Below are 56,176 nucleotides of genomic sequence, written 5' to 3'. Positions count from 1 at the left end.
GGGTGAGCACCCCGCCGAAGGCCAGCAGGAAGCCGAGCACGGTGAGGGACACGGCGATACGGCCGTAGAGGTCGCCCTGCTCGTCACCGCCGTGGGCGCCGGGGCCGTCCGGTACGTCCCGGGTGCCGGCCGTGGCGCGGACGACGACCTTGGGCCGCTCAAGGACGGCGGTGCCGCCCGCCTGCTTCACCGTCACCGCGGGCGCCTTCTTGGACTCCGCGCGCGGGGTGAGCGCGGCGGCCGTGCGGGCGACCTTGCTGCGGCTGCCGAAGAGCCATTCGGCGATGTATGCGAAGAAGGCCAGGGTGTAGACGGCCATCGCGGAGTAGATGAGCACATTGCTCATCTCCGCGAGGCTCTCGTTGGTCGCGGCGGCGAGAGTCACTGCTGCTCAGCCCCTTCGGCAGATGCAGGGTTGCGGTTGTCGGGTGTCTTCGCTGATGCGTCGTCCGGTCCGGGAGCGGTTGCGGGATCGGGGGCGGGGTCGGTGCCGGTCCCCGGGTCGGGGTCGGGGTCGGTGCCGGTCCCCGGGTCGGGGTCGGTGCCGGTGCCGGGATCCGAGGCGGCGTCCGTGGCGGGATCCGCCTCGGGACCGGCCTCGGGGTGGTCGGGGGTGCCGGTGCCGGACTCGGTCTTCGGGTCCGGCTCGGGCTCGGGGGCGCCTGGGGCCTGTGCGTAGAGGGCCTCGGCGAGGTCGCCGAGTTCCTCCGGCACCTTTGCGGACTCGCTGCGGCCGAGGCCGGCCATCTCGACGACGGTCACCCCGTCGGCGCCCTCGGCGGCCCGCACCCAGACGCGGCGGCGCTGGATGAACAGCGACGCGGCGAGGCCGCCGATGGCGACGATGGCGCCGCCGAGGGCCCAGCCGCCGCCGGGCTCCTGGACGACCTGGAAGCCGGCCCACTCCTTGATGTCCTTCTCGAAGGTGACCGAGCCCGCACCGTTCGGGAGCTTCATGGTCTCGCCGGGGCGCAGCAGCTTCTTCAGCAGCTTCCCGTCGGAGCCCTTGAACTCCTTCATCTTGGACTTGTCCATCTGGTACACGCTCTGCGGAATGCCGGAGTCGGCCTTCAGGTCGCCGTGGTAGGCGTTGAGCGCGAGGACCGGATAGTCCAGGGCGGGGAACTGGGAGAGCATCGTGCCGGTCGCCGAGCCGCCGAAGGTCGGCACGAAGAAGGCCTGGAAGCCGAGCTGCTCCTTCTTGCCCTCGGGGTTGCGGTAGCCGTCGAGGACCTTGACCACGCCGGAGGAGGTGACATTGGCGTCGAGCGGCAGCAGCGGCACCGCGTCCTGGAAGACGATCCTGCCCTTGCCGTCGCGGACCGTGACGACCGGTGCGTAGCCGTGGCTGACCAGGTAGACCTTGGCGTCGCCGATCTTCAGCGGTTCGTTGACCTTGACGGTGGTCTTCTTCTGCTTGCCGTAGGCGCCCTCGCTGTAGGTGAGGTCGGCCTCGTAGGTGCGCGGGGTGCCCTTGTTGGGGCCGGTGCGTTCGTAGGTGCCCCTGAAGTCCTTCAGGTCGAAGCTGAAGGGTTCGAGGTCGTCGGTGGTGAAGAGGCTGCCGGACTTGAAGTCGTCGTACTGGGTGAGCGTGTTGGCGAAGCCGTGGCCCTCGACGATCAGCTTGTTGCCCTCGGACTTGAACAGCTGGCCCCAGGCGAAGGCGATCAGCATCACGATCAGCGCGATGTGGAAGGCGAGGTTGCCGACCTCGCGCAGATAGCCCTTCTCGGCGGCGACCGCGTCACCGGAGAGATGGGCGCGGAAGCCGCGCTTCTTCAGCAGGGCGAGGGCGGCCTCGCGGACCTGCTCCGGGTCGGCCTCGGTGCGCCAGGTGGTGTGGGCGGGCAGCCGCGTCAGCCGCCGGGGCGCGCCCGGCGGGCGGCCGCGCAGCTGGCCCACGAACTGCCAGGTGCGCGGGACGATGCAGCCGATCAGGGAGACGAACAGCAGGATGTAGATCGCGGAGAACCACACCGAGCTGTAGACGTTGAAGAGCCCGAGCTTGTCGTAGATCGGGGCGAGGACCTCGTGCCGCTCACGGAAGTCGGCGACCTTGGTCTCGTCGATCCCGGTCTGCGGGATCAGCGAGCCGGGGATCGCGCCGAGCGAGAGCAGCAGAAGCAGCAGCAGGGCGACCCGCATGGAGGTGAGCTGCCGCCAGAACCAGCGGGCCCAGCCGATCACGCCCAGGGAGGGCAGGTTCGGCGCCTCCTCGTCGGGGGCGGTGGACAGCCGGGCGGCGGCCGCGCCCAGGTCCTGGTCGTCACCGGCCTTCGTGGTGTCGTCCGTCGTGGTGTTGCTCATCGGGTCAGATCCCCACAGTGAAGCCGTTGGACCAGGTCTGCATCTGCGCCACGAGGCTGTCCCACGCGCCGGTCAGCAGCAGCACACCGGTGACGATCATCATGCTGCCGCCGATGCGCATGACCCACACGTAGTGCCGCTTGACCCAGGCGAACGCGCCGAGCGCCTTGCGGAAGGCGACGGCGGTGAGCACGAAGGGCACGCCCAGTCCCAGACAGTACGCGACGGTCAGTATGGCGCCCCGCCCGGCGCTCTCCTGCTGGGCGGAGAGGGTCAGTACGGAAGCGAGGGCCGGACCGGTGCAGGGTGCCCAGCCGATGCCGAACAGCGCGCCCAGGACGGGTGCCCCGACGAGACCGGCCGCGGGGCGCTTGTGGAAACGGAACTCCCGCTGGGTGATCCAGGGCATCAGGCCCATGAAGAAGGCGCCCATGAGGATCATGAGGACGCCGAGGATCTTCGTCAGGACACCCTTCTGCTCCTGGAGCGTGTACCCGAAGTAGCCGAAGAAGGCCCCGCCGGAGACGAACACGGCGGTGAAGCCGAGCACGAACAGGGAGGCGCCGGCGACCATCCGGCCGCGCCGGGCCTCGCCCAGGTCGGTGCCGGACACACCCGTGACGTAGGAGAGGTAGCCGGGGACGAGGGGGAGCACGCAGGGGGAGAAGAAGGAGACCAGTCCCGCGAGCAGGGCGATGGGCAGCGCCACCAGCAGGGCACCGTTGAGCACGGTGGTGTTGGGGTCCACCGCGGCGGCGAGCGTGTGCAGGGACGTCACGTCACTTCTCCGCGACGACCGGCTTGAGCATCTTCAGCAGCCGTTCCTCGCTGAGCGGTGACAGGGAGCGGGCGGCGATCTTGCCGTCCCGGTCCAGGATCAGGGTGGAGGGGATCGACTGCGGGTTGAGCGTGCCCTTGGGGAAGCGGAGCATCAGCTTGCCGGTGGGGTCGTACAGGCTCGGGTAGGGGACGTCGAAGTCCTCCTCGAACGCCCGGGCCGCCCGGATGTTGGTGTCGCGGGTGTTGATGCCGACGAACTGCACGCCCTTGCCGGCGTAGTCGTTGGCGACCTTGGTGAAGTACTTGGCCTCCGCCCGGCACGGGTTGCACCAGGAGCCCCAGACGTTCAGCACGACGACCTTGCCCTTGTAGTCGGCGACGTCGAGCTGCTTGCCGTCGACGGTCTCGCCGGACAGCTCGGGGGCCGCGGCGCGCTCGCCCTTGGCGGCGGTGGAGATGCCGTCGGTGCCGGTGACGAAGTTGGTGTCGCCGCCTCCGCCGGAGGTCCCGCCCTCGCCGCACGCGGTGACGAGCAGTGCGGCCACGGCGGCACCGGCGGTCAGGGCGACACGGCGGCGGACGCTCGCACGGCGGTCACGGCCGACGCGGGCGGCGCGGTTCGGGCGCTGGGGGGCGCGGCTGGCGGCACTCATGTGAAAAGTTTCGCATGCCCTTCCAGGGGATCATGCGCACCCCCCTTGCGGGCGGAAACCCGCATTTCAGGCGCCGTTCGAGGCGCTCCCCCCGGTGCCGCGGCCGGCGTCCTTCATGAACGCCTTCCAGCCGCCTGCCGGTTCCTGCCCGACCTCCAGGGTGCGCAGCCGGTCCAGGACCTCGGGCTTCTGCACGTCGAGCCAGTCGACGAACTGACGGAAGGAGACGAGCCTCACGTCGCCGCCCTTCTCCTTCTCCCGCGCCATGTGCTTGAGGGCCTCCTCCACGGCGTCCATGTAGATGCCGCCGTTCCACTCCTCGAAGTGGTTGCCGATGAAGAGGGGTGCGCGGTTTGTCTCGTATGCCCGTTTGAAGCCGGATATGTATGCCTGGGCGGCCTGCTTCCGCCAGCCCGGGTAGTTGTGCGCGGGCGCCTTGGTCGAGTTGAGGGACTGGTTGGCGAGCATGTTGTAGTCCATCGACAGGACCTCGAAGGAGCGGCCGGGGAACGGTATCTGCTGCAGCGGCAGATCCCATATGCCCTGTTTCTTCACCGGCCAGGTCTGGCGGCCGCCGGGCGAGGATGCGTCGTAGCGCCAGCCCAGCTCGCGGGCGACGGGCAGCAGGTTCTCCTGGCCGAGCAGGCAGGGCGTACGGCCGCCGGTCAGCTCCTTGTCGTAGTCGAAGGGGAGGGACGGCAGGTCGGTCCAGCCGGTGTTGGTCCGCCACTGCTTGACGAAGGACTTCGCCTGGTCGATCTCGCTGCGCCACTGCTTCGGTGTCCAGTTGGCGACGCTGCCGGTACCGGCACAGAAGTGGCCGTTGAAGTGGGTGCCGATCTCATGGCCCTCGAGCCAGGCACGGCGGAGGTTCTTCAGCGTGTCCTTGATGTGGTCGTCCGTGAGGTAGCCGATGTCGGAGGCGCCGCGCGGGTTGTTCGGCGGGTCGTAGAGGCGCTTCTTCGACTCGGGCAGCAGATACAGCCCGGAGAGGAAGAAGGTCATGGACGCGCCGTGCTCCTTGGCGAGGTCCAGGAAGCGCGGGAAGAGACCGTTGCCGACCTCGCCGGCGCCGTCCCAGGAGAACACGACGAACTGGGGCGGGGCCTGACCGGGCTCCAGCGGCACGGGCTTCTCCGGCTGATGGGGCTGCCGGCCGGTGAAGGAGGTGGAGCCGTCGCCGATCGGGCGGGCGGTCTTGGAGGGTTCGGGCTCGGCGCCCGGCCCTTCGTCGCCGCCACGGGAACCGCCGGCGTGGGTCGAACCGTCCGAGCCGGTGAGGCCTCCGCAACCGGCCAGCGAGGCGGCGGCCACGGCGCCCGCGCCGAGCCCGAGCATTCCCCTGCGGGTGAGAGTGCGCATGGCCTCCCCGTTCGTCACATCATCTGCTGGTCACTCAGTCAGAGGCCGTGACGGAGATGGAGGTTCCACTCAATTGGGGAGATTTTGCAACGAACAGGACGCGCGGCGGCCTTGGCCGCCGCGCTTTCGGTTATTAGGGCCGCTACGCGCCGAATGCCTTGCCGCCGGCTCCGCCCTTCGGGCGCTTTGCGCCGGCGAGGAGGTGCGGGGGGACGAGGTCGCGGGCCGGTTCGCTGTAGCCGACGGAGACGATCTTGTCGCCCTGGAAGGTGAAGCTGGTGAGCGAGGCGAGGGTGCACTGGCGCTTGCGCGGGTCGTGCCACAGGCGCCGCCGCTCGACGTAGGACCGCACGATCCAGATCGGCAGCTGGTGGCTGACCAGCACCGCCTCGTGGCCGCGGGCCGCGTCCTTCGCCGCGTTGAGCGCGCCCATCATCCGGATCACCTGGTCGACATACGGCTCGCCCCAGGACGGCTTGAACGGGTTGACCAGGTGCTTCCAGTTCTCCGGCCGGCGCAGGGCACCGTCGCCGACACCGAAGGCCTTGCCCTGGAAGACGTTCTCCGCCTCGATCAGCCGCTCATCCGTGAGGATGTCCAGCCCGTGCGCCTTGGCGATCGGCTCGGCCGTCTCCTGCGCCCGCTCCAGCGGGGAGGCCCCGACATGGACGATGTCGCGCCCGGACAGGTGCTCCGCGACCCGGTCGGCCATGCGCCGGCCCAGCTCCGAGAGGTGGTAGCCGGGCAGCCGCCCGTAGAGGACGCCGGACGGGTTCTCGACCTCGCCGTGCCGCATCAGGTGGACGACGGTGACGTCGGCGCCCAGATCCTTCTTCTGGCCGGCGCTCACGCGGTGGCCTCCGCTGCCGCTCGGGCCGCCGCCGGGAGGGCGTCGGCGATCCGCTGGACGGCCTGCTCGTCGTGCGCGGTGGACACGAACCACGACTCGAAGGACGACGGCGGCAGGTACACGCCGTTCTCCAGCATCGCGTGGAAGAAGGCGGTGAAGCGGAAGGACTCCTGCGCCTTGGCGTCCTCGTAGTTGCGCACCGGCCGGTCGGTGAAGAACACGGAGAACATGTTGGAGGCGTTCTGCAGCGTGTGCGCCACGCCCTCCTTGGTGAGCGCCTCGCCGACCAGGGACTGGATCTGCGCCGAGACGGCGTCGATCTTCCGGTAGGCCGCGTCGTCCAGCAGCCGCAGCTGGGCGAGTCCGGCGGCGGTGGCCACCGGGTTACCGGAGAGGGTGCCGGCCTGGTAGACGGGCCCGGCGGGGGCCAGGTGCGCCATGACGTCGGCCCGCCCGCCGAACGCCGCGGCCGGGAAGCCGCCGCCCATCACCTTGCCGAAGGTCATCAGGTCCGGGCGCACACCGTCGACGCCGTACCAGCCGGCGCGGCTGGTGCGGAAGCCGGTCATCACCTCGTCGGAGATGTACAGCGCGCCGTTCTTCTCGCAGGCGTCCTTCAGCCCCTGGTTGAACCCGGGCAGCGGCGGCACCACGCCCATGTTGCCCGGCGAGGCCTCGGTGATCACACAGGCGATCTCGCCGGGGTGGGCGGCGAACGCCGCGTGCACGGCCTCGAGGTCGTTGTACGGCAGCACGATGGTGTCGCCGGCCTGCGCGCCGGTGACGCCCGGGGTGTCGGGCAGCGCGAAGGTCGCCACACCGCTGCCGGCGGAGGCGAGCAGCGAGTCGACGTGCCCGTGGTAGCAGCCGGCGAACTTGATCACCTTGCTGCGCTGCGTGAAGCCGCGGGCCAGACGGATCGCCGACATGGTGGCCTCGGTTCCGCTGGAGACCAGCCGCACCTGCTCCAGCGGCTCGATCCGGGCGACCATCTCCTCGGCGAGCGCGACCTCGCCCTCGCCGGGCGTGCCGAACGACGTGCCGCGGGCGACGGCCTCCTGCACGGCGGCGATCACCTCGGGGTGCGCGTGCCCCAGGATCATCGGGCCCCAGGAGCAGACGAGGTCGACGTACTCACGCCCGTCGGCGTCGGTCAGATACGGCCCGTTTCCGGACACCATGAACCGGGGCGTACCGCCGACGGCGCGGAAGGCACGCACCGGTGAGTTGACGCCACCGGGAGTGACGGCCGCGGCCCGATCGAACAGCGCCTGCGAGGCGGGGGCTTCGTATGCATATGGCAGTTCGCTCATGACCTGCGACTTCTCCGACCTTCTGTCGACTTCTCGGGCTCTCGGAGGGCTCCGGTGCCGAGTGCGAGGGACGTTGTTCAGGGTAGGCCAGGGGCGCTGGAGAGGGGGTCCAGGGGCGCTCCGGAGAGGGCGCGTGGCAGGCGCGTGGCCGGGGGCGGGCCCGGACGGAGCCGGCCGTGCGACTGCGGAGAACGACCGCACCGATCGTTCTCGGCCACCGCGCGGATCTCTGCGGCCTCCAACCCCCACCACCGCCGTGTGATCTGCGAAACTGGCGTCTGATATACGCAGCTCACACGGCCCGGTGCGGCCGCGGGCCGCGAAGATCCCGCGGACTGATGTTTCACCGCACGTTTCGGCGGGCGGCCGTGGGGGAGGTCACTGACACGATGATCGGGTTGCGCGGCGGGGGCCGCGCGTCCTAGAAAAGCAGTCGGGTGGAGATATGCATCGCGGTGGCGGACTGGGCGAGGGGACTGATGACCTGGGTCCTCGACGTGCCCGGCGGGGAAGGCACCGGCGCGAGACCCAGCACGCGGACGAGGCGGCGAACGCGGCAGGCACGAACGAGTCCCGTCAGACACATGGAGTTCCGAGCGAACCCGAGCGGCTCGACGGACGTATACACGGACGGATCGAGCGGCTGGGACCGGGGAGCAGGAATGGTGGTCGGGTGGGGGTGACGTACAAGTACTTCGGCGCGCCGGACGGCGCCACGGCAGCCCGCGTCCCGATCTCGATGCGTCCCGAGGAACTCGGCGGCGACGAGCTCGGCATGGGCGGCATGTTCACCAAGATCAAGCCGGAGACCATGGCCGCCATGGTGCTGACCGGCATCGAGGGCGTGCCCCTGCACAAGGTGCCCCCGCTGGAGCTGGTCGTGCTGCACCCCGACTACGCGGTGGTCAAGCTGCCCATGACGGTCGTCGACCCGCTGCGCGGCATCGGCGAGGAGGCGGTCGGCGCGGCGGCCTTCATCTGGTCCACGGTCCCCGACCGCGGCGGCCCCCGCGACGCCTTCAACGTCTACCAGCTGCTGCACGAGTGGCAGGACTTCAGCCACCGGCTGTATGAGGCGGGGCATCAGCCGTATTGCCTGGTGTGGCCCTGAGCTGGGGTTTCTCGGGTAGCGGGCGGGGTTTTCGGACCCCGCCCTCGTCATGTGCCGGAAGGGGCCCTCAGGCGGCCAGGGCACATTGAGGGCACATTAGTTTCGCCGGGGGCACTGATGTGCCCTGGGCTCCTCGTGCCGACTCCTCCGTGAAGGCGTCGTCGATCGCCTTGCGGGTCCGCGTCTCGCTGGACGGCAGCAGATGCGTGTACGTCCGCAGCGTGAAACCCGGATCCGAGTGGCCGAGGTACTCGGAGAGCGCCTTGATGCTCTCCCCCGCGTCCAGGAGCACGGAGGCGTAGGCGTGCCGGAGGGCATGCATCCCGTCCTCCCGGGCCGCCTGGAGGTACCTCGCGCCACGCTCGCGGGGAGGGATCACGCCGGCGGCGGCCAGGGCGCGCTTCCAGTCGCCCATGTTGAAGACGCTGCGGTTGTACGCCCGCCCCTTCTGGTCGACGAAGAGGAGACGGAAGGTCTTCGGCTCGCCGTCCGGCTTGGCCCAGGGCAGGGTGACCTCGACCGGCGGAAACTCCTTCATGTGCGCCTTGAGGGCAGCGGCAAGCTGGGCCGGTAGAGGCACGGACCGGATCTTGTTCCCCTTGGGCAGCGCGAAGACGGGCTTCGTGCCGACGAGCCGCACCTGGCGGTTGACGTGAATCCAACCGGTCTTGAAGTCGATGTCCTCGACGGCGAAGCCGAAGACCTCCCCCTGACGCAGGCCGCAGCCGAAGGCCAGCTTACCGCCGGCGTGAAAGCGTTTGGGCAGGCCGGCGATGACTGCGCGAACGCGCTCCAGCGGCCAAGGGATGATCTTCTTCTTGGTCGCGGTCGGCAGCTTGACCGACTTCGCCTTGCAGGGGTTCTTCGGCAGCAGCCCGTCCTCCACGGCCGCGCCGAGGATGCTGGAGAGGATGTCGAAGATGCCCTCGATCGTCGACACCTCCAGGCCGGCGTCCTGAAGAGTGCGGATCCAGCCCTGGATGACCGAGGGCTGGTTGAGGGAACGCAGCTCGCGTCGCCCGAGGTGCTCGACGATGTGGTTGCGGACCGTCGCCTCATAGCGGAGGGCTGTCGTCGGACCGACGGAGTTCGCGTCCAGCCACTTCTGCGCGTAGGCGCCGAGCGTCTGCTTCGTCTCGGCTGGCACGACGTAGGATCCGCGCCGGATTTCGACGTCGACCTCAGCGGCCCGGTTGTCCGCCTCGGCCTTGGTGTCGAAGTTCTCCTTGCGCTGGCGGCCGTCCAGATCGCGGTAGCGGACCTGCCAACGTTTGCCGACGCCGTGATCAGCGGTGGGGACCATCTGCCGCGTACGGCTCCTGTGTTCACCGCACTCAGCCTCGGTGGGCTTGGGGTGGGACTTGTGCCAGCGGTCGTACACGTCAGCCAAGAAGGACCCCCTGGATGCACTCCCGGATCTGGATTGGAGAGGTCTCCAGAGGCAGCAGGACTGCGGGCGAGACGCCGAGGGCGGCGGAGATCGCGACGAGGTCGTCGACGTCGCAGCGGCGGTGGGCGCGCTCGGTGCGGCTGAGGGCGATGTTGGACATCGGACGGCCCAGCGCGGTACATCGGGCAGCCAGCTGGTGCTGGGTCAGGCCGCGCGCGATACGTATTCGCTCTATGGCGCGGGCGGTGTGGAGGCCGGCGGGGCCTATTTCGACGGGTCGAGTTGCCATGACAGGTAGCTGTAACTTGCAGCTGGCCTTTATGTCAAGAGTTGGCTCTAAAACTCTACAGAAGTCGCTGCCAGGTGACCGCGGGCGGCGTGGCGTTTATCTCGCCTATTCACGAGGCGCGGACGGGCAATTCCCGCAGGTCACTGTGCTAGCTTGTCGTCGCGCGGAAAGCTTGGGTGTTTTGAGCCGGTATCTCCCGATGTGCTCACCGCCTGTGCCAGCTCATTTGCGCACCTACCTAGTCACCCTTTGGCCTGCGACAACGGACGGCACCGACCCTGAGGGACCCCTCGTGGGCTCAAGGACGAGGACGTAGTCGCCAACTTTTTGGTCAACGGCCGATCCGCCTCTACGGTTATTTCCCCTCCCAGCCACGCCGAGGGAATTAGTGGAGAGTTTTAGAACCAACGTTGGACTTCTTCGCTCGCGGTGTGGCTGTGTTGTCCAGGCACGCTGTCCATGACCGAAAAGGAGCCGTATGCCGAATACCGCTGCCCGCAACGCCAACGCCTCTACCACCGCCGACGCTGCCAGGCGTGGCCCGCTGGCCACCCCGGCGGAAGTCGCCGCCTACCTCGGCGTGCCGGTGAAGACCCTCTACCAGTGGAAGTACCGGGGCATCGGCCCCAACGTGCACAAGGTCGGCCGTCACCTGCGCTACCGCTGGCACGAGGTGGACGCCTGGGTGACCAGCCAGTCCGCGTACGACCTCGCGTCCTGAAGCCGCCGGTCCAAGCCCCTGCTCCGTCGCCCTTGAACGATCGAACCGGTGGGCCGGGCCTTGCCCGTCCGGCCCACCAGGGAGGAATGCCTGTGGACGAACCTACGTCTTCCGCCACCGCCCCCGCTCCCCCGACCTCAGCCACCGACGAGGAGCCGGCGCGACCCGACGAAGGGGCCCTGCTACTGGACGAGTTGCGGGCAGCCATCGCACGGTACGTGATCCTGCCGAGCGGCGAGGCGCTGACCGCTGTGACGCTGTGGGTGGCCGCCACCCACATCCAGCCCGCGCTCCAGCACGCACCCCGTCTCGCGGTGGTCGGGCCGGCGAAGCGGTGCGGCAAGTCCCGCCTGCTGGACGTGATCACCGAGACGGTGCGCGAACCGCTGATCACGGTCAACACCAGCCCCGCGGTGGTCTTCCGCGCCATCGGCGACGACCCACCCACCCTGCTGGTGGACGAGGCCGACACCATCTTCGGCAGCATCAAGGCCGCCGAGAAGAACGAGGAGCTGCGCGGCCTGCTCAACGCCGGCCACCAGCGCAACCGGCCCGCCCTGCGCATCTCCGGCCCGGAGCACAAGCCGCAGGCGTTCCCCACCTTCGCGATGGCCGCACTCGCCGGCATCGGGGACCTGCCGGACACAGTCATGGACCGGGCGGTGGTGATCCGCATGCAGCGCCGCAAGGACGGTGAGCGGGTGGATCAGTTCCGCTCCCGCCGTGACATCCCTGCCCTCCACGGTCTGCGCGACCGGCTGAACGCCTGGCTCCGGCCCCTGATGGACACCGCAGCGGATCTGGTACCGCCGATGCCGGTGCAGGACCGTGCGGCGGACACCTGGGAGCCGCTGGTGATCGTCGCCGAACTCGCCGGCGGCACCTGGCCGGAGCAGGCCCGTACCGCGTGTGCGGCCATGTGCGCGGCCGAGGCGAGCAATGACGACGAGTCCAACCTGAAGACGCGCCTGCTGCAGGACATCCGCCGTGCCTTCGCACGCTACGGAGATCCCGACATCATGCGCACCCGTGACCTCCTGGACGAACTCCTCCAGGATCAGGAGGCGCCTTGGGCTGAGTACGGCACCGCCGGCCTGAGCCCGCGCCACCTGGGGATCCTCCTGGCGGACTTCGACATCAAGGCCGCCACCCACCGCTTCGAAGGCGGACGGCAGGCCAAGGGCTTCGCCCGCCTCCGCTTCATCGACGCGTGGGCCCGCTACTGCCCCGAAGAGCCGACGGCCGACAGCGGCGACGAGAACGACGCCCACGTCCCAAGCCCGCACCCGTAAAGACTCGTCGCACTCGTCGCATCGCAGGTCAGCCCCGCGACGGGTGTCGTCGCTGTGACGAGTCCACCCGTACCACGGCGGCCATCCGTACCTGCCTGACCAGGCATGCGACGGGTGCGACGAGTCACTGCCCTTCCCGCCAACCCCTTGTGCCCATGGCACCCGCCACCGCCTGGAGTACGCCGCTTGCCTTCACGCACCACCACGTCCCCCGTACCGGTCTTGACCGCCGCGATCCGCCTCGGGGTCGCCCTGGTCGGAACGATCGGCTTCGCCCTCTCCTACGACGCCCTGCGGCAGATGGCCGTCGCCATCCACATCCGCGGAGTGCTGACCTACGCCTTCCCGCTCGTGATCGACGGGTTCATCGCCATCGGCGTCGCCGCCCTGCTCATCCTTCGTGCCGCACCATGGCGTTCTCGTCTGTACGTCTGGGCACTCGTCGGCCTCGCGACCGTCACCAGCATCTGGGCGAACGCCCTCCACGCCGTCCGTCTCAACCAGCAGGCACACACCGCCGGACTCCACCTCGACAACGTCACCGTCGGCGGCCTGTCCGCCATCGCCCCACTCGCGCTCGCCGGCGCTGTCCACCTCGACCTTGTGATCCGCCGCCACCCCGCCCCCCAGGCCGGCGAAGCCGCCGCCACAAAGAGCCACAACGTCCCCGATCCCGGCCACAACAGCACCGACAGCGCCGAACCGCCCGCCGCTGCGGAGGAGGACGCCGGTCGGCCGGCGCAGGCCGAGAGCCTGCCCGATGTGGCTGAGCCCCCGGACACGGCGGAGGAAGCGGTCGATGTGCCGCAGAAGGCGCTCACCAAACCGGATGCCCATGAGAACGACGCCACCTTCGAAGAACTGCTCGTCGTCGCGCGCACCGCACCGCTGGGACGCGGAGGTCGCGCCTCACGCCGCAACATCGAGACGGCCATCCGAGCCGCCAGGTACCGCATCGGCAAGGACCGTCTGACGCACATCAAGGACCAGGTGCAGGCAGAACTCGACGAGTCAGCCCGTCATGCCGAGCCCGGCAAGGAACCCGCCGGCGTCCTCTGACGGCCACAGACGCTTCCGTCCCCACAACACCCGCAACGGTGCTTGGAGAAACCGCCCGATGCATGACGACCCCGAACTCCCGGCTCGGCTGCCCGAGATGACCACCAGCGCCAACCAGCCAGCAAGGTATGCCGTTGGACCGTCCAAGGGCCGGTCCAACAGGGATGCCTCCGCCCCAGGGGTGGCGAAGGCCATCGGGCACCAGGGGGCGCCCGAGGACGAGGAACACGCCGACGCAGGGACCGGCGTGCTCCCGCGCGCCGCTGAAGCAGCCGCCCTGCACCGCATCGCCCGTCGCCGCAAGCGCAAGGACACCCAGCGCAAGGAACGCGTCGACGTGCGCTACAGCATCGAGGAGAAGGCCGCGATCCTCCGCAAAGCCCGGTCACTGAACATCGCCGGCGCCCACTACGTCGGCGCGGTGGTCATGGCGCACATCCATGGCGACCTTGCCCTGCCCGGCCAGCGCACCCCGCTCGACGACTACATCGACGAGCTGACCGCCCTGCGCGAGCAGGTCGCCAAGATCGGCAACAACGTCAACCAGATCGCCCGGAAGCTCAACGCGGGCGGCCATCCACACCCTGGGGACAACGCTGCTCTGACCCATGCCGGGCGCACCCTTACGGCGGTCCGTGCCGCCGTCGTTGAGATCGCTGCAGCCGCTAACCAGGCCGTCACCAAGAAGGCGGCCTGATGATCGCCAAGATCAGCAGCGGCAAGGACACAGCCGGCCTGATCCGCTACCTCTTCGACACCAAGAGGGCCACGGACCACACCGACCCTCACCTCGTCGCCTCCTGGGACGGTTTTGCCCCCGACCCCGGCCGAAGCGACGACTTCGCCGCCACAAAGAAGCTCCTGGTGGCCGACCTCGACCTGCGCGTCAAGCAAGCCCGCCGACTGGGACGTGCGCCCGAGCAGCATGTCTGGCACTGCTCCATCCGAGCCGCCACAACCGACCGCCACCTCAGCGACGAGGAGTGGGCCCACATCGCCCGCCGCGTTGTGGCGGCCACCGGCATCGCGCCACAAGACGACCCGGACGGCTGCCGCTGGGTCGCCGTCCGCCATGCACCCGACCACATCCACATCGCCGCCACCAAGGTCCGAGGCGACCTGAGTACCGCACGCCACTGGAACGACTACCTCACCGCCGACCGCGAACTCGCCAAGATCGAGGAGGAGTACGGCCTTCACCAGGTCGTGCGCGGAGACCGCACCGCCGCCAAGCGCCCCACTCGCGCCGAGCAGGAGAAGGCCCGCCGCGCCGGCAAGGCCAAAACCTCCCGCGAGCACCTGCGCACCACCATCCGGCAGCTGGTGTCCATCGCCACCAGCCCCGAGGACTTCCTTCATCTGCTCGACGGCGTTGAGGGCGTGCTCATCGACGTCCAGCACTTCCCTTCCGGCGACGTGCGCGGCTACAAGGTCGCCCTGGAAGGCGACACCAACGCCGCCGACGAGCCGATCTGGTTCTCCGGCGCCAAACTCGCCCCCGACTTGTCCTTTCCCAAGATCGCGGAGCGCCTCACCGCCATCGACACCGCGCCGGCCACCGAGCCGGGCCTTCGACGCAGACCCAACCCCTGGCACCAGGCCACCGCCGCGGCCGAGCGCATCCCCCACCACCTCGACCACGGCGACGACGAAGTCGCCCAGGCCCACATCGCGGCTCTCGGTGAGGCCATCGACGTCCTTCCGCTGCTCGTCCCCAGCCACCTGAGGCCACAGCTGCAGAAGGCCGCCACAGCGTTCGAACGTGCCACCCGCTCCCGCATCCGCGCCCAGGAGGACCACGCCCGCGCCCTCCGGGGCGCCATACGAGCCCTGCGCACCGCGCCGGTCACCGGTGACGGGTCCGGGCTGGCGATGTTCCTCGACATCGCCGTCCTCGTCGTCCTCGCCGCGGCCCGCTGGCACCAGGTCCACCGGCACGACCAGCAAGTCGCCGCAGCTCACCAAGCTCTGGTCCACCTGCAGGCCGCCTACCATCAAGCCGCCGCCGGACCGCTTACCGCCCTGGCCCAGCGTCAGCCACCGGGCCGCACCATGGAACGGCACGCCCAGCGGATCCTCGTGATCCTGCCCGACCACGTCCAGCTGGTCCTCGACGACCCCGCCTGGCCGGCACTGGCCGCCGCCCTGACCGAAGCGGAGAACGCGGGTCACGACCCCGAGCAGCTTCTCCAGCAGGCCGCACGGCTGCGCACCCTGGACGACGCCCGCTCCACCGCCAGGACCCTCACCTGGCGAGTCCAACGCCTCGCCGCCCGGCAGGTCCCCAGCGACCAAGCACGAGCCGCCCAAGCCAGCACGAGCGTTGCAGCCCGGCCTGGTCTGACGGCATCCGCTCGACACCGGTGATTCCGGCGCTGGCGCACGGCACATCCCTCATGGCGATACCAGCCGGAAGCGTAGATCCGCTGCAGCGGCCTCTGCCTATGCAGCTTCAGCCTCACGCAGAGGCGAGGACTCGCTTCCCCGGAGCGTGGACACCTCCGTAGCCCATGCCGAGACCTCCGCAAAGTGCTCCGGTTGGACACCCTCTCGGGGATTGGGCTGGATCAGGAGAGTCGGCAACCCGCGGGCGACACGCTCCGCTGACCATTCGTGGTCGAGGCTGGTGAAGTCGTCGTCGATCCACACAGCGGGCGCGTCGCCCAGCCATGCGTCGACGTGGTCGCGCTTCCACAGGTAGCCGTTGGGGTGGCTGGTGGTGATGTTGGGGCGTGGCAAGTCGACGTGCGGTAGTGGCGGGAGGCCGAGAAGGGGGCCGATCAGGGTCGTCGCGTCCTGGCGCCAACTGGTGCACCAGACGGGTGTGAGGAGGCCGGTACGCATCAGGTCCATGAGCGCGGGACCGTGGGCGGGGTCGAGCCAGATGGTGACCGGGTCGTCGGCACTGCGGCCTGTGGGTACGACCTCGTAGCGGGCATGGGTGGCGGGGGTGGTGCCGTCCGCGTCGGGGAAGGGTATGAGGACGCCGTCGATGTCGATGAGCAGGTAGGGACGCATCGGTTCCTCCGCGGAAGCCGGGGCAGGTGTCAGAGCTTGCGTGCGGTGATCAGCAGGGTGGCGGGCCAGCGGCCCTTTCGGGGGTCGTGGAAGTCCTGGGCGGAGGCGAGCCACAGGCCCGCGCGGTCGAGGTGTTTCTCCCAGCGGCTGGCATCGAAGTCCCAGCGAGCGACGGGCAGGCGGGTGCGGTCCGGCAGCGTGACGTAGTCGCGGCGGGGTCGGTCGTCGGCAGCGGGGGCCCGGCCGCCGCGCTGTGGGTGGGGGACGGAGAAGGCCAGGCTGCAGCCGGGCTTGAGGCGGTTGGCGATGGCGGGGAGCAGGAGTTCGGGGGCGACGAGGCCGATGGCGCCGAAGACGGAGTAGATCGCGTCGAACTGCTCGTCGGTGGCCTGCAGGTAGTGCAGGGCGTGTCCGGCGACGAAGGTGAGGTTGTTCAGCCGTCCGTAATGTGAGCGGGCCCTGCGGACTTGCAGGCCGACCAGGTCGACGCCGGTGACGTGGGCCGCGTGCCGGGTGGCGAGGCATGCTGCGTTGTGGCCGGGTCCGCAGCCAAGTTCGACCACGCGCTTGCGGCGCAGGTCAGGGCCGAGGATCTCGGCGCCGGGTCCGATGCCTGGCCGTGTAGTCCACTCCATCCGGGCGGGTGGGGCGAGTGGTTCGGCCGGGCCGGCGACCGTGCGCTGGAGGGCGTGGGCGTACCAGGGGGAGGCTTGCGCGAGCACCTACACCTCCAGGAGCTGGAGGACGTCGGAGAGGTGCCTGCAGACGACCTTGATGTAGGTGGGATCGGTGGCGGGGTCGTTGATCCAGCGGATGGACTGCTCCATGAACCACTCGACGGCCCACATGCGGTGCCAGCCCAGCGCCCACTTCTCCGCGGGCAGGCCGCCCCGCTCCGCGAGTACGTCCGGGGTGCCGCCTTCGGTGACGTAGGACTCCAGGAAGACACGGAGGCGCACGGGGTCGGGGTCGTCGAGGGTGCCGTGCCAGCTGGCGAGGTCGAGCAGTCCGGGTCCGGTGAAGGCGCGAGCGAAGTCGAGCAGGCGCCAGCCGCGTCGGCCGATGTGGAGGCTGGTGGGGTGGAACTCGGAGTGCACCCAGCCGAAGGGAGCCAGGGTGGTTCCCTGCGCGCGGGCGTCGGCGGCCCGGGCGATCTGGTCGAGGGCCTCCTCGATGTCGCCGGTGTCCGGCCAGCGGTCGGCCTTGCGGAGCCGGTCGAGGTGGTCCAGGGCGCGGCTGGGCAGAGCCCGCAGCCTTTCCTCGTGCAGTACGGGCAGCGCGCCAGCGGTGCGCGTGCGGTGGAGGACCACGGCTGCTGCGGCACCGTCGAGGTCGTCCGCTTCCCGGACGGGGGTGCCGAGGTCCTCCAGGAGCATGCCGAGCCAGCCCTCGATCCGGACCGAGTGATAGACCTTCGGGGCCGGGATGCCGAGGGTTCCGGCCAGCCGTAGGGCCTGGTCCTCGCTGTCGAAGGGCCTCTTGGCGTACTTGAAGATCCGCGTGCAGCCGTCGGGGAAGGTCACGCGTTCGACGCCGGACATCGACCACACCCTCACCTCCTCGCGCTTGGCGGCGGTCTGGTTCGCGACGATGCACAGGTTGGCGAGGAGATCGGTGGTGAGGTTGTCGTTCACGGGGGCTCCCTTACGGTCGTGGCGGCATCCGGGGCGGGCGAGCGGACCTGCCCGCCCCGGAGCCTTGCTGCTGGGTGTTACGCGGCGGGAGTCACGCGGTGGGCGTAGACCTGCTCGATCCAGCCGGTCTTGAAGGCGGCCAGGTCATCGCGGAAGTTGGCCATCGAGGCACCGTAGGGCGCGACGACGCCGCCGGACTGGTCCGGCACGGACTGGCAGCCGTGCACCAGACGTCCGCCGAGGGCGGCGTGGGCCTTGATGGACTCGATGCGGCGGTGCTCGTTGAACCAGCCGCCGTGGTAGACCTCGTCGAGCATCCCGCCCATCTCGTCGTCCAGGTCGAAGACGACCGAGGTGGCGACGGGGAAGAACCAGCACGGGCCGACGTTGGAGATGTGCCCGTCGAGCTCGACCTTGTTGAGTGCCATGAGCGTGGCCGCCTCGCGCAGCATCCGCAGGTGGTCGGCGGTGATCTGCGGCAGTCCGAGCCCGTCGAGGTGTTCGTCGCGGAACAGGTAGGCGTACACCTCGTAGGCGGTGGACAGCACCCGGGCGGCGTCCGAGGTGGACTCGCCATGGGCCTTGATGAAGTCCAGCGCGAGCTGCTCCACCGCGCTCTCAGTGGTCTCCTGCACGTCCAAGAGCTGGGACTTGACCAGCTCCCAGTCGGCGACGAGCCAGGTGTTGGACTCGAAGCGGAAGAAGTACTCGGCCGGGTCGATCGTGATGCGCCGGCCGTCGACCTGGATGCCCGGCAGGCGGCTCCAGCGCTCGTCGAACGCCTGCGGCAGTTCGACCGTGATGGCCTTGGTGTCGATGGTGGTCACCGTGTCTCCGTCTCTGATCGGCGGGTTCGGGCACAGGAGTGCCCGAACCCGGAGAGGGTGTACGGAACTTCGAGGGCCGCCCGGCCGAAGGGGGGAGCCAGGACTGCGGTCGGGCAGTTCCGGGCGGCTGTGATTAAGTGAACAGTCCGTCACGCACAGTGGGTACGGAGTGGGCGAGGCCAAGCGGTATACGCGGTTTACAGCCCCAGGACGGAGGAGGTCATGGCGGCACCCAACAGGCCCAACATACGTTTACGCGAGGCCATCGACGCGATCGGCTGCACGTACGACGCGCTGGCCAGGGACGTGCGCCGGATCGCCGCGGAGAACGGCGAGATCATCAGCACCAACAAGTCGGCGATCTCCCACTGGGTCAACGGCACTCGGCAACCGACAGGGCAGACCGGCCACTACCTCGCGGAAGCTCTCTCTCCCGCAGGGCCGGTCGCACCGTCACCCTGACCGAGATTGGCCTGCGCGACTCCGAGGCGCCCCTTCCTGACGACCCCGATCCCGTCGTCACAGCCACCGACCTGGGCCGCGCCGACGTCGAACGACGCCGCTTCCTGGCTATGGCCGCCTTCACCACCGCAGGCGTGGTCATGCCCCTGGCCTACGACCATGAGGCTGCGTCCCGCATGCTCCGCGCACGCACGGGCCGGACCCTGGTAGGAGCCGAGGACGTCGACGTGATCCGCCAGATCACTGCCGCGTTCAGCGCAGCCGACGAACGCCTGGGCGGCGGCCACGGGCTGACCACCGTCACCGCCTATCTTGCCGATACCGCCGCCCCGATGCTCCGCGCCCGCTTCGCCTCAGAAGCCTTGCGCCGGGCCGCCTTCGGCGCCGTCGCCGAGCTGGCCTACCTCGCGGGCTGGAAACACCACGACCTCGGTCAGGAGGGCGCCGCCCAGCGCTACTACCAAGTCGGCTACCAGCTCGCCTGCGAAGCCGACCCGCACGGTCACGCCGCATGGATGATGCGCGCCCTCGCCCACCAGGCCCTCAGCCTCAAACAGCCCCACCATTGCGTCGACCTCGTCGAAGGCGCCCTCAGCCGTGGACTTGGCCACGTGGACGGCCAGACCGAGGCACTACTCCACATCACCCACGCCCGCGCCTTCGCCGCAGTCCACGAAAAACCCGCAGCGGCCCGCGCCCTGCTCGCCGCCGAAGACGCTCTGCTCCGCGACGACGGCCCCCAGGCCAGCTTCTCCCTCGTCAGCGGCCCCGCCGCCGGCACCGTCGCCAGCCACACGGCCCGCACCCTCACCGACCTCGCCGATCACGTCGGAACCGAGCAACAGCACCGCGACGCGCTCGTCCGCTGGGATCCTGAGAAGTACAAGCGCGTCCACGCCCTCACCTACGCGGACCTCGGCGACAGCCTCGCCGCCCAGGCCCGCGCCGATGAGGCAGTCGCCGCCTGGAACCAGGCCCTCACGCTGATGGACGGCATGACCTCCGACCGCACCCGCAAGGCGATCACCTCCATTCGCTCGACGCTGGCGGTCTACCAGCGGCGCAAAGTCCCCGGCGCCGCCGAACTCGCCCGTCGCGCCCGAGAGGCGCTCGCCTAACATGCCCACCAACCCGGCCGACGAAGGGACCCCCGTGGCTCAGCCGACAACCGATGACCAGCCCCAAGCGCTCAAGCCCGCCGTGGAATCCATGACCCTGCTGGTCGCCGCCGTCATCGTCCACGACAAGGCCACCAACCGCGTGGTCCTCCTCCAGCGCAGCGACCAGGCCAAATTCGCCAAGGGCATGTGGGACCTCCCGGTCGGCAAGAGTGAGCCCGGCGAGCCGATCACCGAGACGGCCGTCCGCGAGCTGTACGAGGAGACCGGTCTGACCGTCAGGCCAGAAGCGCTCAAGGTCGCCCACATCATCCACGGCGCGTGGGGCGTGGAAGCCCCCAACGGCTTCCTCACCGTCGTCTTCGTCGCCCACGAATGGTCCGGCGAGCCCGAAAACCGCGAACCTCGCAAGCACGCCCAAGTCCGCTGGGTCGACGCCAACGCCATCCCCGACGAATTCGTCGAGACCACCGCCAGTGCCCTCCACCGCTACCTCAGCGGCGGGCCCCAGGTGTCGCTGGACGGCTGGAAATAACTGAGCGCCTCTTCTGGGGATGAAGTCTCGCCCCACGGCGGGATGAGTGACCGCGTTCAGCGTTCCCAAGTTTCCTCGGTGAACGCCCGGCAGGACACGTCGGCGAAGAGGGAGACCATGACGTACGACCGCGAGCGCATCGAAGCCCTACTCGACGAGGGAGTCCGCGACAAGGTGTACCCGGGCGCCGTCTGGGCCGTCGGCGACGCCACCGGCGTCCTCGTCCAGGGCGCCACCGGCGTCCTCGCCCCCGACGAGCCGGACGTGCCGATGCGCACCGACACCGTCTTCGACGCCGCGAGCCTCACAAAGATCCTCGCCGTCTGGTCCTCCATCGACGCCCTGTGGGAAGACGGAACCCTCGACCTCGACCACCCGCTCGGCGCGTTCTGGTCCGAGGTCGCCGGCCATCCACTCGCCGCCGTAACCGCCCAGCAGTTGCTGACGCACACCGCCGGCGTTCCCCTGCGGGCACAGCTGAAGAACCTCTATGGCACCAAGCCCGAGGAAATCCGCCGAGGCGTCCTCCGAAAACAACTCCATCGGGCACCCGGAGAAGCTGTCGAGTGCACCGACCGGGCCGCCCTCATCCTGGGCTACCTCGCCGAACACCTCTCCGGCCAGCCCCTGGACCAACTGGCCACCACCCGCACCTGGCACCCACTGGGCATGGCCTCCACCCGCTTCGGCCCCCTGCCCGCCGACCTCGCCGCCCGCTGCGCACCGACCGAACTCGACCAGGACACCGACACCCACCTGAAGGGAGTCGCCCACGACTTCTCGGCCCGCCTCCTCGGCGGCGTGTGCGGCATCGCCGGGGTCTTCACCGTCGTCGATGACCTCGCCGCCTTCCTCCGCTACATGCTCGCCCCTGCCACGTCCTCTTGGCGGGCCGGTTTCGGTAGCAAGTGGGCCACCTGCTCCCTGACCAAGCAGACGGGTGATCTCCAGCCGGCTCGCGGCCTGTTCTGGCATCCGGCTCCCGGCACCACTGCCGAGGAGGAGGTCTGGGTCCACTACGGCTTCACCGGCACAGGCATGTGGATCTCCCCCATCGACGGCCGGTGGGCGGTGCTTTTGACCAACAAGCTGTACTACTCCCGCGACCGCGAACCGCTGAACGGCGTCCGCAACGCCTTCCGAAAGCTGGCTTTCACCTAGGAACCGGTCCCCCTGGCGTGGGACGTTTCGCTCGGATTGGTTCGGAGACCCGGTGGGCGGAGGTCGCGTCGCGTGCGGGTTCGGAAGTGAGCTGGCATTCAATTCGTCCACCCGCACTGCCGTCCGGCTTTGAACGCGGGCGGCAGCGCTGTGCTGTGTTCACTGGGCTGCGCGGCGGCCGGTGCTGGCCCAGAGTCGGCGCGCATCCTGCGCACCTGCCTCGACAGGGCAGGGGCGTGGTGGCGCCCCGGCCCTTACCCCGCCGGCCCTCGGCTGTGAGGTGCGCGCCCCTCGACGCAGCCGCTTCCGGTTGCGGCCGACGTACGGTTGAAGTACCGAGGGCATCACGTACTCCGGCCCCACGCGGGGTCGTCCTCGGCGAGAGACGAGTGAATCCGGGCCGCCCCCGTGGTCGGCGCGGAGACGGGTCGGCACCATGTCCGCCGCGGTCGAAGCAACTCAGCGCAAGCTCATCACGGCAGGAACCGCGCCGAGCGCCCGCGCAGGTCCGCAACCCCGCCGAGGAGAGACGTGATGGCCCTTTCCCGGCTGGACATCCATCGGCGGAACCGAGGAGAGCGAACGCTCGTCACGCTGGCCGGCGACATCGGGCCGGCGCCGACGCCGCTGCTGCGGGCCGCAGTGGAGCAGTGTCTGCTGGACGGCGTCACCGAGATCGACATCGACCTGACCACGGTCGGCTCGTGCGACGCCCGGGGCTTGGACGTCCTCCTGTCGGCAGCACGGCGCGCCGGCCGGGTCCACGCCCGCCTGCGGCTGCACCATCCGTGCGCTCAGATCGCCCGGCTCCTCGACGCCACCGGATCGACTTCTCTGCTCCTCACAGCCCCCGTGAGTCCCGTGCCGCCCACCGCATCCAGCGACCACATGAGTACCGCGACGCGGGGGCCCGAGGACCCCGCTCGTCGGCCGGACCAGCCGGTCCTCAGGGACGGTATCCGCCTTCGCCGGCTGACCCGCCGGCAGGCAGAAGACATGCGCGAGGACATCGCCGACCTGGCTGCGGAGTCCGTCGCGGACACCGTCGGAGACGGCATACCACGACCGCGGAGACTTCCTGCACCGCTTGGCGGTCACCGCCCACCGCCCCGGCTTCGCCCTGCTGGTCGCCGAGACGACGGTGCTGGTCGGTTGCGCCTTCGGTTTTCCGGTGGGCTCCGACGGCTCCGACGGCCGGCAGGGCGGCGGAACGCTCCAGGAGATCATCCAGCGGCTCACCCCCTGCGCGCGGTTCGTCGTCCTGACCCAGGTCGTGGCCCATCCGCACGCACAGCACCGTGACATCGCCCACCGCCTGCAACAGCGTCTCCTCACAGACCTGCACTCCTCCCTCGCGGTCACCCTGCTTCATCCTGCCGACCGGGGAGCACGAGCCGCCTTCTCGTCCTGGGGCTGGCAGAACATGGGTGAGGTCGTCGGCCTGCCCGGCCCCGTCGCCCCTTGCGTGCTGACCATGTCTGCCGAAGAACAGCCCTGGGCACGCCGATGATGTGGCAGTGCGATGGCCGCCCGCCACGCCGCCTGCCAGCCGGGAGTAATCTGAGACATACCGAGAACTTCCGGGCGCACGATGACGGCGGCGCCGTTCCCGGCGAGCGACAGACACGGGCAGCCGGAAACCGCACGGCCCGGAACGGAATCGCACGATGAACATCACCACAGAGCCCGCCGAACGTGCGGTGCCAGGTGACGGACACTCCTACCGGATGCCCGTGCCCCGGCTTCGCCTCATGCCAGATGTCAGCCATGGCCCGCTGGACGGCGCATGGTGGCCGCGCTGCGACGCAGTGGAACTGGAGCTTCCCGCGCTGGTCGGCTCATTGGATCCGGGCATCGGCACCGCCACCCGCGTGACCGTGGAAACGGCCGCCTGGCCCAATGCCCCGCAGGAGGTGATGGCGCCCGGCCACGTGATCGAGGTGGTGCGGACCGATTCCGCCGCCGAGGCGCATGCCATCACCGTGGACTGCGGCACCCTGGGGAGCTGGGAACTGCTGGTGATCCCCCCGGACGAGCCGGCCCGAGTGGCCGCCCGGCTGCTGACCGCTGCCGCCGACCCCGCGAACCCACTGTCGGCTCCGCGCCTGCTGGCACTCGCCGAGAGCGGCCTCGACGGACAGGACACTTGGGAGTCGGAAGGCGGAGCCGGAGCAAGATGAGCAGCACGACCCGGCCGACTCCCCATGACCGGCGAGCCGGGGTCCACGACCGCATGATGGAGCCATGGCACCGACACATCGTTTGTCATCCGGGCCCGCCCCCGCCCGAAACGTGACCGCGGAAGGTGACGAGATGACGGCAGGACGGCGCCCGGACCGGTCCGAGAGCTTCGGGGAAGCGCTCCTCGGAGAGATCCTGGACAGCGCGCACGAACTCCCGCCCCATCTCATCGGACCCCTGGTCGCCGACGTGGTGGACCGGCTCGGTGGCCGCCGTCCGCAGGTGCTGTTGCAGGACTACGGCCAGTTGGTGCTCGTACCGCTGCCCGGGGAGGGCCTCAGCGGCGGGGAACCGCAGGTGATCGACGACTCCGACGCGGGCCGCTGCTTTCTCGACGCCGTTCCCGTGGAGGTGCCTCAGGAAGACGGCGTCCGGGTCCATCTACCCCTGCTGGACGGCGGTGACCAGGTGGGAGTCATGGCGGTGACGCTGGACAGCGTCGATGACCACGACCGCCGCCTGCTGCTCCGAATCTCCGGCCTGGTGGCCGACCTTCTGGTGACCAAGCACGGCTACTCCGACCTGTTCTTCGACGTCCGACGCGATGAGGCCATAAGCGTCGCCGCGGAGATCCAGTGGTCGCTGCTGCCACCGCTGGCCATGATCATGCCCCGGGTCGCCGTGGCCGGAATCCTGGAACCCGCCTACCACGTGGGCGGCGACAGCTTCGACTACGCGCTGAACGGCGATGTCCTCCACGTGGTCATGATCGACGCGATGGGCCACGGACTGGACGCGGCCACGATGGCCACCGTGGCCATCGGCGCCTACCGCCACGCCCGCCGCTCCGGCATCGGACTGTCGGAGATGTACGCGTTCATGGACCGCGCCGTGGCCGAGCAGTTCGGTCCCGAGCACTTCGTCACCGCGCAGATGCTGCAGCTGGACACCACCACGGGGCGGGTGCAGTGGGTCAACGCCGGACACCCGCCGCCGATCCTCGTCCACGACCACCGCGTCGCACAGCGTCTGGTCGCCCCGACGACCCTTCCCGTCGGCCTGGGCGGTTCGGAGCCTCGGGTGAGCGAACTGGGGCTGGTGCCCGGGGACCGAGTCCTCTGCTTCACCGACGGAGTGGTCGAGGAACACAAGAGCGGCGGGGAGGAGTTCGGCGAGGACCAGCTGATCGACTGTGTGAACCAGCTGGAGAGGACCGGCCGCGGCATCAGGGCGGTGACGCGCTCCCTGTCCCACACGCTCAAGCAGGCGCGCGGCGGACAGACCAGCGACGACGCGACGCTGCTCATGGTGGAGTGGCGCGGCTGACCTCTCGTCCCCGCCGTCCGTCACCGTTGCACGGCGGCAGGTACCGCACACCCGTGCGACCACCGCCCCTCGCCGCCGGTGAACGCGGAGTAGTGTGGGCAGTACCGAGGGCATCTCGCACACCGGCTTCCACGCCGGGTCGCCCCCGGCGAAGGATGACACCCGGGCCGCGGCACAGGTGGCCCGGAGACAGGTCCGCACCATGTCGGCGACCTTGTACCCCACCCTGCCGCACCGCGAGCCCGTCGCAGCCCCGGCCGCGCGTCTCGTGCTGAAGACCGACGGCGCATCCCGCGGGCTGCTGGACGGAGCCTGGTGGCCACGGTCCCGGGACCTGCTGAGTGAACTGCCGGCGCTCACCGACCTGTTGGACCCCCTGTGGGGCCGCATCACCCGTATCGCCGTCAACCCGGAACACTGGCCGGTCATCCCCCGCAAGATCCCCGTGAGCGGGCACATCGTCAAGGTCGGCTGGTTCACGCCGGAGATCGACCCGCACAAGCTGCTGCTGCTCTCCTACGGCACCAGCCGCTGGGATCTCCTCGTCGTTCCGCCCGAGACCGGGGCGCAGTCGGCGGCCCGTCTGATGGCAGCCGTATCCGACCACGACGGCCCGCTCCTGACCGCGAGCGCGCTCATCGCCGCGGAAGCGGCCCGGCACGCTGTCTCCCCCACCGACCAGACCCTGGGCCCGGACGAGGCATGGGAGTACGAGGGCGGTGCCTCGGCGGTGTCCGCGGCCGTCACCGGACAGACCGGTCCGCCAGGGCCGGCCAGCCGGCTGATCATCGGTATGTGAGGTGGCCGCCATGAACGCCTTCCTGACGGCCGTCGCTTTCCTGGTCCTCGTCGCAGTGGCGGCGTACGTGATCCACCGGCTCGGGCTCCAGCACGCCGACAGGATCGCGGCGTACCGGTACAGCACCCCCCGGCCCGGTCGCCGTGGTCGTGTCGCGCCCCAACCGCACCCCGCACCGTGGGCCGGCATCCAGGCGTCCGACCAGCGACCCGGCAGCCTCGCCCCGGCACCCACCCGGCCCCCGGCGACGCGAGCCCGGGGCGTGGACGCAGGCTCCGGAGCACCCGAGGATCCGAACATCCGAACCGAGGCGTCATGACTCTTCCGCGGCTGAACATCTACCGCCACGACCGGGGCGCGCGGGCCCTGGTCACCCTGGCCGGTGTGATCGACCCCGTCACCGCGCCCCGGGTGCGCGCCGCTCTCGAGCAGTGTCTGCGGGACGGCATCACCCTCATCGACGTCGATCTGACCACCGTGGACCGCTGTGACGACAGCGGCCTGCGCGTCTTCCTCGACGTGTCCGAGCATGCCGCCGAGTCCCGGGCGTTCCTCCTGCTGCACCACCCCTCCCTGCAGACCGAACGACTGCTCATGGACACGGGCTGCGACGGTCTGTTGCACCCGATGAGGCCGAAAGGGGCGCGCCCTCAGCGGGCCTGACGTCGGCAGAAGCACCCCAGGGAACGGGCCACCGGACGGAGAGCGTTGGTGCGCCGGTCAAGCCGTACGCCGGTCTCTCCCCGCGCCGCCCCGTCAGCCCACAGGACCGCGCCCGCTGCCGGTGTCGATGAGGATCCGTTCCGCGTCGCTGACGTTGTCCACCCGGACCGCCTGGGCCATCGCGGAACGGGCGGCATCCGGTGCCGCGTCGGGCGGGACGACCAGCAGCGAGAAGATGTCACGCTCGCCCCGGGTGATCAGGACCGTGTCATCACCGACCGGGAAGGAGTCGATGTGCACCACGTGGTCGTCCACGACGATACGCGTCGGGAGACCCGCCCAGGCGGTGGCATCCAGCCCCACACGGGACACGGGGCCGAGGTGGGTGACGAGGGCACTCAACAGGGCGGGCAGCTCGGCGCCGATGTCGCGCGAGCGCGGCCACCACGCGCCGTCGAGGACGCCCTTGCGTGATTCGGTCGTCTCCAGCCGGAGAAGCGCAGATCCCGGTCGCACGGCCTCGTGGACGCCACTGGGCAGACGCCGGGGAACAGGTGGTGTGTCCGAGCTGGTCATGATGACCACCCGTCTGTAGGGCCGGTGCGACGACGGGACTCCGTTCCGCAGGTCCCACGCTACTCCTGGTGTCACGCGCGACGGCATCTCCGAAGCCCCCCGTCCGGCCCTGGAGGGAACGGATGCAGCACACAGAAGGTCCGCCGCACGTCGAGATTTACGGAGGGGGCTCAGGTCCTCGAATCAGTCGTGGAATATTTCGTGCTACTTTTTCGAGGTCTGATACGAGGTGGTGTCGTGTATGGCGATCGCTGAGCTGCGGGCGCACCCCGGGATGCTCGTGCTGGCGCGCGAGTCCCGCGGGCTGACGCAGGCTGAGGTCGCCACGGCTATGACCAAGGCGTCACTGAGTGGCACTACGGTTTCTCAGGGCTACGTAAGCCGAGCGGAGGCTGGTCGTCTCGTCGTCACTGGCGAGCGTCTTGAGCTATACGCAGCCGCGCTCGGCTACCCTCCTGAGCTGCTGTGCCTGGATCCGCAGGTCAGCGGCATCGGAGTGGGTCTGGTCCACCACCGCAAGAAAGCATCTCTGCCTGCTTCCGCTCTGCGGCGCGTGCACGCCCATTTGGCGCTCTCACGGATTCAGTTGAACGGCCTGGCGTCCGCAGCGGCATTGCCACCAGTCCCGCAACACTTCTTCAGGGTCTCGCTGGATGACCTCACCACCCCGAAGGACGCTGCCCGGCGAGTCCGCAGGGAGTGGTGCATGGCCCCCGGTCCGGTGCCCGACATAGTCGCGGTGCTGGAGCATGCCGGCGCAGTGGTAATCACCCGCGACCTGGACAGCGACTTGTTGGACGCCGTAAGCCAGTGGGCAGAAGGCGGGCAACCTCTGCTCCTGGTCAACACCCGGGCACCGGGCGACCGACGTCGCTTCAGCATCGCGCACGAGCTGGGTCACCTTGTGATGCATGACGAGCCGGGCACAGGGTCAACACAGGAGAAGCAGGCCGACGCCTTCGCTGCCGAGTTCTTGATGCCTGCCTCCGATATCCGGCAGGCGTTCTCCGACGGCGTCGATCTGGCCAGGCTGACGGAGCTGAAGCGGCTTTGGGGTGTTTCCATGAGCGCGCTGCTGCGCCGTGCCCAAACGCTCAACGCCGTCAGCGAGTGGCAGTACCGCACCCTGATGATCGAGATGTCAGCGCTCGGCTACCGGACCGCAGAGCCTGTTGATGTCCCCCCAGAGCAGCCGCGGCGCCTCGCCGCCCTTGTCCACACCTTGCTGACCGACCGCCAGATGACTCTGGAGGATGCGGCTGCCTGCGCGCACCTGCTTCCTGAAGACTTCCAGCGCCTGTACGTCGAGGGCGCCGGTTCATCATCATTCCCGGCCTTCGGAAGGTGACCATGACCGACCGTTCCGCCCCGCTGCCTCGTCCACGCTCCGATCTGACCGAGCCTCCCGACGCTGTGGGTGCGCGAGACCGGCCGGACAGCCTGAACAGTCTGCAGGGCCGCATGCTGATCCAGGTCAGCACCGCCCGGCTCGGCTACGTCCAGGGGCAGGTCGACCTGGCACGCAGTGGGCTCATCCTGTGTGGCACCGACGCCGTGAAGAAGGCCGGCACCCTGCGATACCGGGACGGCTACGCCGCTCCGCTCCTGATCGACCCGGCGGTGTACGAGGTCAGCGCCGCGACCGAGGAGAACCCCTTCCCCTACGACGCCGAGCCCACGCTCTTCCTCGACGATCCCCTGGAACTGTCTCTGGCCGAGCAGCGGGACGCCGGAGCAACGCTCCCCATGACCCCCACCGGCTACATCAGGGGCGAGGACTCCGATGCCCTCCGGGCCGCCGTGACACGAGTCCTGGAACTCGACGATCCAGAGGTGATCTTCGCCGCTCCGGTTGATGTCTCCTGGCTACGCGACGAGGAATCGACCCGCCAGCTCATCGCCTACCTGCGGATGATCAAGGGGCCGAAGGCCATCATGCTGGGCGGGCAGATGGACCCCCTGGCCCGTTACGCCAAGGCCGTAAGTCATCTCAAGCAGGTCATCGAGGAAGTCCCCAGAGCTGCCCTGCTACGCACAGATCTCGCGGCATTCGGCGCCCTGGCCTTCGGTGCCGCCTTCACAGCCTTCGGCGCCAGCAGCCGCTACCGGCACATCATCGCCCCCGGCGAAAAAGCACAGACCAACAAGAGCATCCCCGTGCAGTCACCGCACGTTCTCTTCCCCGACCTGATGGCCTTCTTCCTGGGCGAGACGATCGCCAAGCGTTACGGTGGCGCCCACGCTCCGGTCTGCTTCTGCTCGGCCTGCGCCGGCAAGCTCGCGCTGGACGCCTTCACAAGCAACCGCGGCGAGCTTCCTGCCGCAGCGGCGGCCCACAACGTCGCTGTCCTCATGGAGTGGCTGCGCGCCCTTACTTCCGTCAAGCCCGGCACAGCACGCCAGCAGTGGTGGTTCGACCGCTGCCAGAAAGCTCTCGATCAGTACGAACTGATCAACACGTCCATCAGGCAGCCGAAGGCGTTCAAGTCTCCGGCGCAGCTCGATCGATGGGCGTCGACCGCTCCCGAAGCCGCCAAGACATCGGCTCAGACAGCCGCCGCCGAGCGTAGGCGCTGATATACGTCCTCGACGAACCACCAGGCCGCAGCGGTGTGCCGGGGCGGCCTGTAGTCCTCCGGCTCCAGTACCAGCTCGACCTCGTCTCCGGAGGCGACGAACACGCCGATGCCGTAGAAGTCGGCCTCGACGAGGACCTCATCCAGTCGGGCTGGAAGACGGTCCAACAGCATGGCCCGGCGGCAGAAGGGAGCAAATTGGCCCGCTCGCTCAAGGCCCAGGCGCCACCCGGAAGCGCGAACCACAGCAAGATCCACCTGCAGGGGCCGCACGGCACGTCGGGTGACCGTCTTCCGGTCTCGCTCCACCGCTCCCGACGGCAGCCCTCGCACCGCCCGCCGCGCCGGCGAGTCCAGCGATTGCAGCGGAACAGGAACGTCCACCGGGAGTGTCAGCAGGCACTCAAGGTCGGGCAGCTTATCCACCCTGGCGGCGGAGACTTCCTCGCGCCGCACATGCTCATCCTCGTTCAGACGGTAGAAGCACAGCGCCTCGGTCCCGAAGACAGAGACAGTTCGGGCCTGCCCGCCCGGCTCCAGCAAGGCGCGAGAAGCCTCCCGCACAGAACCGCCCGTCAGGGAACTCGCCAAGGTCACCATGGCCCCCACCCTGCCTCACTGGGATTCGACCGCATGCAGCGGCCCCGCGTTCATCCAACCCGTATGCGTACGGGTACACCTGCCAAACAGCTCAAGACGCCTCGCGGACACTGCCCGACTGGGATCCTTCTCCGCATCACTGCCCTCATTACGGCGGCGCGAAAGCTGGGCCTGAACGCGCCTCCCCAGCCACGTCCCCGGAGGGCACATCCAGGGCACATGGGCCCGGGAAACGGCGTTAACCCGTGAGAACTACCAAGAAGGGTTTCCGCAGGTCAACGCACGTCTAACCGAGAAGCCCCAGGTCAGCACGCAGCCTCTTCCAATCGCTGCACGAGTGGCAGGACTTCAGCCATCGGTTGCATGAGGCGGGGCACCAGCCCTACTGCCTCGTCTGGCCCTGATCCCGGGGTGTGATCCAGGGCCGGAAGCGGATCGGGCGGGGTTCTCGGAACCCGCCTCTTCATGTGGCAGCAGGGCCCGTCTGGGGGACAAGAGCGCATTGGTTAGGCGACGACTGGACGTACCCTCCGCTCGGGCTCCAGGCTTCGTCGATCGCCCTGCGAGTGCGCGCCCTCCCTGTGCAGATTCGCGCCACTCGCTAACCAACACCCAGGACAGTCCGTCATCTTGGAACGGCGCTCAGCAAACGGACGGCTGCTCCCATCGAACCTGTGACGCGTCGGGGCGGGTCGCTACACACTGAAGCTGCTCCCGACCATGACGCCGAAGCCTTGAGCACCAGCGTGGGACTCAGCTTTCGTCGTACTCGGGCTGATCGGCTATGTATCCATGGTGTGATGGGCGCGGAGCTGGTCTCCCGTAATCCCTGGCGGCTACGCGGCCTGAGCTTGCTCCTGCGCAACAAGCGGCAGGAGTGGGAGGAGTACCGCTCGGAGTTCACGGGGTTCCGCTGCACCGTGACGGGATGCCGCCGGCTGCTGGCCTACCGAGAGGGTCTCCGTCGTCCCCGGTACGGGATTCGGACCATGTTTGCGGGCCGCGCGGACGGCGCCGGGTACGGGACTTGGTGCGGGTTTCCTACTCCAGCGCGTAGGGAAGGACCGCAAGATCGGGCCCCTTGCAGGGAAATGCATGGGCTGGGGTGCCCGGTGCCAAACGAGTCGGGGGAAATCCGTGGAAGCCTACGTCCTCATCTTGAGTGTGGTCCTCTTGGTGACACTGGTCGCGGCCCCGCTAGCCATGGCGCGTAGGCGAGCGAAGACGCGCGTTGCGAAGCAACAGGCTGGTGTCTACCACCCATCTGTGCCGGTTCTGGCCATCACTTTTTGCCTGGTAGCACTGGGCCTGATGATCAGGGCGGCGAACGCTGAAATTCCGTGGGCCATCGCCTCTAGCGCTGTACTGCTAGCGGCCTCGTATGTGTATCTGATTCGTGTCTCATTGCTTGGGGTACGCTCGGGCCTCAACTTTAAAAAACGTCCCGAGGCTCAGCCTTCGGACGCTGCGGCACCTACTGAAAGGCGTCCCCTTTTGGACACCCTGGCTCAAATAGCAGGAATTCTCAGTCTATTTGTGTCGATCATCGCGCTGTTCATGTCGTGACGTGTCCGGGCTGGGCTGCCTCTCCGCCCGCAACCTGGCAGCTGAGCCCGTCAGTCGGGCAGACAGACAGCTGAGGCCCGTGGTAGATGGGTTTCGCCTCATACTGCACCCGCAGTTATGGGGGTCGGTGGCCTCGGCGGCGGTAATGGCTGAGACGGGCTCGGTGTTGATGGCGGCGTCGCCAGTGTGACCAGTGCAGGACGTGACCGGCTTCGTGCCGGATGGCGTGGGTGAATCTGGTCAGCAGGCGGCGGATCTCGTTCACGCTCAGTCGGATCAGGTCGCGGCCGTGTCCCCCTTTTCCTGAGCGGTGACCCGGACCGCGGCCAGGTGGGCGGCAGCCGCCATGGCCAGGGTGATGTGCCGGTACCAGGCCGGGTAGTGGCGTACTTGGTAGTGATCGAGGCCGGCCTCGTTCTTCGCGGCCTGGAAGCACTCCTCGATCGCCCAGCGGGCTCCGGCGGCCCGCACGATCTCCGGCAGCGCCGTGCCTCTTGAGGCGTGGGTGAGGTAGTAGGCGCGCGCCGTCGGTGAGGCTGCGGGCGGACCAGCAGGACGTCTTCGAAGCCGTCGTCATGCTCGCCGGGCAGCGGGACCAGAGCCCAGGCGTATTCGTGCAGGCCGTGGGCACCGTCCCCGGCGGAGCGGATCTCCCAGGCATGCTCCGGCAGGATCGCCGAGTCGGTGCGGGCGTTCTGCCCGCGCATCCAGCCGGGACAGCCTGCGAAGTGACGTTGACCAGCACCTGCCGAGAGCACCCTTGGCCACGTCCGACCCTGCTCTGGGGCTTCTTGCGGATGGCGCGGGAACGGGTCGGCGCTTCATTCGCCCCGGCCGCCCAGAATGCCCCGCTCGTACGCCGTCGCCACCGCTGCCGCGCGGTCGTTGACGCCCAGCTTGGCGTAGAGGTGGGTGAGATGGGTCTTCACCGTGGCCTCGCTGATGAACAGCTCGCGGGCGATCTCGCGGTTGGAGGTGCCCTTGGCGACCAGGGCGAGGACCTCGCGTTCGCGGGGTGAGAGGGGCTCGTTGGCGGGGGCGCGGACCGCGGAGACCAGGCGGGAGGCCACCGCCGGGGACAGCACCGTGCGGCCCTCCGCCGCCGCGCGCACCGCGGCGAACAGCTCCTCGCGCGGGGCGTCCTTCAGCAGATAGCCCGTCGCGCCCGCCTCGATCGCGGGGATGGTGTCGGAGTCCGTGTCGTAGGTGGTCAGGACCAGGACCTTGGCGCGGGCGCCGCGGCGGGTCAGTTCGGCGATGGCGTCGACGCCGCCGCCGCCCGGCATGCGCAGGTCCATCAGGACCACGTCCGGGTCGAGTTCGGCGACCAGCCCGACCGCCTCCACGCCGTTCGACGCCTCGCCGAGCACGGTGAAGCCGGGCGCGGACTCGAACATGCCCCGCAGACCGTCCCGCACCACGGGATGGTCGTCGACGACGAGCACGGAGATCGCGGCGTCCTCGGGCACGGCGTCCTCGGGCACGGCGACGCTCTCGTCATCGGTCACGTCATCGGTCATGGCGCACCAACGGTACGCGAGCCGACACCGCCGTGCCGTACCCCGGTTCGGACTCGACGGACAGCGAGCCGGCGATGCGTTCGGCGCGGGCGCGCATGCCGTCGAGGCCGAAACCGCCGGAGCCGGTGCGCTCGGGCAGTGTCAGCGGGTCGAAGCCCCGGCCGTCGTCGCGCACGTCCAGGGTGACCTCGTCGCCCATGAAGCTGAGCGTGACGCCGACGCGCGAGGCGGACGCGTGCCGGGCGGCGTTGGTCAGGGCCTCCTGGGTGATGCGCAGCAGCGTCGCCGACACCTCGGCGTGCAGGTGCTCCTCGGTGCCCGTGAGCGTGAACTCGGCCCGTACGCCGTTCTGTTCGGACCACTGGGCGACCAGTTTCTCCAGGGCCTGGGGCAGCCCGTCGTGGGTCAGGGCCACGGGTGCGAGGTTCTGCACCGCGCGGCGGGCCTCGCCGAGGCTGTGGCGGGCGAGGTCGGCGGCGCGCCGCACATGCTCGTGGGCGGCCGCCGGGTCGGGTGTGCTCGCGACGACCTGGAGCTGGGCGATGATGCCGGTCAGGCCCTGCGCGATGGCGTCGTGGATCTCCGCGGCCAGCCGCCTGCGTTCGTCGGCGATGCCCGCTTCCCTCGCCTGCACCAGGAGTTGGGCGTGCAGGGCGGCATTCTCGTCGAGGGCCTGCTGGAGGGCGGCGTTGGTGCGTTCGAGTTCGGCGATGGTGGCGGCGCGGGCGCGGGAGCGTTCCTCCTCCTGTGCGGAGAGGTTGCTGATCACCGTCAGCAGCACGTTGTTGACCACCAGCAGCCCGGCGAACAGGGCCCACTGGGCCCCGCTGCGGAACGGCATCCCGCCGGCCTGCGAGCCGGCCACGGCCACCGAGCAGGCGAACGGCCCGGCCCGCTGCCACCGTTTCCCTCCGGGGAGCAGCTTGTCGGCGTCGAAGTAGCCGGTGACGGCGTAGAACGCGAAGAAGGGGTTCAGCCAGGTGAGCGCGAAGCCGAGCGCCCAGCGCAGGGTGTAGTACACCGCCCCGGCGGGCGTCGGCCCGGGGCGGGACCGGCCGGTCCGGCCCCAGTACAGCTGCAGCAGGAACGCCGCGAGCACCAGCACCGCGGCCGCGTACCGTTCGGCCGTGCTCGGCATCAGCTCGGCGGTGGCCGCCGACAGGACCGTGGCGCCGCCGAGCAACCCGTACGGCCCCCACCTGCGGAACAGCTCCCAGCGCCGCTCGATGTCCGTGTCCGCCGCCATCATCCCCCCAGTCTGCACGGGCGCCGTCCTACTCCCACCGGAACCAGCGGCTCGCCGCGGCCGTCAGCAGCACCGCCCAGGCGGCGAGGACACCGAGGTGGGACAGCGACGGCCAGTCGCCCGCGGCCGCCTGGTCGAGGGCGCGGGCCGCCGCGCCGAACGGGGTGAACCCGACCACGCGGGCGAGCACGTCCGGCATGGCGGCCACGGGCACCCAGACGCCCGCGCAGAACATGCTCGGGAAGAACACCGCGGAGCCGGCCGCGGCCGCGATCTTCGCGGTGCGGGCACGCGCCGCCACCAGGGCGCCCATGGCCAGCGCGGCGGCGACCGCGAGCAGCAGGGCGAGGACGTATCCGAAGGGCTGCTGCGGCAGTTGTACGTCGAAGGCGAGGCGGCCCACCGCGAGCGACAGCAGCGCCGACACCAGGGCCGCGGCGCCGTGCAGGGCCATCTGCGCGGTCAGCAGGGCGGACGGGCGGACCGGGGTCGCCGACATGCGGCGCAGGATGCCGCGCTCCCGGTAGCCGGTGACGACGGGCGGCATCGCCTGCACTCCGGCCACGATCAGGGCGACCAGCACGGCCACGGGCACATAGGTGTCGATGAGCCGGATGCCGCCCAGGTCCTCGCTGACCTTCCGGAACGGCGGGATGCAGCCGAGGATCGCCAGCAGCAGGGGCGGGAACACCAGGATCCAGAAGAGGTTGCCGGGTTCACGGCCGAAGAGCCGGGCCTCGGCTCGCAGCACGGCGTTGCGGGGGGAGGCGCCCCGGCGGGCGGTGGTCCGGTCGGGCGTCTGATCGGCGGTCTGATCGGGGGTCCGGTCGGGGGTCCGGTCGGGCGTCTGATCGGCGGTCCGGTCGGGCGTCTGGTCGGGGGTCTGAGCGGCGGTCTGATCGGGGGTCCGGTCGGGGGTCTGAGCGGCGGTCATGGTCCGGCTCCCGTACGGGTCGGGCGGCTGTCGGGCATCAGGTCGTCGTCAGGTCGAGGAAGGCGTCGTCGAGCGTGGCGTCGGTGACGCGGAGCTGGTGCGCGGTGATCCGGCGCCGGGCGAGGAGCGAGATGACCGCATTGACGGTCTCGTCGGTGCCGCCGAGCGTGATCCGGCCGTCCTTGTGCTCCACGGAGGCGAGCCCGGGCAGCGCGGCCACCTCCTCGTCGTCGAGGGGTTCCGACGGTGTGAACGAGATGACGGTGGAGCCCGCCGCGCGGCCGATCAGCCCGCGGGGTGTGTCGAGCGCGGCGATCCGCCCGTTGTCGATCAGGGCGATCCGGTCGCACAGGCGCTGCGCCTCCTCCATGAAGTGCGTGACGAGGAGGACGGTGACGCCGCGGGCGCGGACGTCCTCGATGAGCTGCCAGGTGTCGCGGCGGGCGCGCGGGTCGAGCCCGGTGGTCAGCTCGTCGAGCACCACGATCCTCGGGTTGCCGACCAGCGCGAGCGCGATGGACAGGCGCTGCTTCTGGCCGCCGCTGAGCTGGGCGAACCGGGTGGCGAGCTGCCCGGTGAGGCCGAGGCGTTCGGCGAGCGGACGCCAGTCGGCGGGGCTCGGGTACAGGGCGGCGTACAGCTCCAGCGCCTCGCGCACGGTGAGCTTGGGCTGGAGCTCGCTCTCCTGCAGCTGGGCGCCGAGGACCCGCGTCACCGCCTCGTGGTCGGCGACGGGGTCGAGCCCGGCGACACGGATGCGGCCCGCGTCGGGGAGGCGCAGGCCCTCGACGCACTCGACGGTGGTGGTCTTGCCGGCACCGTTCGGGCCGAGGATCCCGAAGATCTCGCCCTCCTCGACCGCGAAGGAGACGCCGTCGACGACGGTCCGCCCGCCGTAGGACTTGTGCAGGCCGCTGACTTCGACGACCGGCCCGGAGGCGGTCGTCCTGGTGCTCTCCGTGGTCATGCGACGAGCGTCGCCGACGGTCCGGGTCCGCCGCATCGGCCATCACGCTCGAGGCGGCATCAGCCGATCGGCCGATGCGGCGATACGACGCTCCGCCGCGCCCCCGTTCCCCCGTGGCGGGTGAGGCACCAGACCCGTCCCTGGGCTGCGATGGGAGCGAGGCGAGCGCCGGCTCACCGCCCACGGTCGGCTCCGGCGGCCTGCCCCCGAGCCGGACGACTCTGCGAGGTGGACGGTGTGAAGCACTGGCGGGCTCTGATCGTCCTCGGCACGGCCCAGTTCCTGATGGTTTTGGACACCTCGGTGATGAACGTGTCCATCAGCCAGTTGGTCGAGGACTTCGACACCGAGGTCACCGCCATCCAGGCCGTGATCACCCTGTATGCGCTGGTCATGGCCGCCTTCATGATCATCGGCGGCAGGTTCGGAGACATCCTGGGACGCCGCCGCATGTTCCTGCTGGGGCTGGTCGTCTATGCCGTCGGGTCCGCCCTGACCGCGGTGGCGCCCACGCTGTGGCTGCTCACGCTGGGCTGGTCGGTGATCGAGGGGCTGGGGGCCGCCATGGTGCTGCCGGCCATGGCGGCCCTGGTCGCCGAGTCGTACAGCGGGAAGGACCGGGCCGTCGCCTACGCGGTGGTCGGCGGGCTCGCCGGAGCGGGGATCGCGGTCGGGCCGCTGCTGGGCGGCTGGGTGACGACGTACCTCACCTGGCGGCTGGTGTTCGCCGGCGAGGTCGTGGTCGTCGTGGCCGTCCTGCTGTGCCGCCGGGTGATCGCGGCGCCCGCCGCGGCCGGCCCGCGTCCCCGGCTGGACGTCGTCGGTGCGGTGCTGTCCGCGGCCGGTCTGGGGCTCGGCGTGCTCGGGGTGCTCCAGAGCAGCAGCTGGGGGTGGGTGCAGCCCCGCAATCCTCCCTTCACCGTCCTCGGCTTCGCCCCGACGCTGTTCGTCGTAGGGGCCGGGGTGGCCGTCCTGGCCCTGTTCCGGCACTGGGAGAAGCGGCGGGAGCACCAGGGAGCCGACCCGCTGGTGCATCTGTCCCTGCTGGGCAGGCCGGTGCTGCGGTCCGGCCTGATGACGCTGGCGAGCCAGAACCTCATCCTGCTGGGCCTGTTCTTCAGCATCCCGCTGTACTTGCAGGTGGTTCAGGGCTTCGACGCCTTCGAGACGGGGCTTCGGCTGCTCCCGGTGTCCGTGACCATGTTCGTCACCTCCCTGTCGGCGTCGTCGCTGGGGCGGATCATGGGACCGCGCCGGGTGGTCCGGCTCGCCCTGGTGATATTGACGGCGGCCATCGTGTGGCTGCTGGCCACCATCGACCCGGCCATCGACGACGCCCAGTTCGCCGGGTCGATGGCGCTGCTGGGCGTGGGCGTCGGTCTGCTCGCCTCGCAGCTCGGCAACGTCGTCCAGTCCGGCGTCGGCGAGGAGGAACGCAGCGAGGCCGGAGGGCTGCAGTTCACGGCGCAGAACCTCGGCTCGGCGCTGGGCACCGCGCTCATCGGGTCCATCCTCATCGGCGCGCTGGCCCACGCCTTCACCACCCAGGTGGAGAACGACCAGCGGCTGTCCGAGCAGACCCGGGAACAGGTCGGCATCGCCCTCGAGGCCGGTATCACCTTCGTCCCCACCGATCAGGTGCGCTCGGCGGCCGAGCGTGCCGGGCTGCCGCCGTCCGAGGTCGACGCCGTGACCGACTCCTACGCCTCCGCGCAGCTGAACGGCCTGAAGGCGGCGGTCCTGGCCACCGGCGGCATCGCCCTCGCCAGTTTCCTGGTCACGCCGCACCTGCCCACCGCTGCGCGGAAGGACGGTCCGCGGCAGCCGGTGGCCGGGGCTCCGGCAGCCGGGCCGACCGGGTCGGCGCGCTGAGTGCGGAGGGAGGGTCGCGTGTCCGGTACCCCTTCCGGCTCCTCAGCCGCGGCCCGCCCCGCCGGGACCCGGACCCGCAGGGCGCGCCGTGCCGAGCGCCGGGCCCGCGCCGACTACACCGGCGGGGTCTACGGGTCCATGCTCGCCGCCTCCGTGGTGATCGGCGCGGGCTCGCTCGGCCAGTTCCCCCGCACCGAGCTGGTGCTGCTGCTGTTGCTGACCGGGGTGGTGTTCTGGGTCGCGCATGTGCATGCCCAGCTGTTCGGGGCGCGGCTGGCGCAGCAGGCCCTGGACGGGCGGGTGATGCTGCAGGTGTGCCGCGACGAGTGGCCGATCGTCAAGGCCGCCGTGCCGCCGGCCGTCGCGGTGGCGGTCAGTCCTCTGCTGGGGCTGGACGTGCGGGGTGCCCTGTGGCTCGCGCTCTGCGTGGCCGTGGCCGGCCAGGTGGGCTGGTCCGTGGCCGCGGCCCGCCGCGCCGGTGCCTCACCGCGGCTGATGGCCGCCACCGCGTCGGTCAACCTGCTGCTCGGGCTGCTGATCATCACCTTCAAGATCGTCCTGAAGCACTGATTCCCGTGTGCCGGTGTGCCTCTGCCGGGCGCGCCCCGGCTGCGTCGGCGCGGGTCACCCGTAGGGGGTGAGCCGGGCAGCGCGCGGCCGGCGGGAGTCTGAGGTCACCTGTTCGCACACCGCCCCGCCTGCGTCGGGAGGCGGCCACCGATCACGCGAGGAGGAGCCATGACCATGCCGCGTGGTCCGGAGGACTCCGCAGACGTCCTCGCGCGGCTCGGCCGTTCGTGGACCTGGCTCCTGGGACCGGCCGTGGCGACGCTGGTGCCAGGCGTGCTGATGCTGGTCTGGCCGGACGCGACCCTGCACGTCCTGGCCGTGCTGATCGGCCTGTACCTGCTGGCGACCGGGGCGTTCCGGTTCGTGGCCGTCTTCGCGCGGGAGGGACACGAACGGCTGCCGGGACTGCTCGTGGCCGTGCTGTTCGTCCTGGCCGGGGTGCTGTGCCTGAGGAACCCGTTGCAGACGATCGCCGCGCTGTCACTGATCGTCGGGGCGGTCTGGCTGGTGTCCGGCGTCCTCACCCTCTACACGGCGCTGGCCCTGAGGGACCTGCCGCACCGTGGCGTCCTCGCGGCCGCCGGTGTGCTCGGCGTCGTCGCCGGGATCGTGGTGCTCGCCCTGCCCGCCGAGTCGGCCCACGCCCTGACCCGGCTGCTCGGCCTGTGGCTGGTGCTGCTCGGCCTGACCGAGGCGGCGGTCGCCCTCGCCTGGCGGGCCGCACTGCGCAGGACGCAACCCCCAGGTCCGGGCGCCGCCCCCGCCACACCCGCATGAACGGCGGCCGCCGCAGCCGCGAGGCACTCGGAAAGAAGCACCCATGAACCCGGCAACGCCCCCGGACCCGCCGGGCTCCGGCGGATCCGCCGACCGGCACGACCGGAACGACCAGCCCCGCCTCATCACCGCCGAGGAACGGGCGGAGTTCGAGCGGCTGCGCCGGCACGCGGCGGTGCGCCACCGGCGGCTGCGCCAGGCCGGCTCCTCCGTCCTCCTCGTGCTGGCCCTGCTGCTCGCACCCCTCGCCGTGGCAGCGGCCTGGATCCAGGACACGGTCACCGACACCGGCCGGTACGTCCAGACCGTCGCCCCCCTGGCGAAGGAACCGGCCGTGCAGGACGTGGTGATCAACCGGCTCACGGACCGCGTGGTCGCCAACGTGGACGTCAAGGCGGTGACGGACTCGCTCACCAAGGCCCTCCAGGACGCCGGGGCGCCCCCGCGCGTCGTGCAGGGCGCCGAGTCCCTGGAGGGTCCGCTGCGCAACGCGGTCCGGACCGTCGTCGACCGCACCGTCACCCGCGTCATCACCAGCGACGTCTTCCAGCAGGTGTGGGAGGGCGCCAACCGGCGGGCGCAGGCCGCGGTGGTCGGCATGCTCACCGGCCAGCGCGAAGGGGCCGTGCGCGCCGAGGGCGACACCGTCCAGCTGGACCTGGGCGAGGTCGTCGACCAGGTGCGGGAGCGGCTCGTCGACGCCGGCTTCGACAAGGCCTCCGCCATCCCCGACACCGACCGGACGATCACCCTGTTCCACAGCGAGGAGCTGGGCAAGGCACAGGACGCGATGCGGCTGCTGGACATCCTCGGCACCTGGCTGCCGGTCCTGACCGTCGTACTCGCCGCGCTCGCCGTGTGGACCAACCCGGCCCACCGGGTGATGCTGATGATCACCGCGACGGGTGTGGGCGTGATGATGGTCCTGCTGCTCGTCGCTCTGGCCGTCGTCAGAAGGGTCTACCTCGACTCGGTCCCGCCGTCCGAGCTGCCCGCCGACGCGGCCGCGGCCATCTACGACACCTTCGTCCGCTTCCTGCGCGACAGCACGCGCACGCTGCTGGTCGTGTCGGTGATCACGGCACTGCTCGCCTACCTGTACGGTCCCGGGCGCCCCGCCCGCGCCGTCCGCAAGGCCGCGGACCGCGGCACCACGGCCGCCGGCCGCGGGCTGCGCCGCGCCGGCGTCGACACCGGCTCCGCGGGCCGCTGGCTGACGGACCATCGCGCCTGGACCACCGGTGCCGTCATCGCGGCGGCAGCCCTGACGCTCGTCCTCTGGAACTACCCGACGGTCGGGGCGGTGGCCCTCGTGCTCGGCATCGCGGTGGCCGTCGTCATCGTCCTGGCCGTTCTGGCGGCGACCGCCGGGACGGCCGAGCGGGTGTCGGCGGATCGGGTGACCGGGAGCACGGCGGAGGGCCCGGCGGACGGTCCCGCTCCGTAGGACGACGGCCGACGGCGGCGTGACCGGGTGGCCGGACGAGTCCGGCCGGCATGTCGTCCGGGTCAGGCCGCGACGCCCAGGGGTTCTGCCCGCTCCGCCTCGTGCAGGGACTTGATCAGGGCCGAGCGGGCGCGGGCGACGCGGGAACGGACCGTTCCGACCGGGCAGTCGCTGAGCGCGGCCGCCTCCGCGTAGGGCAGTCCGACCAGTTGGGTCAGCACGAACGCCTCCCGGCGGTCACCGGGCAGCGCCTCCAGCAGCTCGGCGAGGGCGATGCCGTCCTCGAAGCCGGGCAGGCCGCGCGGCTGAGTGCGCTCGGCGGCGGTCTGCCAGTCCTCGGTGTCGGCCAAGCGCGGCCGGGCGGTGCTGCGCCGGCGGCTGTCGATCACCGCACGGCGGGCTATGGCCAGCAGCCAGGTACGGGCCGAGGAACGGCCCTCGAAGCGGTGCAGGCTGCACAGCGCCCGCAGGAACGTGTCCTGGGCCAGGTCGTCGGCGGCCTGCGGGTCGGCGCTGAGGTACGTGACATAGCGGCGGACGTCGCGCTGCAGCGCGCGCACGAACTGCTCGACGGCCTGCGGGTCCCCCGCGCGGGCGGCGAGGGCGAGCGCCGTCGCCACGTCGTCCGCGGCCGCTCGGTCGTCAACAACCGTGCGATCGCCGGCAGTCGTCTCGTCGGGGGTCGTCGCGCTCTCGTCGTTCGTGTCGTCGGGCGTGTCGTCGTGCGTGCTCCTGGGCACGGGAGACTGCGTGCTCCTGGGCGCGGAAGACAGGGCAGGAGTGATCACCTGGTGTCCTTCTCGGGAGTCCGGACGTCCGGGCATGCGGCGGCCGTCCGCGGAGGGACGGGCGTCGCGCATGCCGAGCCGGCCGCGCACGGCGCGGCGCTGCGGCGGTCCGGTGTTGACGTGGGGGGTGGGCGTGCGCGCGGCGGCGGACGCCCGTTGTCCGAGCCGCGTCCGCCGCCGCGCGCGGGACGCGCAGCGACCATGCGGCCGGGGAACCGGCTGTCCCGGAGGGACCTCGGACGAACGACCCTGAAGCCGGGACGGCTCAGAGAGGTCGAAGGGCTCCGAGGACAGCAGGCCCCGTGGGCGGGCCCCGAGAAGTGAGGGCGTGGACGAGGAGGAGCCGGCGCGGATTGCGGGCGGAGCGGCCCGGGCGGACGCGGATGCGCGGCCGGTGCGGCGGCGCGGGCAGGGCGAGCAGCAGCCGCAGCGGGGCGGCCAGCCGGGCGGCGACGGCGCGCAGGATGCGGAAGGCCGCGCGTTCGCCGTGGGCGAGCCAGAGACCACAGAGCAGCGCGGCCAGCAGGTGGGCGGCGAGCATGCCCGTGGAGGACATCCCGGCCATGGTGTGCTCCGGACCGCCGCCGACCGCCAGGGACTCCGCGACGGAGCCGCTGCCGGTCACGGGGTGGAGCGACGCATGGCCGTGGCCGACGTGAGCCGCGTGATGCGCATGGCCCGCCGCTGAGCCGGTGTCAATACCGGTGTCAATACCGGTATGCAGACCGGAATGTGACCCGGTCCCGCCCGCCGCGGAGAGCGCCGCCGCCGGCGTCGACAGTTCCTGCGCGTACGAGAACCACAGGTGCAGGACCGCCTGCACGGCCATCACGGCGCTGGAGACGAGCAGCAGCCCCCGTTCCCGGGCGGCGAGGCACCAGGCCGCGGCGCCGGTGACGAGGACCGCCGCGCCCAGCGCCCACCACGGGACGCCGGTGTCGGACATCAGGACGTGGCCCAGGGTGGCGAGCAGTACGCAGACGGCCGCGAACACCGCCGCCCGCGTCGTGCGCCATCCCCACCCAGGACTCATCGCGGCTCATCCTCGCATTTCCGGCTTCCCGCCATTTCCGGCCCCGTCACCGGCGGTTCAGAAGCCGAAGACCTGGGTCCAGGTCCAGTCGCTGGTGGTGACGCCGACGCCCATGGTCTTGAGGTCGCAGTTGAGGATGTTCGCGCGGTGGCCGGGAGAGTTCATCCAGGCGTCCATGACCGCCGCGGCGGAACTCTGGCCCTTGGCGATGTTCTCGGCGCCGGGGCTCGGGTAGCCCTGGGCCTTGGCGCGGTCGGCGAAGGAGCGGCCGTCCTGGCTGGTGTGGCTGAAGTAGTTGTTGGCCGACATGTCCTCGCTGTGCAGCTGGGCGGCCTTGGCCAGGCGGCTGTCGGCGGTCACCGGTCCGCAACCGGTCTTGCTGCGCTCGGCGTTGGTGAGCGCCAGGACCTGCGCGGCGGGCGAGCCGGCGGGGGCGGCCTGCGGGGCGGTCGACGGCTTCTTCCGCGGCTGCTGCTGCGCGGTCTTGGTGCGTTCGGGCTGGGTGGCGCGGGCGACCGCCGTCTCGTCCAGCAGCACGCAGCGGGGCTGCGCCGCCAGCGCCCGTACCACCAGCCGTGCCGTCTCCAGCTGGGCCTTCATGCGCTGCACACGGACCGCCGTGTGCTGCGGCGACAGCTCCAGCGCCGCGGCCACCTCCGCGCGGGTCAGCTCGCCCGCCGCTTCCAGCCACCACAGGGACAGCAGCGCCTGGTCGTCGGGGTCCAGCCAGCGGGTGGCCTCCGCGACCTCGCGCCGCTGGCCCTCCAGTCCGAGCCGGATGATGGTCAGGTCCACGAAGTCGGCGCCGGGGTCGGCGACGTCGTACGCGTCGTGCAGTCCCCGGCTGGCCGGTTCGGAACGGCCGTCGCGCCAGTGGTGGCGTATCTGGTTCATGGTGATGGCCACCAGCCAGGACCGGAACTTGGCGGGGTCGGCCAGCGAGCCGAGCGAACGCAGGGCGCGCAGCATGGTCTCCTGCACCACGTCGTCGACGTCCGGGTGACCGTTCAGCGCCCGGCCCACGATGCTGCAGACCAGCGGCAGGCAGCCGGCGACGAGCTCGTCCTGCGCCCGCTGGTCACCGCTGCGCGCCGCCTCGACGACCGCCGCGCCTATGTCCCCGCTCGCTGCCATGCTCGTCCACTCTCCTTCTCGGTCCGGGGCTGTCCCGCCCTGCACAAGAGGAGAGCCACTGCCCGGGACGGGATAACGAAAAGCCTCCGGCCCGTCCAAGACATACGGAAAACCGCACCCGATTGTTCGGATGCGGTCTCCGGTGTTTCCGGCGCTTCGGGTTGTTTCCGGTGTTGGTCAGCCCGACAGGTAGGTCGTCAGGCTGTTGAGCAGCATGGTGCTGCCCTGCTCCGCCATGTCCCGTTCCTCGGTGGTGCCGCAGGTCTGGTGGACGACGATGCGGGTGCGGCCGGCGTCCTGCGGGGTGAGTTCCACGCTCATCGTCTCCGGCTCGGGCTTTCCGGGGGCGTTCATGCCGATGACCAGGCGGTGGTTCTCGGCCACCTCCAGGTAGCTGCCGGTCAGCGGGAACTCGCCGCCGTCCGGGGTGACCACGGTGGCCTTCCAGCTGCCGCCCGGGCGGACGTCCATCTCGACCGAGCCGGGAGCGCAGTAGGCCCACTGGGCGTACTGGTCGGGGGTGGTCCAGGCCTGCCACACGGTGGCCGCGGGGGCGTCCAGGGTGCGGGTGAGGGTGTAGGGGAAGCCGTTGGCCGCGGTGGTCTGCTCGGTGCTGCTCATGATCGCGTCTCCGTCGTATGGGCTGCGGTGGGTGAGTACGTACGTTCAGACACCCGCGCGGGCCGGAAGTCATCGGGCGGCCGTGGGAAAGCCGCGACGGCCGGGCGGGCCGCATCGGCCCGGTGGGCGGGCTCAGCCCAGGACGTGCCGGAGGTAAGCCTGCGGGTCGGTGAGGCAGCGGCGCCAGTGGTCCACCTGGTCCAGGTCCTGCCAGCTGGTGCGGCGCATGCCGTGGTCGCCAACCTCGGCGCGGACGGGATCCGGGCGGCGGCAAGGGCGGGACCCGTGGGGGAGGAGGCAGGGGACACGGGGCGCGGGCGGCGGCAGAGCCGGGGTACGCGACGAGCAGCCTTGCGGCCGGCTCAGTCCTCTTCGCGTGCCCCGGCTCCCGCCACCGTGAAGCCGATCACGGTGCCGCCGCCCTCCCGTTGGAAGGCGTAGGGGGCTCCGCCGTGGGCGAGGGCGACCTCGCGGACGATGGACAGGCCGAGGCCGGAGCCGGGGAGGGAGCGGGCGGCGGGGGCGCGGTAGAAGCGGTCGAAGACGCGGATCAGGTCGTCCTCGGCGATGCCGGGCCCCCGGTCCAGTACTTCCACCCGTACCGTCCCCGGCCGGGCGGGGCCGGCGACGGCGATCTCCACCGGCTGGTTGCCGTCCCGGTCGAACTTGACCGCGTTCTCCACCAGGTTGGACAGCGCCCGCGTCAGCATGCCGGGCCGTCCCTCGGTGGTGGTGTCGCCGCTCGCCCGGACCAGGATCTCCCGCCCGCTGCGGCGGCGGGCCAGACCGGCGACGTCCTCGGCGATCTCGGCGAGGTCGAGCTGCTGCGGCGGCTCGCTGTCCGACTGGCCGGCCGCGAGGTCGACCAACTCGTTGACCAGGTCGGTCAGTTCGCGGGCCTCCTGGGTGAGGTCGTCGACCAGTTCCTCCCGGGTGCCGGGCGGGAGTTCGTCGATGCGGCGCAGCAGCGAGATGTTGGTGCGCAACGAGGTGAGCGGGGTGCGCAGTTCGTGGCCGGCGTCCTGGACCAGGCGGCGCTGGTCCTCCTCGGACTGGGCGAGCCGGCCCAGCATCCGGTCGAAGGCGCGGCCCAGCCGGCCCACCTCGTCCTGTCCGGTGACCGGCACCTGGATGCCGAGCCGGCGGGTTCGGGCGACGATCTCCGCGGCGTCGGTCAGGACGACCAGCCGGCGGGTGATCCGCCGGGCCAGCCACCAGCCGAACAGCCCGGCGCCGACGACCACCGCCACCATCAGCACCAGCGTGCGCCGTTGCAGCGCGCGCAGCAGGTCCTCGGTGTCGCTGGACTCCTGGGCGACCTGCACCGCGCCCCGGCTGCCGCCGAGTGCGACCGTCGCGACCCGGTAGACGTCGTCGCCGACGTCGACCTCCGCGTGCGTCACCACCTGCCCGGCGGTGCGCGCGGCGGCGACCTCGCGGTCGGCGTCGGTCACCGGCAGGCCGGGGCTGCCCGGGTCGAAGACGCCGCCGTCCGGCCCGAGCACCTGGACGTCGGTCCGCGCGGGCCGCACCAGGTCGTGGCCGGGGGCGGTGGAGGAGAAGTCGACCGGCGTCATCCGGTTCGCCCGCACCTCCTGGCGCAGGTCCTGCACCACCTCGTCGAACACGGACTGCTGGTCCACCCGCACCAGCCGGGCGGCGGCGCTGTAGGAGAGCAGGCCGACCAGCACGGTGACGACGGCGGTCACCGAGGCGAACGCCACCGCGAAGGTGGTCCCCAGCGACAGCAGCCGCAGCCGGCGCCGCCCGCGTGCGGGGCGCGCGCTGCCCGGCGCCCGCACCTCAGTCCTCCCGCAGCACGTAACCGACCCCGCGCACCGTGTGGATCAGCTGCGGCGCGCCGGGCTGGTCGAGCTTGCGGCGCAGGTAACCGACGTAGACGGCGAGGTTCTTGGAGCCGGGGCCGAAGTCGTAGCCCCAGATGCGGTCGTAGATGGTGGCGTGGTCCAGGACGACACCCGCGTTGCGCAGCAGCAGCTCAAGCAGTTCGAACTCGGTGCGGGTCAGCTCCAGTTCGCGCTCGCCCCGCCAGGCGCGGCGGGCCTGCGGGTCCATGCGCAGCCCGGCCGCCTCCAGCAGCCTGCCGGGCGCGGAGGCGTTCGGCGCGTGCGGCTGGGCGGCGGAGGGGCCGGTGCCGTTCGGCTCCGGGGCGGGGGCGGCCCGGCGCAGCAGGGCGCGCAGCCGGGCGAACACCTCCTCCACGTCGAACGGCTTGACCACGTAGTCGTCCGCGCCCGCGTCCAGGCCGGCGATCCGGTCGGCGGTCTCCACCAGCGCGGTCAGCATCAGCACGGGGGTGCGGTCGCCCTCGGCGCGCAGCACCCGGCACACCTGGAGCCCGTCGATGCCGGGCATCATCACGTCCAGCACCAGCACATCGGGCCGGCTGCGGTGGGCCTCCGCCAGCGCCTCCACGCCGTCGGCGACGGCCGTGACCCGGTAGCCCTCCAGGGTCAGGGCGCGTTCCAGGGCGTTGCGGATGGCTCGGTCGTCTTCGGCGAGCAGAACGGTGTGCGGCACGTGCCCAGTGTGCCAAGCGTCGCCCTGCGGGGCAGGGGCCGCCGGTGAGAGCGGGGGCCGTTCTTACCGGCCTCTCACCGGCTCACGTCTTACCGCCCTCTCACGGCTCACGCCGGCGCCCGCCCGGGGAAACCGCTGGTGAAGGGGAAAATCGCGACCGCTGGTGACGTTGTGCGGCGTGATGTCCACGGCGAGGTCGCGCGGTTCGGGCCTCAGGCCGCGCTCCCGCTCGGTCGGGGTGCGCCCCGTGGTCGGATCGGGGGTGACGTCCCCGACGCTGAAGATCCCGAACTGCATCCCGCTCACCCTCCACTTTGTTTACGCTTCAACTATACGGGTGAACCGCGGACCCGGCAGCCCTATTCCGTCACCACCGGCGCCGCCCTTCTCCGGTTCTCCACTCACCGCCCGCGCGAACTTCACCACAGGTACTGCGACAGCCACGGTGAGTGGCGATACTGGGCAGTCCGGAACGGGCGGCGTGGGCATCGGCGGGGGTGCGATGGCATCGGATGCGAGGCGGGGGCGAACCGGCACCGCCGCCGCGGCTGCCGTGGCGAGCGGCGCGGCAGCGGCGGGAGGGCTGCTCGCCGTCACGATGCCGGTGCACGACTTCCTCCCGGCCGCGGCCAGGCTCATGCTCTGGCTGGCGCTGGCCGCATCGGCCTGGGGAGGCGCCGAGATCGCGGTCGCGCGCCTGGGGCCCGGGGCGGCCGGCACCCGCCCGGGGCCGGCCGTGACGAGTTGCACCGGCCCCCGCCCGAGCAAGGCGCGGGCACGGCACCTGCGTACCCACGCGCTGCTGTCGGCCACCCTGTTCGCCGAGCTGCTGCTGATCACCGCGAGGGCCGCCCGCACCGGGCCCGTGACGGTGACGGCGACGGCGGGCGGTCTGATGCTGGCGCTGGTCGCCGCCGCGACCTGGCGCGTCACCTCCATCGCCGCCGTCCACGGCACCGGGTCGGCCCCCTCCGAGGACCACCGCGCTCTCTGGGCCTTCGCGGTGAGCGTGCTGTGCGGGTCCTGGCTCACCATCCGCTCCGCCGCGCACGGACCGCTCTGGGCGGCATGGCTGCTTGGCTCGCTGCTGCTCCTGTCGGCGGCACTGTTCTGGCTGCTCGACTACTCCACCTCGCCGGCCGCAGAGGACTACTGCTTCCTCCTGGGCGTCACCCTCGCAGCGGCGGGGGGCCTGGGCGCGGTGACCGACGCCTTCGTGCGGGGGGACATCGCCGTGCCCACGCGGGCAGCCGTCGGTGTCATCACGGCCCTGGCACTGCTGGCCGCCGTGACGGGCGCCGCCCGGGGACTCCGGGGGCGCGCGGCGGACACCGGTCCCCCCGGAGCGCAGCTCGCCGGGCTGATCGTGCCGCTGGGCACGACCGGCTGGGCCGCCTGGGAGTCCCGTACGTGGGACTCCGCGCAGGCCGTACTGGCGGGCGTCACCGGGCTCGCGGCAACGGCCGTGCTCCTGCTCGTCCTTCAAGCCGGCGTCCTGAAGTGGCTGGACACCGCGCTCCCCGAGAGGGACGTCGCCCGTCTGGTCCTCGCGGTACGCCGTGCCGCTCAGCCCGTCGACCACGACAGGCAGCGCGGCTACCGCGAAAGGGAACGCGGCTACCGCGACAGGGAGCACGGCTACCGCGAGCCCGCGTACTGGGAGGGGGGAGAGGCGGACTGGGAGCCGGAAGCCCTCAGGCGGGAGCGGGAAGTCGAGCGGCAGCTGGGGCCTCACGCCGCCCTGATCACCTTCCCCGGCCGTGGAGGCGCGGTACGCCACCTGCTCGCCCACCCCCTGCTCTCGCCCGATCTGGCCGCCGTCCACCGCGACCTCGCACTGTCCACCGGACTCGCCGTCGACACGATGTGGCCCCGGGTGGACGTGGTGGCCACCCCCACCGTCAGGCAACGCGTCCGCCGCCTCGAACGCAGGGTGCTGATCTGGCGCCTCATCGCCGCCGGCGCCCTGTGCACCACGGCCGTCTGGGGCGCGATCGCCTGCGCGACGGCCGGCTACCTGTGGCCCACGGACGCCGTCCCCGACCCGGCGCTCTTCGCCTCCGTGGCCGCCGCCGGGCCGGTACTGCCCGCCGGGTTCGCCATCACGCAGGCCCGCCGACGGCTCGTCGAGAGCACCCGCGCCAAGGCACAGGCGATCGACATCCTTCGCTTCCCCCTGGCCCGCACCATGCAGCTGGAACTCCCCGAGAACACCGACCGCATGATCCTGCTGGCACCGGCCCTGAGCGGTGACCGCCTCCCCGGCTTCCCTCCCGCGCCACTGCTCCGCGAGGGCGCCCCCCACGAACCTGACCTGGGGCAGCCCTCCGCAGCGCACCCCCGGACCGCTGCCGACCCGACGCGCCCGGCGGCCCCCCGACCGGGCCACTGGCCGCCCACCCCACCGCTCTCGCCGACGGCCGCCGACCCCACGGACCTGGGCCGGCTGCGCCGCGACATCCGGGAGGAGGTCTGGGCGGCGGTGCACTCGGCCATGCGCGACGCCTACGGTCCCCCGGCCCCGCACGCACCCACCCGGATCACGCTCGGGGAGGAACACCTGTCCCGGCTGGCCCGCGACATCGCCCGCAGCACGGCCGAACCGGTCGGCGACCGGCTGAAGAACCAATTCGCTCAGCTGCGGCAGAGCCTGCAGCAGGAGATGGGCGCCGCCATCCGCACCTCGCTCGAGGACACCGTGACCGGCCCCCCGCTGACGAACTTCGTCGGATACCTGGCCATCGAACCGGACCGGCGGGCGGACAGCGACGAACCGCCTCTGCGGGCCGAGCACGGCACGCTCAAGGCCACCGCGGGCGGCCGGATCAGCCTGATGCTCTCCGTCGTCCGCGACCGGCGCGCCCAGAACACGGCCGGCCTCGTCGCCGCGGACGCCGGGCAGGAGTTCTTCGTCTACCAGCCGATCCGTGTCGAAGGCGGCCGGGAGGCGACCAGCGTGCAGTTCGACGCCATGGTGGACAGCTCCACCCTCACCCCGCTGCCCCAGCGCAAGAGCCTCAGCGTGGCGCACGAGGTGCAGACGCCCTTCGGCTTCCGGCTGCCCGGACAGCCGGGCATCCACGAGGTGTGGTTCCAGCTCTACCAGGCGGGCCGTCTGATCCAGGTCGCCGCCCTGAAGATCGAGGTGCAGGCCGCACCGGACATCCCGGCGGCCGGGGAACCCGACGAGACGCCCCGGACATCGGGCACCGAGGGCGAGGACGCGACCGACGCATGAGACAGGCGCACCGACCCGACGTCTCCGTCCGCGTCATGACGAACCGTGAGGCCACCACCCTCGACTTCACCGCACGCCGGCCCGGTGTGCCGCCCCTGTCGGTCACCCTCGTCGGCAGCGACTCCCTCACCCGGGCCCGCCACGAGCTGGACCGCGAACTGGCCCGTCTCAAGGACGACCTGCCGACCCTCGCCGTGGAGGACGACAAGGACCTCGACCGGGTCTTCCAGCGCCTGCACAGTCTCGGCCGCAGCCTGCTGTTCACCCTCTTCGGTCCCCGGCCGGCGGTGCTGAAAGGCCTTCAGTCCTTCTGGCGGCAGGCCGTACCCTTCGCCCGGAACCCCACCCTCCCGCCGCCCCTCGTCGAATGCGTCGGCCCCGGCGACAGCTTTCTGCCCCTGGAATTCCTGCCGCTGTCCGACATCGCGCCCGGACCGCGCATCGAGAACCGCGCGGAATTCGTCACCGCGTGCAGCACCTTCGCCGGCTTCTCCTGCATCGTGCGCCGCGCCCTGCTCCCCGCCCCGATCCGCGGCGGCACCGGAGCCACCGCCCTGAGCACCGGACCGCAGGGCCGGCTGCCCGCCCGCTTCCTCTACTACGAAGACCTCGACGGGGCCATGACGGAGCTCGCCTGGTTCACCGGCGCCGCACACGCCCACGTCGACCTCGAAGGCCCCTACCCGCACGAGGCGAACGGCGAACCCACCCTCGCCGAGCAGATCTTCGACCCCCGGCTCCTCCTCGACGGCGCACGGCGCGCCCTGCCCGACCAGCTCCAGCACTTCGCCTGCCACTGCTACACCCGCTCCGACGACCCCCTCGCCGCGGAGATCGAACTCAGCGGCGCCGGCCACCACTCCCGCACCACGCTGCGCACCCTGGGCGCCGACCTCGTCGCCCTCGCCGTCAGCCACGACGAACGCGACTTCGAGCTGCCGCTCGTGACCATGAACGCCTGCGGCTCCGGCCGGCTGCGCGCCCAGGACGCGCCGTCGTTCCCGTATCTCTTCCTCATGAACGGCAACCGGGGGTTCATCGGCACCGAGACAGAGATCCCGGACGACGTCGCCGCGGCCTTCTCCCAGGCCCTCTACGAGAGATTCCTCATCCGGCGCATCCCCCTCGGCCGCGCCCTGCTGGAGAGCCGACGGCACCTCCTGCACACCCTGGGCAACCCCCTCGGCCTGAGCTACGCCGCCTACGCCGACCCCGACCTGCACGTCCGTCCGACCTTGGAGGAGCAGCCCTGTGACCCCGCCCGAGCAGACCACCCCTGAGAACGCCGCCGGGGACCGCGCCGGCACCATCAGCGTCCTCGGCCTGGAGGACACCGGCCAGGGCCGCACCGACCGGCTGTCACTGCGCCGCCTGGACGAATGGCGGGCGGCAAGGACGGAGATCCCCGCCGCCGAACTGCAGACCCGCCTGCACGACTTCGTCGCGACGATGCGGGACGTGCTCGCCTCGCTGCCCGAGAAGGCCGGAGAGTTCCAGCTCGACGAAGTGAGCTTCAGCGCCGAGATCAGCGCCAAGGGCACGGTGTCCCTGCTGGGCTCCGGCGGCGAACTCGCCGGCCAGGCGGGCATCACCTTCACCTTCACCCGCAGACCGGAAGGTCCGGCCGCGTAGCTCCACTCGCGGCCACTCGCGGGCAGGAAGGCCCAGCCGCACAGAACGCGACCGGGCCCGGCGCCGCCCCCCAGAGACGGCCACGGCCTGCGGGCTACGGAACCAGCACCAACCGCCCGCGCACCCCGCCCTCCGCCAGCCGGGCGTGCGCCTTCACCGCGTCGTCCAGGGCGAACGTCCCGGCGACCCGCAGCGTCAGCCTCCCCTCGTCCACCAGCCGGACCAGCTCCGCCAGCCGGGCCCCGTCGGCGGTCACCTCCACCCCGGCCACCCGCACCCCGCGCTCCGCGGCCGGCACGGCCGTCGGAATGAGGCCGGCGTACGCTCCGCCGTCCCGGGCCCAGGACACCGCCCGCCCGCCGAGGACCGCCGCGTCCAGCACGGCGTCGAAGCCGCCGGCCGCGGGCTCACCGCTGACGAAGTCCGCGGCACCCAGCGACCGCACGAACTCCTCGTCGCCCTGCCGGGCGAGCCCGGTGACCTTCACCCCGCGCAGCGCGGCGAGCTGGACGGCGTAGCCGCCGACCGCACCGGCCGCACCCGTCACCAGCAGCGACGAGCCGGGGGCCGGGTCCAGCAGATCCAGCGCCCGGGCCGCGGCCAGCGCGTTCAGCGGAAGCGTCGCCGCCCGCACCGCGTCGGCCGTGCGCGGCGCCCTCGTCACCGCGTCCGCGGGCACCACCACGTACTCGGCGTGAGTGCCCAGCGGCTTGATCATCCCGTACTGCAGAGCCACCACCTCGTCGCCGACGCCCCATCCGGCCGCCGCACCCGCCGGACCCGCCGGAACCGCTGAGACCTCCGGGCCCACCGCATCCACGACCCCCGCGACGTCCCAGCCCAGCCCGAGCGTCCGCCCGGCCCCGCCGAAGACGCCCTCGCGCACCGCCGCGTCCACCGGGTTCAGCGCCGCCGCCGCGACCTTGATCCGCACCTCCCCCTCACCCGGCTCCGGCACCTCGGCCGGCACGATCCGCACGCTCTCCGGCCCGCCGAACGACGTCACCACTGCCGCACGCATGCCACCCATGACGAGAACTCCTTCACCTCGGTCCGTCCGCCGTGAGCCGTCCCGTTCCTCCGTCGCCCACGACTGACTGCAACCCTAGGAAGAGCTACTATCCAGAGGGAAGTAGTTACCGCAGAGTGCGTATGTACCCGAGGAGTGAGTCATGCCGACCACCACAGCGGCCCAGCGCCGCGAGCAGGCCCGCATCGAGTACGACGCCTTCCTGCGCGACTGCCCCACCAACCAGCTCCTCGACCGCATCAGCGACAAGTGGGTCGCCCTGGTCGTCGCCGCACTCGCCTCCGGCCCCAAGCGCTACAGCGAACTCGGCCGCAAGATCGCCGGCGTCAGCCCGAAGATGCTCACCCAGACCCTGCGCACCCTGGAACGCGACGGCCTGATCAGCCGCACCGTCACCCCGTCCGTCCCCGTCCGCGTCGACTACACCCTCACCCCCCTCGGCGAGAGCCTCGCCCGCCTCCTGACCGCCGTGAAGGACTGGGCCGAGACCCACATCGAGCAGGTCCACCAGGCCCGCGAACGCTACGACGCCGAGAACTCCTAGGCACCGCGGGGCTAGGGCACCTCCCCCGCCCGGAGCCGGGCCGTCTGGCGGGCGCTGAACTCCGTGGTGCGGCGCATGTGGTCGATGAACAGGGCGAGCTGCTCGTCGTCGAGGTCGTCGAAGAGGGCCAGCCAGCCGCCGCCCAGCCGCTCCCACACACGCTCGAACTCCGCCGCCCGCTCCGGCACCGGGGCCACCAGGACCCGGCGGCGGTCCTCCGTGTCACGGCGCCGCTCGACATAGCCGGCCCGCTCCAGGCGGTCGACCAGGCGGGTCGCCGAACCCGTCGTCAGCCCCGTCAGCTCCGCGATGCGGCCGGTCGTCACCGGGCCGCCCTCCAGCGTCAGCAGGTTCAGGCACTGCAGATCGGTCGGATGCAGCCCCAGATGATCGGCGACCGCCTGATTGAACAGGGCGTACGAGGCGATGTACCGGCGCGCGACCACGGACAGCTCCGCCAGCAGCCGCGACCGCGCGTTTCCCGACATGCAGGAGGTATCCCCGCCGCGGCACCCCCGGGACGCCCTCCAACGAGGTGACAACAAGGGCGGAGGTAAGGGAGGGACCGCCCCCGCGCCCCGTGCGAAGCTGCCCGCATGCTGATCCTCCGCTCCGCCGCCCTCTTCGTCCTCGCCGCCCTCTTCGAGATCGGCGGCGCCTGGCTGGTCTGGCAGGGCGTACGCGAGCACCGCGGCTGGATGTGGGCCGCCGGCGGAGTGCTCGCCCTCGGCGCCTACGGCTTCGTCGCCACCTTCCAGCCCGACGCCCACTTCGGCCGCGTACTCGCCGCGTACGGCGGCATCTTCGTCGCCGGGTCCATCCTCTGGGGCGTGATCGCCGACGGCTACCGCCCCGACCGCTGGGACATCACCGGCGCGCTGATCTGCCTCGCCGGCATGGCCGTGATCATGTGGACGCCCAGGAACGGATGACACCGGCGCAAAGGCGGCGACCGGGGCGCGCCTATGCTGGCCGCACGACCCCGACACCGCCCGAGCCCGCCCGAGGAGCCGCAGCCATGGCCAGCGCCGCACCGCCCGCAGCCTCCCGCATCGCCGTCGTCACCGGTGCGAGCAGCGGAATCGGCGCCGCCACCGCACGCGGACTGGCCGCCGCCGGCTACCGCGTCGTCCTCACCGCCCGCCGCAAGGACCGCATCGAGGCCATCGCCGAGGAGATCAACGCCGCCGGGTACTCCGCGACCGCCTACCCCCTCGACGTCACCGACCGCGCCGCGGTCGACGAGTTCGCCACCGCCTTCAAGACCCTCGGCGTCCTCGTCAACAACGCCGGCGGCGCACTCGGCGCCGACCCCGTCGCCACCGGCGACCCCGACGACTGGCGCCGGATGTACGAGACCAACGTCATCGGCACCCTCAACCTCACCCAGGCGCTGCTCCCCAAGCTGGACGCCAGCGGCGACGGCACGGTCGTCGTGGTCTCCTCCACCGCCGGCCACGCCACCTACGAGGGCGGCGCCGGCTATGCCGCCGCCAAGCACGCCGAGCACGTCCTCGCCGAGACCCTCCGCCTGGAGATCGTCGGCCGCCCGGTCCGCGTCATCGAGATCGCCCCCGGCATGGTGAAGACCGAGGAGTTCGCCCTCACCCGCTTCGGCGGCGACGCGGAGAAGGCCGCCAAGGTCTACGAGGGCGTCGCCGAACCCCTCACCGCCGAGGACGTCGCCGACACCATCACCTGGGCCGTCACCCGGCCCAGCCACGTCAACATCGACCTCCTGGTCGTCCGCCCCCGCGCCCAGGCCTCCAACACCAAGGTCCACAGGGAACAGCCATGACCGACGACGCCGAACAGAAGCGCCTCGCCCTGGAGAAGAAGCGCGAACGCTACGTCTGGATCTACCTGGGCTACTTCCTCTTCGGAATCCACGTAGTGGCCTTCGTCATGATCTACGCGGTGATGCACGCCAAGTAAGACCTGCGAGCACACCGGCCCCTACCAGGCGCCTCGCATGCGCCTTCTGCACGCAGCGCTAGGTGTGCTGTTCGGAGAGGTTGGTGACGCGGCTGGCTGGTACCGGGCCAGACGCAGCCTGCCGGTCGGGGTCAGCGGGGCGTTACGGTGGGACACGAGGGCCTCCTGGCGGTCGGCG

Annotated in this window: 56 protein-coding genes and 1 pseudogene (1 of these 57 cut by a window edge); 29 read left to right on the top strand and 28 right to left on the bottom strand. The window is 71.0% G+C overall.

Features of this window, described 5'->3' with window-relative positions:
* The 7 genes from ccsB to hemL all read right to left on the bottom strand — a co-directional run.
* Positions 1-385, bottom strand: partial view of a c-type cytochrome biogenesis protein CcsB gene (ccsB, locus tag ABD198_RS05315; protein WP_343998180.1) — the start only. Its footprint begins 725 nt before the window's first position; only the first 385 of its 1,110 coding nucleotides appear in the window; the start codon lies at positions 383-385; its stop codon lies beyond the left edge, outside the window.
* Complete coding sequence (gene resB, locus ABD198_RS05310) at positions 382-2,307, bottom strand: cytochrome c biogenesis protein ResB (RefSeq protein ID WP_343998179.1); 1,926 nt, start codon at positions 2,305-2,307, stop codon at positions 382-384. The genes ccsB and resB overlap by 4 nt, the downstream gene beginning before the upstream one ends.
* 4 nt (positions 2,308-2,311) lie before the next feature.
* On the bottom strand, positions 2,312-3,085 hold the full coding sequence (locus ABD198_RS05305) for a cytochrome c biogenesis CcdA family protein (RefSeq protein WP_343998178.1): 774 nt from the start codon (positions 3,083-3,085) through the stop codon (positions 2,312-2,314).
* 1 nt (position 3,086) lies between these two features.
* The gene (locus tag ABD198_RS05300) at positions 3,087-3,740 is read right to left on the bottom strand and encodes a TlpA family protein disulfide reductase (RefSeq protein WP_343998177.1); all 654 of its coding nucleotides are present in this window, start codon (positions 3,738-3,740) and stop codon (positions 3,087-3,089) included.
* A 66-nt stretch (positions 3,741-3,806) separates the two neighbouring features.
* Positions 3,807-5,078 carry a polysaccharide deacetylase family protein gene (locus ABD198_RS05295; protein WP_343998250.1) on the bottom strand — a complete coding sequence of 424 codons (1,272 nt, stop codon included), beginning with the start codon at positions 5,076-5,078 and terminating at the stop codon, positions 3,807-3,809.
* 166 nt (positions 5,079-5,244) lie between these two features.
* Entirely contained in the window at positions 5,245-5,898 is a 654-nt protein-coding gene (locus ABD198_RS05290) for a histidine phosphatase family protein (RefSeq protein WP_343998249.1), read from the bottom strand.
* A 50-nt stretch (positions 5,899-5,948) separates the two neighbouring features.
* Positions 5,949-7,265, bottom strand: a complete 1,317-nt coding sequence (gene hemL / locus ABD198_RS05285) for a glutamate-1-semialdehyde 2,1-aminomutase (protein WP_343998176.1) — start codon at positions 7,263-7,265, stop codon at positions 5,949-5,951.
* 445 nt (positions 7,266-7,710) lie between these two features.
* On the opposite strand from hemL, the gene ABD198_RS05280 reads away from it, so the two are divergent.
* Complete coding sequence (locus ABD198_RS05280; protein ID WP_343998175.1) at positions 7,711-8,376, top strand: hypothetical protein; 666 nt, start codon at positions 7,711-7,713, stop codon at positions 8,374-8,376.
* Positions 8,377-8,443: 67 nt separating this feature from the next.
* Here the strand turns inward: ABD198_RS05280 and ABD198_RS05275 are convergent, their stop codons facing one another.
* Together ABD198_RS05275 and ABD198_RS05270 are read right to left on the bottom strand one after the other, a co-directional pair.
* Positions 8,444-9,757 carry a tyrosine-type recombinase/integrase gene (locus ABD198_RS05275; protein WP_343998248.1) on the bottom strand — a complete coding sequence of 438 codons (1,314 nt, stop codon included), beginning with the start codon at positions 9,755-9,757 and terminating at the stop codon, positions 8,444-8,446.
* A 1-nt stretch (position 9,758) separates the two neighbouring features.
* Positions 9,759-10,055, bottom strand: coding sequence for a helix-turn-helix domain-containing protein (locus ABD198_RS05270; protein WP_343998174.1), 297 nt, complete (start codon positions 10,053-10,055; stop codon positions 9,759-9,761).
* A 478-nt stretch (positions 10,056-10,533) separates the two neighbouring features.
* Between ABD198_RS05270 and ABD198_RS05265 the strand changes: the two genes are divergently transcribed.
* From ABD198_RS05265 to ABD198_RS05245, 5 genes are all read left to right on the top strand, one after another.
* Positions 10,534-10,776 (top strand): helix-turn-helix transcriptional regulator, encoded by a 243-nt coding sequence (locus ABD198_RS05265; RefSeq protein WP_343998173.1) that lies wholly within the window; start codon positions 10,534-10,536, stop codon positions 10,774-10,776.
* Positions 10,777-10,862: 86 nt separating this feature from the next.
* Positions 10,863-12,068, top strand: a complete 1,206-nt coding sequence (locus ABD198_RS05260; protein ID WP_343998172.1) for a DUF3631 domain-containing protein — start codon at positions 10,863-10,865, stop codon at positions 12,066-12,068.
* Positions 12,069-12,254: 186 nt separating this feature from the next.
* On the top strand, positions 12,255-13,127 hold the full coding sequence (locus ABD198_RS05255; protein ID WP_425580422.1) for a DUF2637 domain-containing protein: 873 nt from the start codon (positions 12,255-12,257) through the stop codon (positions 13,125-13,127).
* Positions 13,128-13,185: 58 nt separating this feature from the next.
* Complete coding sequence (mobC, locus tag ABD198_RS05250; protein ID WP_343998170.1) at positions 13,186-13,824, top strand: plasmid mobilization relaxosome protein MobC; 639 nt, start codon at positions 13,186-13,188, stop codon at positions 13,822-13,824.
* Positions 13,824-15,494: a relaxase/mobilization nuclease domain-containing protein gene (locus ABD198_RS05245; RefSeq protein ID WP_343998169.1), complete on the top strand. Its 1,671-nt coding sequence runs from the start codon at positions 13,824-13,826 to the stop codon at positions 15,492-15,494. The genes mobC and ABD198_RS05245 overlap by 1 nt, the downstream gene beginning before the upstream one ends.
* 75 nt (positions 15,495-15,569) lie before the next feature.
* Here ABD198_RS05245 and ABD198_RS05240 read toward each other — a convergent pair whose 3' ends face one another.
* The 4 genes from ABD198_RS05240 to ABD198_RS05225 all read right to left on the bottom strand — a co-directional run bounded on the left by ABD198_RS05240 (position 15,570) and on the right by ABD198_RS05225 (position 18,606).
* A complete protein-coding gene (locus ABD198_RS05240; RefSeq protein WP_343998168.1) occupies positions 15,570-16,145 on the bottom strand; it encodes a hypothetical protein in 576 nt (191 codons plus the stop codon).
* 29 nt (positions 16,146-16,174) lie between these two features.
* On the bottom strand, positions 16,175-16,867 hold the full coding sequence (locus ABD198_RS05235; RefSeq protein ID WP_343998167.1) for a class I SAM-dependent methyltransferase: 693 nt from the start codon (positions 16,865-16,867) through the stop codon (positions 16,175-16,177).
* Positions 16,868-17,779, bottom strand: a complete 912-nt coding sequence (locus ABD198_RS05230) for a phosphotransferase family protein (RefSeq protein WP_343998166.1) — start codon at positions 17,777-17,779, stop codon at positions 16,868-16,870. It abuts the gene before it with no gap.
* A gap of 77 nt (positions 17,780-17,856) precedes the next feature.
* Entirely contained in the window at positions 17,857-18,606 is a 750-nt protein-coding gene (locus ABD198_RS05225; RefSeq protein WP_343998165.1) for a hypothetical protein, read from the bottom strand.
* Between the two features lie 137 nt (positions 18,607-18,743).
* Here ABD198_RS05225 and ABD198_RS05220 point away from each other — a divergent pair, with 137 nt between their 5' ends.
* The 9 genes from ABD198_RS05220 to ABD198_RS05180 all read left to right on the top strand — a co-directional run bounded on the left by ABD198_RS05220 (position 18,744) and on the right by ABD198_RS05180 (position 26,851).
* Positions 18,744-20,186, top strand: coding sequence for an NsdA family TPR-like regulatory protein (locus tag ABD198_RS05220; RefSeq protein ID WP_486388885.1), 1,443 nt, complete (start codon positions 18,744-18,746; stop codon positions 20,184-20,186).
* 1 nt (position 20,187) lies between these two features.
* Positions 20,188-20,721 (top strand): NUDIX domain-containing protein, encoded by a 534-nt coding sequence (locus ABD198_RS05215; protein ID WP_343998163.1) that lies wholly within the window; start codon positions 20,188-20,190, stop codon positions 20,719-20,721.
* A 117-nt stretch (positions 20,722-20,838) separates the two neighbouring features.
* Positions 20,839-21,882 carry a serine hydrolase domain-containing protein gene (locus ABD198_RS05210; RefSeq protein ID WP_343998161.1) on the top strand — a complete coding sequence of 348 codons (1,044 nt, stop codon included), beginning with the start codon at positions 20,839-20,841 and terminating at the stop codon, positions 21,880-21,882.
* 534 nt (positions 21,883-22,416) lie between these two features.
* Positions 22,417-23,184 carry an STAS domain-containing protein gene (locus ABD198_RS05205; RefSeq protein WP_343998159.1) on the top strand — a complete coding sequence of 256 codons (768 nt, stop codon included), beginning with the start codon at positions 22,417-22,419 and terminating at the stop codon, positions 23,182-23,184.
* Positions 23,105-23,392, top strand: coding sequence for a hypothetical protein (locus ABD198_RS05200; protein ID WP_343998247.1), 288 nt, complete (start codon positions 23,105-23,107; stop codon positions 23,390-23,392). The genes ABD198_RS05205 and ABD198_RS05200 overlap by 80 nt, the downstream gene beginning before the upstream one ends.
* A gap of 157 nt (positions 23,393-23,549) precedes the next feature.
* Positions 23,550-24,062, top strand: coding sequence for a DUF5994 family protein (locus ABD198_RS05195; protein ID WP_343998157.1), 513 nt, complete (start codon positions 23,550-23,552; stop codon positions 24,060-24,062).
* 133 nt (positions 24,063-24,195) lie between these two features.
* On the top strand, positions 24,196-25,389 hold the full coding sequence (locus tag ABD198_RS05190) for a PP2C family protein-serine/threonine phosphatase (RefSeq protein WP_343998155.1): 1,194 nt from the start codon (positions 24,196-24,198) through the stop codon (positions 25,387-25,389).
* A gap of 94 nt (positions 25,390-25,483) precedes the next feature.
* Positions 25,484-26,188 (top strand): DUF5994 family protein, encoded by a 705-nt coding sequence (locus ABD198_RS05185; RefSeq protein ID WP_343998153.1) that lies wholly within the window; start codon positions 25,484-25,486, stop codon positions 26,186-26,188.
* A gap of 315 nt (positions 26,189-26,503) precedes the next feature.
* Complete coding sequence (locus ABD198_RS05180) at positions 26,504-26,851, top strand: STAS domain-containing protein (protein ID WP_343998151.1); 348 nt, start codon at positions 26,504-26,506, stop codon at positions 26,849-26,851.
* 93 nt (positions 26,852-26,944) lie between these two features.
* Here ABD198_RS05180 and ABD198_RS05175 read toward each other — a convergent pair whose 3' ends face one another.
* Entirely contained in the window at positions 26,945-27,427 is a 483-nt protein-coding gene (locus ABD198_RS05175; protein ID WP_343998149.1) for a DUF5994 family protein, read from the bottom strand.
* A gap of 241 nt (positions 27,428-27,668) precedes the next feature.
* Here ABD198_RS05175 and ABD198_RS05170 point away from each other — a divergent pair, with 241 nt between their 5' ends.
* Positions 27,669-28,775 carry an ImmA/IrrE family metallo-endopeptidase gene (locus tag ABD198_RS05170; RefSeq protein WP_343998147.1) on the top strand — a complete coding sequence of 369 codons (1,107 nt, stop codon included), beginning with the start codon at positions 27,669-27,671 and terminating at the stop codon, positions 28,773-28,775.
* A 2-nt stretch (positions 28,776-28,777) separates the two neighbouring features.
* Positions 28,778-30,004, top strand: a complete 1,227-nt coding sequence (locus ABD198_RS05165; protein ID WP_343998145.1) for a hypothetical protein — start codon at positions 28,778-28,780, stop codon at positions 30,002-30,004.
* On the opposite strand, the gene ABD198_RS05160 is transcribed toward ABD198_RS05165, so the two are convergent.
* Positions 29,974-30,603 (bottom strand): hypothetical protein, encoded by a 630-nt coding sequence (locus tag ABD198_RS05160; RefSeq protein WP_343998144.1) that lies wholly within the window; start codon positions 30,601-30,603, stop codon positions 29,974-29,976. The two genes, ABD198_RS05165 and ABD198_RS05160, sit on opposite strands and share 31 nt — an antisense overlap.
* Positions 30,604-31,740: 1,137 nt before the next feature.
* On the opposite strand from ABD198_RS05160, the gene ABD198_RS05155 reads away from it, so the two are divergent.
* Positions 31,741-32,169: a hypothetical protein gene (locus ABD198_RS05155; protein WP_343998143.1), complete on the top strand. Its 429-nt coding sequence runs from the start codon at positions 31,741-31,743 to the stop codon at positions 32,167-32,169.
* 276 nt (positions 32,170-32,445) lie between these two features.
* On the opposite strand, the pseudogene ABD198_RS30680 reads toward ABD198_RS05155, so the two are convergent.
* From ABD198_RS30680 to ABD198_RS05130, 5 genes and pseudogenes are all read right to left on the bottom strand, one after another.
* Positions 32,446-32,873: pseudogene (locus ABD198_RS30680) on the bottom strand (IS701 family transposase); the annotation flags it as partial.
* Positions 32,874-32,990: 117 nt separating this feature from the next.
* Positions 32,991-33,677: a response regulator gene (locus ABD198_RS05145; RefSeq protein ID WP_425580426.1), complete on the bottom strand. Its 687-nt coding sequence runs from the start codon at positions 33,675-33,677 to the stop codon at positions 32,991-32,993.
* Position 33,678: 1 nt separating this feature from the next.
* On the bottom strand, positions 33,679-34,938 hold the full coding sequence (locus ABD198_RS05140) for a sensor histidine kinase (RefSeq protein WP_343998245.1): 1,260 nt from the start codon (positions 34,936-34,938) through the stop codon (positions 33,679-33,681).
* Positions 34,939-34,963: 25 nt separating this feature from the next.
* Entirely contained in the window at positions 34,964-35,869 is a 906-nt protein-coding gene (locus ABD198_RS05135) for an ABC transporter permease (protein ID WP_343998142.1), read from the bottom strand.
* Between the two features lie 37 nt (positions 35,870-35,906).
* A complete protein-coding gene (locus tag ABD198_RS05130; protein WP_343998141.1) occupies positions 35,907-36,836 on the bottom strand; it encodes an ABC transporter ATP-binding protein in 930 nt (309 codons plus the stop codon).
* A 237-nt stretch (positions 36,837-37,073) separates the two neighbouring features.
* Between ABD198_RS05130 and ABD198_RS05125 the strand changes: the two genes are divergently transcribed.
* The 4 genes from ABD198_RS05125 to ABD198_RS05110 all read left to right on the top strand — a co-directional run bounded on the left by ABD198_RS05125 (position 37,074) and on the right by ABD198_RS05110 (position 41,502).
* Complete coding sequence (locus ABD198_RS05125) at positions 37,074-38,708, top strand: MFS transporter (protein ID WP_343998140.1); 1,635 nt, start codon at positions 37,074-37,076, stop codon at positions 38,706-38,708.
* An 18-nt stretch (positions 38,709-38,726) separates the two neighbouring features.
* Entirely contained in the window at positions 38,727-39,278 is a 552-nt protein-coding gene (locus ABD198_RS05120) for a hypothetical protein (protein ID WP_343998139.1), read from the top strand.
* A 168-nt stretch (positions 39,279-39,446) separates the two neighbouring features.
* On the top strand, positions 39,447-40,055 hold the full coding sequence (locus ABD198_RS05115; RefSeq protein WP_343998138.1) for an HdeD family acid-resistance protein: 609 nt from the start codon (positions 39,447-39,449) through the stop codon (positions 40,053-40,055).
* 43 nt (positions 40,056-40,098) lie between these two features.
* Positions 40,099-41,502 (top strand): hypothetical protein, encoded by a 1,404-nt coding sequence (locus ABD198_RS05110; RefSeq protein WP_343998137.1) that lies wholly within the window; start codon positions 40,099-40,101, stop codon positions 41,500-41,502.
* A gap of 62 nt (positions 41,503-41,564) precedes the next feature.
* On the opposite strand, the gene ABD198_RS05105 is transcribed toward ABD198_RS05110, so the two are convergent.
* From ABD198_RS05105 to ABD198_RS05080, 6 genes are all read right to left on the bottom strand, one after another.
* Positions 41,565-42,290, bottom strand: a complete 726-nt coding sequence (locus ABD198_RS05105; RefSeq protein ID WP_425580420.1) for a sigma-70 family RNA polymerase sigma factor — start codon at positions 42,288-42,290, stop codon at positions 41,565-41,567.
* A 265-nt stretch (positions 42,291-42,555) separates the two neighbouring features.
* A complete protein-coding gene (locus tag ABD198_RS05100) occupies positions 42,556-43,323 on the bottom strand; it encodes a hypothetical protein (protein WP_343998136.1) in 768 nt (255 codons plus the stop codon).
* Positions 43,324-43,380: 57 nt separating this feature from the next.
* The gene (locus tag ABD198_RS05095; RefSeq protein WP_343998135.1) at positions 43,381-44,457 is read right to left on the bottom strand and encodes a sigma-70 family RNA polymerase sigma factor; all 1,077 of its coding nucleotides are present in this window, start codon (positions 44,455-44,457) and stop codon (positions 43,381-43,383) included.
* A 177-nt stretch (positions 44,458-44,634) separates the two neighbouring features.
* Complete coding sequence (locus ABD198_RS05090) at positions 44,635-45,078, bottom strand: SRPBCC family protein (RefSeq protein WP_343998134.1); 444 nt, start codon at positions 45,076-45,078, stop codon at positions 44,635-44,637.
* Positions 45,079-45,440: 362 nt separating this feature from the next.
* Positions 45,441-46,880 carry a HAMP domain-containing sensor histidine kinase gene (locus tag ABD198_RS05085; RefSeq protein WP_343998133.1) on the bottom strand — a complete coding sequence of 480 codons (1,440 nt, stop codon included), beginning with the start codon at positions 46,878-46,880 and terminating at the stop codon, positions 45,441-45,443.
* 1 nt (position 46,881) lies between these two features.
* Positions 46,882-47,619: a response regulator transcription factor gene (locus ABD198_RS05080; protein ID WP_343998131.1), complete on the bottom strand. Its 738-nt coding sequence runs from the start codon at positions 47,617-47,619 to the stop codon at positions 46,882-46,884.
* 502 nt (positions 47,620-48,121) lie between these two features.
* Between ABD198_RS05080 and ABD198_RS05075 the strand changes: the two genes are divergently transcribed.
* From ABD198_RS05075 to ABD198_RS05065, 3 genes are read left to right on the top strand one after another with little or no spacing between them, the layout of a single operon-like run.
* Positions 48,122-50,857 (top strand): hypothetical protein, encoded by a 2,736-nt coding sequence (locus tag ABD198_RS05075; RefSeq protein WP_343998130.1) that lies wholly within the window; start codon positions 48,122-48,124, stop codon positions 50,855-50,857.
* A 35-nt stretch (positions 50,858-50,892) separates the two neighbouring features.
* The gene (locus tag ABD198_RS05070; RefSeq protein ID WP_343998129.1) at positions 50,893-52,137 is read left to right on the top strand and encodes a CHAT domain-containing protein; all 1,245 of its coding nucleotides are present in this window, start codon (positions 50,893-50,895) and stop codon (positions 52,135-52,137) included.
* Entirely contained in the window at positions 52,109-52,489 is a 381-nt protein-coding gene (locus ABD198_RS05065) for a Pepco domain-containing protein (RefSeq protein WP_343998127.1), read from the top strand. The genes ABD198_RS05070 and ABD198_RS05065 overlap by 29 nt, the downstream gene beginning before the upstream one ends.
* 94 nt (positions 52,490-52,583) lie before the next feature.
* On the opposite strand, the gene ABD198_RS05060 is transcribed toward ABD198_RS05065, so the two are convergent.
* Positions 52,584-53,510, bottom strand: coding sequence for an NADP-dependent oxidoreductase (locus ABD198_RS05060; protein ID WP_343998243.1), 927 nt, complete (start codon positions 53,508-53,510; stop codon positions 52,584-52,586).
* A 151-nt stretch (positions 53,511-53,661) separates the two neighbouring features.
* Between ABD198_RS05060 and ABD198_RS05055 the strand changes: the two genes are divergently transcribed.
* On the top strand, positions 53,662-54,063 hold the full coding sequence (locus tag ABD198_RS05055) for a winged helix-turn-helix transcriptional regulator (RefSeq protein WP_343998125.1): 402 nt from the start codon (positions 53,662-53,664) through the stop codon (positions 54,061-54,063).
* An 11-nt stretch (positions 54,064-54,074) separates the two neighbouring features.
* On the opposite strand, the gene ABD198_RS05050 is transcribed toward ABD198_RS05055, so the two are convergent.
* Entirely contained in the window at positions 54,075-54,551 is a 477-nt protein-coding gene (locus ABD198_RS05050) for a MarR family winged helix-turn-helix transcriptional regulator (RefSeq protein ID WP_343998124.1), read from the bottom strand.
* Positions 54,552-54,659: 108 nt separating this feature from the next.
* Here ABD198_RS05050 and ABD198_RS05045 point away from each other — a divergent pair, with 108 nt between their 5' ends.
* From ABD198_RS05045 to ABD198_RS05035, 3 genes are all read left to right on the top strand, one after another.
* Positions 54,660-54,995 (top strand): YnfA family protein, encoded by a 336-nt coding sequence (locus tag ABD198_RS05045; RefSeq protein ID WP_343998123.1) that lies wholly within the window; start codon positions 54,660-54,662, stop codon positions 54,993-54,995.
* A gap of 86 nt (positions 54,996-55,081) precedes the next feature.
* Entirely contained in the window at positions 55,082-55,861 is a 780-nt protein-coding gene (locus ABD198_RS05040) for an SDR family NAD(P)-dependent oxidoreductase (protein ID WP_343998122.1), read from the top strand.
* Complete coding sequence (locus ABD198_RS05035) at positions 55,858-55,998, top strand: hypothetical protein (RefSeq protein ID WP_167990872.1); 141 nt, start codon at positions 55,858-55,860, stop codon at positions 55,996-55,998. Before ABD198_RS05040 ends, ABD198_RS05035 begins: the two co-directional genes overlap by 4 nt.
* The last annotated feature ends 178 nt before the right edge of the window (positions 55,999-56,176 follow it).

The organism is Streptomyces thermocarboxydovorans (assembly GCF_039524635.1).
Classification (GTDB): Bacteria; Actinomycetota; Actinomycetes; order Streptomycetales; family Streptomycetaceae; genus Streptomyces; species Streptomyces thermocarboxydovorans.
The sequence above is the reverse complement of the archived record's forward strand: the minus strand, read 5'-3'. Positions and strand labels throughout refer to the sequence as shown.

Coding starts and splice junctions, on each gene's coding strand:
- resB (WP_343998179.1), bottom strand. CDS start 2,307: ATGAGCAACACCACGACGGACGACACCACGAAGGCCGGTGACGACCAG.
- ABD198_RS05300 (WP_343998177.1), bottom strand. CDS start 3,740: ATGAGTGCCGCCAGCCGCGCCCCCCAGCGCCCGAACCGCGCCGCCCGC.
- ABD198_RS05295 (WP_343998250.1), bottom strand. CDS start 5,078: ATGCTCGGGCTCGGCGCGGGCGCCGTGGCCGCCGCCTCGCTGGCCGGT.
- ABD198_RS05290 (WP_343998249.1), bottom strand. CDS start 5,898: ATGCGGCACGGCGAGGTCGAGAACCCGTCCGGCGTCCTCTACGGGCGG.
- hemL (WP_343998176.1), bottom strand. CDS start 7,265: ATGAGCGAACTGCCATATGCATACGAAGCCCCCGCCTCGCAGGCGCTG.
- ABD198_RS05280 (WP_343998175.1), top strand. CDS start 7,711: ATGCATCGCGGTGGCGGACTGGGCGAGGGGACTGATGACCTGGGTCCT.
- ABD198_RS05270 (WP_343998174.1), bottom strand. CDS start 10,055: ATGGCAACTCGACCCGTCGAAATAGGCCCCGCCGGCCTCCACACCGCC.
- ABD198_RS05265 (WP_343998173.1), top strand. CDS start 10,534: ATGCCGAATACCGCTGCCCGCAACGCCAACGCCTCTACCACCGCCGAC.
- ABD198_RS05260 (WP_343998172.1), top strand. CDS start 10,863: ATGCCTGTGGACGAACCTACGTCTTCCGCCACCGCCCCCGCTCCCCCG.
- mobC (WP_343998170.1), top strand. CDS start 13,186: ATGCATGACGACCCCGAACTCCCGGCTCGGCTGCCCGAGATGACCACC.
- ABD198_RS05245 (WP_343998169.1), top strand. CDS start 13,824: ATGATCGCCAAGATCAGCAGCGGCAAGGACACAGCCGGCCTGATCCGC.
- ABD198_RS05240 (WP_343998168.1), bottom strand. CDS start 16,145: ATGCGTCCCTACCTGCTCATCGACATCGACGGCGTCCTCATACCCTTC.
- ABD198_RS05215 (WP_343998163.1), top strand. CDS start 20,188: ATGCCCACCAACCCGGCCGACGAAGGGACCCCCGTGGCTCAGCCGACA.
- ABD198_RS05210 (WP_343998161.1), top strand. CDS start 20,839: ATGACGTACGACCGCGAGCGCATCGAAGCCCTACTCGACGAGGGAGTC.
- ABD198_RS05205 (WP_343998159.1), top strand. CDS start 22,417: ATGGCCCTTTCCCGGCTGGACATCCATCGGCGGAACCGAGGAGAGCGA.
- ABD198_RS05195 (WP_343998157.1), top strand. CDS start 23,550: ATGAACATCACCACAGAGCCCGCCGAACGTGCGGTGCCAGGTGACGGA.
- ABD198_RS05190 (WP_343998155.1), top strand. CDS start 24,196: ATGACGGCAGGACGGCGCCCGGACCGGTCCGAGAGCTTCGGGGAAGCG.
- ABD198_RS05180 (WP_343998151.1), top strand. CDS start 26,504: ATGACTCTTCCGCGGCTGAACATCTACCGCCACGACCGGGGCGCGCGG.
- ABD198_RS05175 (WP_343998149.1), bottom strand. CDS start 27,427: ATGACCAGCTCGGACACACCACCTGTTCCCCGGCGTCTGCCCAGTGGC.
- ABD198_RS05170 (WP_343998147.1), top strand. CDS start 27,669: ATGGCGATCGCTGAGCTGCGGGCGCACCCCGGGATGCTCGTGCTGGCG.
- ABD198_RS05165 (WP_343998145.1), top strand. CDS start 28,778: ATGACCGACCGTTCCGCCCCGCTGCCTCGTCCACGCTCCGATCTGACC.
- ABD198_RS05160 (WP_343998144.1), bottom strand. CDS start 30,603: ATGGTGACCTTGGCGAGTTCCCTGACGGGCGGTTCTGTGCGGGAGGCT.
- ABD198_RS05140 (WP_343998245.1), bottom strand. CDS start 34,938: ATGATGGCGGCGGACACGGACATCGAGCGGCGCTGGGAGCTGTTCCGC.
- ABD198_RS05135 (WP_343998142.1), bottom strand. CDS start 35,869: ATGACCGCCGCTCAGACCCCCGACCGGACCCCCGATCAGACCGCCGCT.
- ABD198_RS05130 (WP_343998141.1), bottom strand. CDS start 36,836: ATGACCACGGAGAGCACCAGGACGACCGCCTCCGGGCCGGTCGTCGAA.
- ABD198_RS05115 (WP_343998138.1), top strand. CDS start 39,447: ATGACCATGCCGCGTGGTCCGGAGGACTCCGCAGACGTCCTCGCGCGG.
- ABD198_RS05110 (WP_343998137.1), top strand. CDS start 40,099: ATGAACCCGGCAACGCCCCCGGACCCGCCGGGCTCCGGCGGATCCGCC.
- ABD198_RS05100 (WP_343998136.1), bottom strand. CDS start 43,323: ATGAGTCCTGGGTGGGGATGGCGCACGACGCGGGCGGCGGTGTTCGCG.
- ABD198_RS05095 (WP_343998135.1), bottom strand. CDS start 44,457: ATGGCAGCGAGCGGGGACATAGGCGCGGCGGTCGTCGAGGCGGCGCGC.
- ABD198_RS05090 (WP_343998134.1), bottom strand. CDS start 45,078: ATGAGCAGCACCGAGCAGACCACCGCGGCCAACGGCTTCCCCTACACC.
- ABD198_RS05075 (WP_343998130.1), top strand. CDS start 48,122: ATGGCATCGGATGCGAGGCGGGGGCGAACCGGCACCGCCGCCGCGGCT.
- ABD198_RS05070 (WP_343998129.1), top strand. CDS start 50,893: ATGACGAACCGTGAGGCCACCACCCTCGACTTCACCGCACGCCGGCCC.
- ABD198_RS05060 (WP_343998243.1), bottom strand. CDS start 53,510: ATGCGTGCGGCAGTGGTGACGTCGTTCGGCGGGCCGGAGAGCGTGCGG.
- ABD198_RS05055 (WP_343998125.1), top strand. CDS start 53,662: ATGCCGACCACCACAGCGGCCCAGCGCCGCGAGCAGGCCCGCATCGAG.
- ABD198_RS05050 (WP_343998124.1), bottom strand. CDS start 54,551: ATGTCGGGAAACGCGCGGTCGCGGCTGCTGGCGGAGCTGTCCGTGGTC.
- ABD198_RS05045 (WP_343998123.1), top strand. CDS start 54,660: ATGCTGATCCTCCGCTCCGCCGCCCTCTTCGTCCTCGCCGCCCTCTTC.
- ABD198_RS05040 (WP_343998122.1), top strand. CDS start 55,082: ATGGCCAGCGCCGCACCGCCCGCAGCCTCCCGCATCGCCGTCGTCACC.
- ABD198_RS05035 (WP_167990872.1), top strand. CDS start 55,858: ATGACCGACGACGCCGAACAGAAGCGCCTCGCCCTGGAGAAGAAGCGC.